This is a genomic window from Citrobacter sp. UYEF32 (genome assembly GCF_040546205.1).
Classification (GTDB): domain Bacteria; phylum Pseudomonadota; class Gammaproteobacteria; order Enterobacterales; family Enterobacteriaceae; genus Phytobacter; species Phytobacter diazotrophicus.
Genome location: NZ_JBEPNI010000009.1, coordinates 115343 through 173013, shown reverse-complemented (window position 1 = coordinate 173013; position 57671 = coordinate 115343). Strand labels below are relative to the sequence as shown.

Annotated in this window: 49 protein-coding genes (1 of these 49 cut by a window edge); 35 read left to right on the top strand and 14 right to left on the bottom strand. The window is 54.5% G+C overall.

Annotation, left to right across the window (positions count from 1 at the left end):
- Window positions 1-888 carry the 3' portion of a serine hydroxymethyltransferase gene (glyA, locus tag ABIB59_RS23130; protein WP_354037179.1) on the top strand. It extends 366 nt beyond the left edge of the window, so the window shows 888 of its 1254 coding nt (coding positions 367-1254); its start codon lies beyond the left edge, outside the window; the stop codon is at window positions 886-888.
- Between the two features lie 49 nt (window positions 889-937).
- On the opposite strand, the gene ABIB59_RS23125 is transcribed toward glyA, so the two are convergent.
- Window positions 938-1831 (bottom strand): nickel/cobalt efflux protein RcnA, encoded by an 894-nt coding sequence (locus ABIB59_RS23125; protein ID WP_354037177.1) that lies wholly within the window; start codon window positions 1829-1831, stop codon window positions 938-940.
- A gap of 142 nt (window positions 1832-1973) precedes the next feature.
- Between ABIB59_RS23125 and rcnR the strand changes: the two genes are divergently transcribed.
- On the top strand, window positions 1974-2246 hold the full coding sequence (rcnR, locus tag ABIB59_RS23120; RefSeq protein ID WP_039079645.1) for a Ni(II)/Co(II)-binding transcriptional repressor RcnR: 273 nt from the start codon (window positions 1974-1976) through the stop codon (window positions 2244-2246).
- A gap of 98 nt (window positions 2247-2344) precedes the next feature.
- A complete protein-coding gene (locus tag ABIB59_RS23115) occupies window positions 2345-3484 on the top strand; it encodes a 3-phenylpropionate MFS transporter (RefSeq protein WP_071193428.1) in 1140 nt (379 codons plus the stop codon).
- Here the strand turns inward: ABIB59_RS23115 and csiE are convergent.
- Complete coding sequence (gene csiE / locus ABIB59_RS23110) at window positions 3481-4758, bottom strand: stationary phase inducible protein CsiE (RefSeq protein WP_354037174.1); 1278 nt, start codon at window positions 4756-4758, stop codon at window positions 3481-3483. The two genes, ABIB59_RS23115 and csiE, sit on opposite strands and share 4 nt — an antisense overlap.
- A gap of 124 nt (window positions 4759-4882) precedes the next feature.
- Here csiE and ABIB59_RS23105 point away from each other — a divergent pair, with 124 nt between their 5' ends.
- The gene (locus ABIB59_RS23105; protein WP_039079648.1) at window positions 4883-5521 is read left to right on the top strand and encodes a DUF1007 family protein; all 639 of its coding nucleotides are present in this window, start codon (window positions 4883-4885) and stop codon (window positions 5519-5521) included.
- Window positions 5512-6492, top strand: a complete 981-nt coding sequence (locus ABIB59_RS23100; protein WP_071193427.1) for a nickel/cobalt transporter — start codon at window positions 5512-5514, stop codon at window positions 6490-6492. The genes ABIB59_RS23105 and ABIB59_RS23100 overlap by 10 nt, the downstream gene beginning before the upstream one ends.
- A gap of 52 nt (window positions 6493-6544) precedes the next feature.
- Here ABIB59_RS23100 and suhB read toward each other — a convergent pair whose 3' ends face one another.
- Window positions 6545-7348 carry an inositol-1-monophosphatase gene (gene suhB / locus ABIB59_RS23095; protein ID WP_039079650.1) on the bottom strand — a complete coding sequence of 268 codons (804 nt, stop codon included), beginning with the start codon at window positions 7346-7348 and terminating at the stop codon, window positions 6545-6547.
- A gap of 117 nt (window positions 7349-7465) precedes the next feature.
- Between suhB and trmJ the strand changes: the two genes are divergently transcribed.
- The 11 genes from trmJ to sseB all read left to right on the top strand — a co-directional run bounded on the left by trmJ (window position 7466) and on the right by sseB (window position 16441).
- Complete coding sequence (gene trmJ / locus ABIB59_RS23090; RefSeq protein ID WP_039079651.1) at window positions 7466-8200, top strand: tRNA (cytosine(32)/uridine(32)-2'-O)-methyltransferase TrmJ; 735 nt, start codon at window positions 7466-7468, stop codon at window positions 8198-8200.
- 217 nt (window positions 8201-8417) lie between these two features.
- Complete coding sequence (gene iscR, locus ABIB59_RS23085; RefSeq protein WP_039079652.1) at window positions 8418-8909, top strand: Fe-S cluster assembly transcriptional regulator IscR; 492 nt, start codon at window positions 8418-8420, stop codon at window positions 8907-8909.
- Between the two features lie 242 nt (window positions 8910-9151).
- Window positions 9152-10366, top strand: a complete 1215-nt coding sequence (iscS, locus tag ABIB59_RS23080; protein WP_039079653.1) for a cysteine desulfurase — start codon at window positions 9152-9154, stop codon at window positions 10364-10366.
- Between the two features lie 27 nt (window positions 10367-10393).
- Complete coding sequence (gene iscU / locus ABIB59_RS23075; protein ID WP_003860661.1) at window positions 10394-10780, top strand: Fe-S cluster assembly scaffold IscU; 387 nt, start codon at window positions 10394-10396, stop codon at window positions 10778-10780.
- 13 nt (window positions 10781-10793) lie between these two features.
- Complete coding sequence (gene iscA, locus ABIB59_RS23070; protein WP_039079654.1) at window positions 10794-11117, top strand: iron-sulfur cluster assembly protein IscA; 324 nt, start codon at window positions 10794-10796, stop codon at window positions 11115-11117.
- A 122-nt stretch (window positions 11118-11239) separates the two neighbouring features.
- On the top strand, window positions 11240-11755 hold the full coding sequence (gene hscB, locus ABIB59_RS23065; protein WP_079496154.1) for a co-chaperone HscB: 516 nt from the start codon (window positions 11240-11242) through the stop codon (window positions 11753-11755).
- An 18-nt stretch (window positions 11756-11773) separates the two neighbouring features.
- A complete protein-coding gene (hscA, locus tag ABIB59_RS23060) occupies window positions 11774-13624 on the top strand; it encodes a Fe-S protein assembly chaperone HscA (protein WP_079496155.1) in 1851 nt (616 codons plus the stop codon).
- A 1-nt stretch (window position 13625) separates the two neighbouring features.
- A complete protein-coding gene (fdx, locus tag ABIB59_RS23055) occupies window positions 13626-13961 on the top strand; it encodes an ISC system 2Fe-2S type ferredoxin (RefSeq protein ID WP_039079657.1) in 336 nt (111 codons plus the stop codon).
- Between the two features lies 1 nt (window position 13962).
- Window positions 13963-14163, top strand: a complete 201-nt coding sequence (iscX, locus tag ABIB59_RS23050; protein WP_039079658.1) for a Fe-S cluster assembly protein IscX — start codon at window positions 13963-13965, stop codon at window positions 14161-14163.
- Window positions 14164-14223: 60 nt separating this feature from the next.
- Window positions 14224-15513 (top strand): aminopeptidase PepB, encoded by a 1290-nt coding sequence (pepB, locus tag ABIB59_RS23045; RefSeq protein ID WP_354037168.1) that lies wholly within the window; start codon window positions 14224-14226, stop codon window positions 15511-15513.
- 124 nt (window positions 15514-15637) lie between these two features.
- Complete coding sequence (gene sseB / locus ABIB59_RS23040; protein WP_335258107.1) at window positions 15638-16441, top strand: enhanced serine sensitivity protein SseB; 804 nt, start codon at window positions 15638-15640, stop codon at window positions 16439-16441.
- A 39-nt stretch (window positions 16442-16480) separates the two neighbouring features.
- Here the strand turns inward: sseB and ABIB59_RS23035 are convergent, their stop codons facing one another.
- From ABIB59_RS23035 to ABIB59_RS23015, 5 genes are all read right to left on the bottom strand, one after another.
- On the bottom strand, window positions 16481-17125 hold the full coding sequence (locus ABIB59_RS23035; RefSeq protein WP_354037165.1) for a DUF5066 family protein: 645 nt from the start codon (window positions 17123-17125) through the stop codon (window positions 16481-16483).
- 49 nt (window positions 17126-17174) lie between these two features.
- Entirely contained in the window at window positions 17175-17948 is a 774-nt protein-coding gene (locus ABIB59_RS23030) for a MurR/RpiR family transcriptional regulator (RefSeq protein WP_071193425.1), read from the bottom strand.
- A complete protein-coding gene (gene sseA / locus ABIB59_RS23025) occupies window positions 17949-18794 on the bottom strand; it encodes a 3-mercaptopyruvate sulfurtransferase (RefSeq protein ID WP_354037163.1) in 846 nt (281 codons plus the stop codon).
- 215 nt (window positions 18795-19009) lie between these two features.
- Window positions 19010-20377, bottom strand: coding sequence for a 6-phospho-alpha-glucosidase (locus ABIB59_RS23020; protein WP_317077379.1), 1368 nt, complete (start codon window positions 20375-20377; stop codon window positions 19010-19012).
- Window positions 20378-20389: 12 nt separating this feature from the next.
- Entirely contained in the window at window positions 20390-21934 is a 1545-nt protein-coding gene (locus ABIB59_RS23015; protein ID WP_354037161.1) for a PTS transporter subunit EIIC, read from the bottom strand.
- Between the two features lie 278 nt (window positions 21935-22212).
- On the opposite strand from ABIB59_RS23015, the gene ABIB59_RS23010 reads away from it, so the two are divergent.
- The 11 genes from ABIB59_RS23010 (at window position 22213) to ABIB59_RS22960 (ending at window position 39144) form a co-directional block, all read left to right on the top strand.
- On the top strand, window positions 22213-27174 hold the full coding sequence (locus ABIB59_RS23010; protein WP_354037159.1) for an alpha-2-macroglobulin family protein: 4962 nt from the start codon (window positions 22213-22215) through the stop codon (window positions 27172-27174).
- 1 nt (window position 27175) lies between these two features.
- Window positions 27176-29500: a peptidoglycan glycosyltransferase PbpC gene (gene pbpC, locus ABIB59_RS23005; protein ID WP_354037157.1), complete on the top strand. Its 2325-nt coding sequence runs from the start codon at window positions 27176-27178 to the stop codon at window positions 29498-29500.
- 283 nt (window positions 29501-29783) lie between these two features.
- Window positions 29784-30215 (top strand): nucleoside-diphosphate kinase, encoded by a 432-nt coding sequence (gene ndk, locus ABIB59_RS23000; RefSeq protein WP_039079665.1) that lies wholly within the window; start codon window positions 29784-29786, stop codon window positions 30213-30215.
- 217 nt (window positions 30216-30432) lie between these two features.
- A complete protein-coding gene (gene rlmN, locus ABIB59_RS22995; RefSeq protein WP_039079666.1) occupies window positions 30433-31599 on the top strand; it encodes a dual-specificity RNA methyltransferase RlmN in 1167 nt (388 codons plus the stop codon).
- A gap of 292 nt (window positions 31600-31891) precedes the next feature.
- On the top strand, window positions 31892-32905 hold the full coding sequence (gene rodZ, locus ABIB59_RS22990; protein WP_354037155.1) for a cytoskeleton protein RodZ: 1014 nt from the start codon (window positions 31892-31894) through the stop codon (window positions 32903-32905).
- A gap of 26 nt (window positions 32906-32931) precedes the next feature.
- The gene (gene ispG / locus ABIB59_RS22985; protein ID WP_039079668.1) at window positions 32932-34050 is read left to right on the top strand and encodes a flavodoxin-dependent (E)-4-hydroxy-3-methylbut-2-enyl-diphosphate synthase; all 1119 of its coding nucleotides are present in this window, start codon (window positions 32932-32934) and stop codon (window positions 34048-34050) included.
- A 92-nt stretch (window positions 34051-34142) separates the two neighbouring features.
- Window positions 34143-35417: a histidine--tRNA ligase gene (gene hisS, locus ABIB59_RS22980; protein ID WP_039079790.1), complete on the top strand. Its 1275-nt coding sequence runs from the start codon at window positions 34143-34145 to the stop codon at window positions 35415-35417.
- Window positions 35418-35453: 36 nt separating this feature from the next.
- Window positions 35454-36074, top strand: a complete 621-nt coding sequence (locus ABIB59_RS22975; protein WP_039079669.1) for a YfgM family protein — start codon at window positions 35454-35456, stop codon at window positions 36072-36074.
- A 10-nt stretch (window positions 36075-36084) separates the two neighbouring features.
- Complete coding sequence (gene bamB, locus ABIB59_RS22970) at window positions 36085-37263, top strand: outer membrane protein assembly factor BamB (RefSeq protein ID WP_039079670.1); 1179 nt, start codon at window positions 36085-36087, stop codon at window positions 37261-37263.
- Window positions 37264-37385: 122 nt separating this feature from the next.
- On the top strand, window positions 37386-38867 hold the full coding sequence (gene der, locus ABIB59_RS22965; RefSeq protein ID WP_039079671.1) for a ribosome biogenesis GTPase Der: 1482 nt from the start codon (window positions 37386-37388) through the stop codon (window positions 38865-38867).
- A gap of 55 nt (window positions 38868-38922) precedes the next feature.
- Window positions 38923-39144 carry a zinc ribbon domain-containing protein gene (locus ABIB59_RS22960; protein WP_039079672.1) on the top strand — a complete coding sequence of 74 codons (222 nt, stop codon included), beginning with the start codon at window positions 38923-38925 and terminating at the stop codon, window positions 39142-39144.
- Here the strand turns inward: ABIB59_RS22960 and ABIB59_RS22955 are convergent.
- On the bottom strand, window positions 39141-39491 hold the full coding sequence (locus tag ABIB59_RS22955) for a protealysin inhibitor emfourin (protein WP_079496166.1): 351 nt from the start codon (window positions 39489-39491) through the stop codon (window positions 39141-39143). The two genes, ABIB59_RS22960 and ABIB59_RS22955, sit on opposite strands and share 4 nt — an antisense overlap.
- On the bottom strand, window positions 39491-40516 hold the full coding sequence (locus ABIB59_RS22950) for a M4 family metallopeptidase (protein ID WP_039079674.1): 1026 nt from the start codon (window positions 40514-40516) through the stop codon (window positions 39491-39493). The genes ABIB59_RS22955 and ABIB59_RS22950 overlap by 1 nt, the downstream gene beginning before the upstream one ends.
- Before the next feature lie 127 nt (window positions 40517-40643).
- Here ABIB59_RS22950 and ABIB59_RS22945 point away from each other — a divergent pair, with 127 nt between their 5' ends.
- A complete protein-coding gene (locus tag ABIB59_RS22945; RefSeq protein WP_354037150.1) occupies window positions 40644-41777 on the top strand; it encodes an MFS transporter in 1134 nt (377 codons plus the stop codon).
- Window position 41778: 1 nt separating this feature from the next.
- Here ABIB59_RS22945 and xseA read toward each other — a convergent pair whose 3' ends face one another.
- Window positions 41779-43161: an exodeoxyribonuclease VII large subunit gene (xseA, locus tag ABIB59_RS22940; protein WP_039079676.1), complete on the bottom strand. Its 1383-nt coding sequence runs from the start codon at window positions 43159-43161 to the stop codon at window positions 41779-41781.
- A gap of 159 nt (window positions 43162-43320) precedes the next feature.
- Between xseA and guaB the strand changes: the two genes are divergently transcribed.
- The 6 genes from guaB (at window position 43321) to ABIB59_RS22910 (ending at window position 51056) form a co-directional block, all read left to right on the top strand.
- The gene (guaB, locus tag ABIB59_RS22935) at window positions 43321-44787 is read left to right on the top strand and encodes an IMP dehydrogenase (protein WP_039079791.1); all 1467 of its coding nucleotides are present in this window, start codon (window positions 43321-43323) and stop codon (window positions 44785-44787) included.
- A gap of 62 nt (window positions 44788-44849) precedes the next feature.
- On the top strand, window positions 44850-46427 hold the full coding sequence (gene guaA, locus ABIB59_RS22930) for a glutamine-hydrolyzing GMP synthase (RefSeq protein WP_039079792.1): 1578 nt from the start codon (window positions 44850-44852) through the stop codon (window positions 46425-46427).
- 202 nt (window positions 46428-46629) lie between these two features.
- A complete protein-coding gene (locus ABIB59_RS22925) occupies window positions 46630-47262 on the top strand; it encodes a hypothetical protein (protein WP_143348886.1) in 633 nt (210 codons plus the stop codon).
- Window positions 47263-47529: 267 nt separating this feature from the next.
- Window positions 47530-49512 carry a tetratricopeptide repeat protein gene (locus tag ABIB59_RS22920; RefSeq protein ID WP_354037147.1) on the top strand — a complete coding sequence of 661 codons (1983 nt, stop codon included), beginning with the start codon at window positions 47530-47532 and terminating at the stop codon, window positions 49510-49512.
- A gap of 38 nt (window positions 49513-49550) precedes the next feature.
- Window positions 49551-50357 (top strand): AraC family transcriptional regulator, encoded by an 807-nt coding sequence (locus tag ABIB59_RS22915; RefSeq protein WP_039079681.1) that lies wholly within the window; start codon window positions 49551-49553, stop codon window positions 50355-50357.
- Window positions 50358-50405: 48 nt separating this feature from the next.
- On the top strand, window positions 50406-51056 hold the full coding sequence (locus tag ABIB59_RS22910; protein ID WP_039079682.1) for a LysE family translocator: 651 nt from the start codon (window positions 50406-50408) through the stop codon (window positions 51054-51056).
- A gap of 40 nt (window positions 51057-51096) precedes the next feature.
- Here the strand turns inward: ABIB59_RS22910 and ABIB59_RS22905 are convergent, their stop codons facing one another.
- Window positions 51097-51288 (bottom strand): YfgG family protein, encoded by a 192-nt coding sequence (locus ABIB59_RS22905; protein ID WP_064572410.1) that lies wholly within the window; start codon window positions 51286-51288, stop codon window positions 51097-51099.
- Window positions 51289-51629: 341 nt separating this feature from the next.
- Between ABIB59_RS22905 and ABIB59_RS22900 the strand changes: the two genes are divergently transcribed.
- On the top strand, window positions 51630-53858 hold the full coding sequence (locus ABIB59_RS22900; protein ID WP_354037145.1) for a sensor domain-containing phosphodiesterase: 2229 nt from the start codon (window positions 51630-51632) through the stop codon (window positions 53856-53858).
- A 2-nt stretch (window positions 53859-53860) separates the two neighbouring features.
- On the opposite strand, the gene ppx is transcribed toward ABIB59_RS22900, so the two are convergent.
- A complete protein-coding gene (gene ppx, locus ABIB59_RS22895; protein ID WP_039079684.1) occupies window positions 53861-55402 on the bottom strand; it encodes an exopolyphosphatase in 1542 nt (513 codons plus the stop codon).
- 3 nt (window positions 55403-55405) lie between these two features.
- Entirely contained in the window at window positions 55406-57472 is a 2067-nt protein-coding gene (gene ppk1, locus ABIB59_RS22890; protein WP_039079685.1) for a polyphosphate kinase 1, read from the bottom strand.
- Window positions 57473-57671: the final 199 nt, after the last annotated feature.

The following is a 57671-nucleotide window of genomic DNA, read 5'->3' as shown; positions in this document are numbered from 1 at the left end:
CAAGGCGGCCACCTGACTCACGGCTCCCCGGTTAACTTTTCCGGTAAACTGTACAACATCATCCCTTACGGTATCGATGAGTCCGGTAAAATTGACTATGAAGACATGGCGAAGCAGGCTCAGGAACACAAACCGAAGATGATGATCGGTGGTTTCTCTGCTTACTCCGGTATCGTTGATTGGGCAAAAATGCGTGAAATCGCAGACAGCATCGGCGCATACCTGTTCGTTGATATGGCGCACGTTGCCGGTCTGATTGCGGCAGGCGTTTACCCGAACCCGGTTCCACACGCTCACGTCGTCACGACGACCACGCACAAAACCCTGGCGGGTCCGCGCGGTGGCCTGATCCTGGCGAAAGGCGGTAACGAAGAGCTGTACAAAAAACTGAACTCCGCTGTGTTCCCAAGCGCACAGGGCGGCCCGCTGATGCACGTCATCGCCGCGAAAGCCGTCGCGCTGAAAGAAGCGATGGAGCCAGAGTTCAAAGTCTACCAGCAGCAGGTTGCTAAGAACGCGAAAGCAATGGTGGAAGTGTTCCTGAACCGTGGCTACAAAGTGGTCTCCGGCGGTACGGAAAACCATCTGTTCCTGCTGGATCTGGTTGACAAAAACCTCACCGGTAAAGAAGCAGACGCTGCGCTGGGCCGCGCCAACATCACCGTTAACAAAAACAGCGTGCCGAACGATCCGAAGAGCCCGTTCGTCACCTCCGGTATCCGTATCGGCTCCCCGGCCGTAACGCGCCGCGGCTTTAAAGAAGCGGAAGTGAAAGAGCTGGCTGGCTGGATGTGTGATGTGCTGGACAACATCAATGATGAAGCGGTTATCGAGCGCGTCAAAGGTAAAGTTCTGGATATCTGCGCACGCTTCCCGGTTTATGCATAAGCCCTGAAAGCATACAAAAATGCCCGCATCTTGCGGGCATTTTTTTGCCTTATCGCAGGGTGAAATAGCCGTGAACGCCCATATAAATCCCTACCAGTGCAATCAATACGCTTGAGAAATAGGGTGCGCGCCGCGCAAGAGTATTGAATCCTGACCAGCGTTTCGCCGCATGTTGCACACTCACTGCCGCTCCCACGCCTACCGCAACCAGGGTTAATGCCAGACCGATGCTAAAACACACCACCATCGTAGCGCCCAGCGTTAACGCCTTAAGCTGAATACAGATCAGCAGCACGGTAATCGCTGCCGGGCAGGGGATGAGCCCACCTGTCAGGCCAAACAGCAGAATTTGCCCGTTGGTCACCTTTGTGCCGTTAAAGCGGCGCGCGATATCCCGGGCATGGGCCAGTTCGTGCGCGTCACGATACTCTTCTTGTTTCTCCACTTTCCGCGTAGAGAGGATCACCGGCTGGCGCAGGCTCAGGCTGGCGGCTTGAGCAGGCTGGAAAATCAAACCTTGAGCATGAGGGTGGGGATGCGGATGATCGTGATGGTGGTCATGACCGTGGTGATGATCATGGTGGTGACCCGCATGCCACTGGCGCTCACCTTGCCAGGTACGCCAGAACATCCATGCGGCTGTCCCCAGAATAATTACCGCTGAGATCATCTGCATCCACGGCTCAACGGCTTCGGCAGTGAACCGACGGCTGATAAACATCCCGCCCATCGCGATAAGCCAGACCACCGCCGTATGAGACAGCGTGGCCGCAAGACCGAGCATAACGGCCTGTTTTACGGTGCCTTTGATCGCCACAATAAAGGCTGCCATCATCGTTTTTGAATGCCCAGGTTCAAGGCCGTGCAGCGCGCCGAGCAGAATGGCGCTCGGAATGAAAAACCAGCCATTTCCCTGCTGAAAGAGGGTCGCAAAATCGGTCATGAGAATAATTCTCGCTAATTGTTATCTCTTTTAAATCTACTCCCCCCCAGTAAAAAATACTATCCCCCAGTAGAAAGAAACTCCCCCCCAGTTGTTCTGTGATATGATTTTTCCACTCAGCAGACGCGAAAATGAGGCCAGTATGTCGCATACCATTCGGGATAAAAGAAAGCTCAAAGCACGGGCGAGTAAGATTGAAGGGCAAGTTGCGGCGCTGAAAAAGATGCTTGATGAACCGCATGAATGCGCACAGGTTTTGCAGCAAATCGCGGCTATTCGCGGGGCGGTTAACGGTTTGATGCGTGAGGTTATTAAAGGGCATTTGACCGATCATATCGTTCATGAAAATGACGAAGTCAAACGTGAAGCCGACCTTGATGTGGTGCTGAGTGTGCTGGATTCCTATATCCGCTAACGGTAAGGGAATAACACGCCTCCCCAACCTGTTATATAACTGTTACTTGCCAGTTTATTGATTTACCTCCAGACTATCGCCTCATTCAGGAGGGAATCATGGTTTTGCAGTCCACGCGCTGGCTGGCGCTCGCTTATTTCACCTACTTTTTTAGTTACGGCATCTTTTTGCCCTTCTGGAGCGTCTGGCTCAAAGGCACAGGACTCACGCCGGAAACCATCGGGATCTTGCTCGGTGCAGGCCTGGTAGCCCGTTTCCTCGGCAGCCTGCTTATTGCACCTCGCGTCAGTAACCCCTCACTTCTCATTAACGCCTTACGTCTCCTTGCGTTGATTACGCTGGTGTTCGCGCTCGCCTTTTGGGCCGGGACTCATGTGGCCTGGCTCATGGTGGTGATTATCGGTTTTAACCTCTTTTTCTCACCGCTGGTTCCCCTGACGGATGCGCTTGCCAACACCTGGCAGAAACAGTTTCCCATGGACTACGGTCGGGTTCGCGTCTGGGGCTCTATCGCCTTTGTGATTGGCTCGGCGGCAACCGGAAAACTGGTTAGCGAATTTGATTATCGTGCGGTGCTGGCGATGCTGACGCTGGGGGTTGCTTCTATGCTGTTGGGAATGCTGCTACGCCCGTCGATTTTACCGCAGGGAGATACCCGCCATCAGGATGCCACCGGCTGGAAGGCATGGCGCGACCTGGTCGTAAAAAGCTGGCGTTTCCTGGTTTGCGTTTCGCTACTGCAGGGGGCGCACGCTGCCTACTATGGTTTCAGCGCCATCTACTGGCAGGAAGCGGGGTATTCCGCTTCAACGGTGGGCTATCTCTGGTCACTTGGGGTGGTCGCAGAAGTCGTTGTCTTTACGCTCAGTAACCGGTTGTTCCGTCGCTTTAGCGCCCGCGATTTGCTTTTACTGTCTGCTGTTTGTGGGCTGGTGCGTTGGGGCCTGATGGGATGGACGACAGATCTGTCGTGGCTTATCGTCGTACAAATCCTGCACTGTGGTACCTTTACCGTCTGCCATCTGGCCGGTATGCGCTACATCGCTGCCCGCAAAGACAATGAGATAATTCGCCTGCAGGCTGTCTATTCGGCCGTCGCGATGGGCGGAAGTATTGCGGTGATGACCATGTTCTCCGGATTCTTATTCCAGCATCTGCATCAGGGGCTGTTCTGGGTGATGGCGCTACTGGCAGTGCCTGCACTGTTTTTGCGCCCGAAAGTTGCCGCTCAGCCTTAAGCTTCAAGCATTTCACGGATATGCGCCTGCTGATGACCGGTCAGCGGGCGATCCGCATGGATCAGCGGCGGTGAAAAGAGGGGGAGTGGGGTCGTGTACGGGGTCACGATCAGCGTGACATTGCGCGGAGCCCCCTGTTTCTGAAAGTCCTGTAGCGGAAGATATTTAATATTGAGCGGCAGCAGCGTGAGTTCACGCAGTTGCAATTCAATTTCCTGTTCGCGCTCTGGCTCGTGGCCGGTAAGCAGTACGACCTGTTTTTCATGCAGATCGCTTTCCTGCATCAGCCATGCCCCGAAGATGACCGCCACCAGGCCCGCTTCCTCATCGCTAAAACGCAGGCCGTATTCTTTTTCCACCACCAATAACGCCTCGCGCGCGGTGCGTACCAGCCGTGGATAAAGACGGATAATCTCCTCCTGCAGGCTGTCATCAATACCAATTCCAAAGAGATTACGATCCAGCGCCTGGGCCAGGTGAACATAGAGCTGTGCCGCCAGCCCTTGCTCATCGCTGAAACGCAGCCCGGCAAGCGCGCGAAAACGGGCAATCATATGCGTAATGGCTTGTTGCAGGCGTTTATCCTGTTGCTGGCTGTCGTTCAGTGGATCCGGGGTACGCAACATCATAAACAGCAGCGAGAGAAAGGCATGTTCGTTACCGGGAGGTAACGCGGTAACACGACGGCGCCAGTGACGCACGATTTCATGCGCCGCTGCGTATTCTGCGCGCATCTGTGTCCATGCCTGCTGAACCGGGTTAAACTCCGGCGTAAAACCGTAGTGACTTTGCAGCAGGCAGTACTGGAGATAGAGACGCAGAAACTGAATGTCGCGGCATTCAAATGACCGTTCTAAGCGCCGGGCGCAGAGGTTAATCAATGCGCGCAAATTGGTGTCGTCATACAGCGTGCGGGCAACCCCCTGTTGTTTAAGGGCGGCTTTGAGCGCTGGCGCATACTGCTGAGTGATAAAATGGGGACATAAGCGCAGCCCACGCCGGAGCCATTGCAACAGGCATAAACGTTGGTCGAGTGCTGTGCCTTCAATCCGGTAGCTGCCGTCCTGTCGGGACGTAATAGTCAGCCGATGAAAACGCTGGATCTCATGGTCGGTCTCGGCAATATCCTGCCGGGTGACCTCTTCATCCACGCCATTCATGGCACGTATGATTTCCGTGGTGACAGTGTGCCCTGGGAGTGCGAGCATCAAAAGCACCTGGCAGCGGCGCTGCGGACTGGAGAGCACAGATGGCGGTGTCATTTCTATAGTCATCTGTCAGGCTCCAGTAAGGTTGTTTGATAAGAATAGCTAAAGGTATGTCTGGTGAAAGCGCAGCCGCAGCCCTTTCCTTCAGGATTGCCGGAGAGCATCACAGAATTTTTCTCGTGAGGAACACATGCAAGCAGTTAAACAATGCGCTTTTGGGCTCTTTCTCGCATTTTTATCATTCAGTGCGCTGGCGCATCCGCACAGTTTCATCCGCATAAAAATGCAGCTTGTGGTGGATAACGGGCAATGGACCGGGCTGAATATGCGCTGGACGATGGATGAAATTACCTCCGCCGATCTCCTCTATGATGCGGGTGATGCCAAACCGGGTGACGAGATCTGGAAAAAGCTGGCGGCGGAAGTGATGGCCAATGTGCTGGGGCAGCATTACTTCACCGAAGTCTGGCATAACGGGCAAAAAGTGAAATTTCAAAATCGACCCTTAAGCTATGGCCTTGCGAGAGAAGGACATAAGGCCGTGCTTACCTTTGTGTTGCCGCTGGCAGAACCACAGCCGCTGAGTGGGCAGACGTATACTTTTTCCACCTATGATCCGACCTATTTTGTCGACATGAGTTATGCCAGTGAAAGTGATGCCACGCTGCCGGATGCCGTACAGAAGACATGCAAACTTACAGTTAAAACACCGAAGCCGGGGGAAGATGTGCTGAACTATGCACAATCGCTGGATAAAGCGGATGCGCCGGAGGAAGACATGCAGTTGGGTAAACAGTTCGCGCAGACGGTGACGGTACAATGTCCGTAATTAACACAACACGCCGACCGCTGCGGCGCTGGCGGCAGTGGTGGCCTCTGGCCCTCTTTATCGTGCTCGCGCTGGCGGGTGTCTTCTGGCTCTGGCACGTCTGGCCGCAGGTACTGCGTGAAAGTGTCGGCTGGCAGCGTGCGTTTAACCGGCAAATGAGCGCTCTGATTCAGGCCGTGGCAGAAAACCCGACCGCCGCGGGTGGTTCTCTGCTGATGGTGAGCTTTATGTATGGCGTACTGCATGCGCTCGGGCCGGGGCATGGCAAAGTGGTGATCACCACCTGGCTTGCAACGCATCCTTCACGCCTGAAATCCAGTATTGGGCTGACGCTGGCTTCTTCCTTACTGCAAGGGCTGGTGGCGGTGACGCTGGTGTTTGTCGTATTGAGCGTACTGGCGCTACCGGCCCGTCAGCTTCATTTAAGCAGCTTCTGGCTGGAGAAATGTAGCTACGCGCTGGTGGGGGTGCTGGGCCTGTTGCTCTGCTGGCGTGCTGTCAATAAACTCCGCGGCCTGTTACGCAAACCTACGTTTACCGCGTTTACGCCACATCATGAGCATCATGAACACTGCGGGTGTGGACATCAGCATCTGCCCACGGCGGAACAGCTACAGCAGGGCGACGACTGGCGCGCGCGTTTGATGATCATTCTCTCTATGGGGATGCGACCCTGTTCCGGGGCCATTATGGTACTGCTGTTCAGTAAGGTGATTGGCGTTTTCGGCTGGGGTGTTGCCTCGGCGATGGCGATGGCGGCCGGGACATCATTGACAATCTCGACGCTGGCGCTACTGGTGCACAGTTTTCGTCAACTGGCGGTGAAATTGAGTGCGAATAAAGCCCCCGCCTTATGGAAGCAGGTTGGCTGGACGACGCTCGCGCTGGCGGGTGGGGCGATTCTTGTCACCGCATCGGTTGTGATGTGGCTCAGTGCGGAAATCATGGGAAGAGGGCTTCGGCCTTTTTGATTCGCCGAAAGAGAGTACCGCTTGCAGCCAGGCCGCAAGCGGTTATCAGGCATTAACGCTTGAGCGCGTCGCTCAGCTCTTCGCGCATGTTTGCCAGCATCGCTTTCACGACGCGTGGGTTACCTGCAACGATGTTGCCGGTTGTCATATAGTTATGACCACCGGTGAAATCGCACACCAGGCCGCCTGCTTCACGAACCAGCAGTTCGCCTGCCGCAAAATCCCACGGTTTGAGAGCGATTTCGAAGAAACCGTCGACGCGGCCCGCAGCCACATAGGCCAGGTCCAGCGCAGCAGAACCGGTACGACGGAAATCCGCGCACTCAGTAAACAGTTTGCCAACGATGTTGATGTAGGTCGCCGCGTGTTGCTTGGCTTTGAACGGGAAGCCGGTCGCCAGAATGGTGCCGTCCAGGTCGCGCGCAGTGCTGCCACGCAGACGATAGCCGTTCAATTGCGCGCCCTGACCACGGGTTGCCGTGAAGAGTTCATTACGCATTGGATCGTAAACGACCGCGACTTCGGTGCGGCCTTTAATGCGCACGGCGATAGAGACGGAGAAGTGTGGCAGACGTTTGATGAAGTTGGTGGTGCCATCCAGTGGATCGATAACCCATTGAACATCCTGATCTGTGCCTTCATGCTCACCGCTTTCTTCGGTGATAATGGTGTGTTGCGGGTAAGATTTACGGATAGTGTCGATAATCACTGCTTCTGCAGCTTTATCTACGTTAGTCACGAAATCGTTACTGCCTTTCTGGCTCGCTTCTACAGCGTCCGGGGTTTCATAGTGTTTGGCAATTACATTACCCGCCTTGCGCGCAGCACGCACGGCGATGGTCAGCATCGGATGCATCGGTTTCTCTCACTGGATGTTAAAGAACGGAAAACGGCGCGTATGATAGCAGCGAATTCGGATTATGTCTTCGCTTTATGATAATATGCGCGAATATTCTTTAGCCGTTGAAAAAATATGCTGCAAAATATTCGAATTGTGCTGGTTGAAACCTCTCACACTGGCAACATGGGCTCCGTCGCCCGCGCAATGAAAACGATGGGCTTAACCAACCTCTGGCTGGTGAACCCGCTGGTTAAACCGGACTCCCAGGCAATCGCGCTGGCCGCAGGTGCCAGCGATGTGATTGGCAATGCGCAAATCGTCGATACCCTCGATGAGGCGCTGGCAGGCTGTAGCCTCGTTGTCGGTACCAGCGCCCGCTCGCGTACGCTGCCGTGGCCGATGCTCGACCCGCGTGAGTGTGGCTTAAAAAGCGTTTCTGAGGCACAGCATGCGCCAGTTGCGCTGGTATTTGGTCGCGAACGCGTTGGCCTGACCAATGACGAACTCCAGAAATGCCATTATCACGTCGCCATTGCGGCCAACCCGGAATATAGCTCGCTGAACCTGGCGATGGCGGTTCAGGTGATTGCTTACGAAGTCCGTATGGCGTGGCTGGCGACGCAGGAAAACGACACCACGGAAGAACATGAAGAGACGCCGTATCCGCTGGTAGATGATCTGGAACGTTTCTATGGACACCTGGAAAAGACGCTGCTCTCCACCGGTTTTATCCGTGAAAGCCACCCGGGACAGGTCATGAACAAGTTGCGCCGCCTCTTTACCCGTGCGCGTCCGGAAAGCCAGGAACTGAATATCCTGCGTGGAATTCTGGCGTCAATTGAGCAGAAAACGCAGGAAAAACAGTAGGGTTACTGTATTTTTTCTTGCGTGTGTTCCGACTGCTTCAGCGGGCGAAGAGTGCCCTTAAGCAAAACGGCACGTAAAGCCAAATACCTGACTAAAACAGTCAAGTAAATAGTTGACCAATTTAGTCAGGAATGTCAGACTTGCCCCTGCTATGCGACATTATTTTAAATTTTAATAAAAACCCCGGGCAGGGGCGAGTCTGAGGCTAAGTTAAGACATGAGACTGACATCTAAAGGGCGTTATGCCGTGACCGCAATGCTGGACGTTGCGCTCAACTCCGAAACGGGCCCGGTACCGTTGGCGGATATTTCCGAACGTCAGGGAATCTCCCTCTCTTATCTGGAACAACTGTTCTCTCGCTTGCGCAAAAATGGCCTGGTGGCCAGCGTGCGTGGCCCGGGCGGCGGTTATCTGCTGGGTAAAGATGCAGGCAGTATCGCTGTTGGTGAAGTGATCAGCGCCGTTGACGAATCTGTTGATGCAACCCGTTGCCAGGGTAAAAGCGGCTGCCAGGGCGGCGACAAGTGCCTGACCCATGCGCTGTGGCGTGACCTGAGCGATCGTCTGACCGGTTTCCTGAACAACATCACCCTGGGTGAGTTGGTCAATAACCAGGAAATCCTCGATGTGTCCGATCGTCAGCATACGCACGAATCCCATCGCACGACCCGTGGTCAGGATGCCATCGACGTTAAGCTGCGCGCATAATTTACCCGTCCTGTTTCGGGGCGCTGCTGCGTTGGCCGCACTTGTTTAACCCGGGCGCTTACTTATGTAAGCTCCTGGGCATTCACAAGCTTGCCGCCTTGCCGCACCGCAAAACAGTTAGGTTAAAACACTATAAGAATTCAGAATCAGGCCGGGGTGATCCGTCACCCCGTATAAACGGTCGTACATCCAGCCGGTAGCCTGATTCATTGCATTGAGTGATGTACGGAGTTTATAGAGCAATGAAATTACCGATCTATCTCGATTACTCCGCAACGACGCCGGTGGATCCGCGTGTTGCTGAGAAAATGATGCAGTGTCTGACTCTGGACGGGACTTTTGGTAACCCAGCTTCTCGTTCTCACCGTTTTGGCTGGCAAGCTGAAGAGGCGGTTGATATCGCCCGTAATCAGATTGCTGAGCTGGTTGGTGCCGATCCGCGTGAAATAGTTTTCACCTCTGGCGCGACCGAATCCGATAACCTGGCGATCAAAGGTGCGGCCAACTTCTATCAGAAAAAAGGCAAGCACATCATCACCAGCAAAACCGAACACAAAGCCGTGCTGGACACCTGCCGTCAGCTCGAGCGTGAAGGTTTCGACGTGACCTATCTGGCGCCTCAGCGCAACGGCATCATCGACCTGAAAGAGCTCGAAGCGGCCATGCGTGACGACACCATCCTCGTCTCCATTATGCACGTGAACAACGAAATCGGTGTGGTACAGGATATCGCGACCATCGGCGAAATGTGCCGTGCGCGCGGCATTATCTACCACGTTGATGCGACCCAGAGCGTGGGCAAACTGCCTATCGACCTGAGCCAGTTGAAAGTGGATCTGATGTCCTTCTCCGGCCACAAAATCTATGGCCCGAAAGGGATTGGCGCGCTGTATGTGCGTCGTAAACCGCGTATCCGCATCGAAGCACAGATGCACGGCGGCGGTCACGAGCGCGGCATGCGTTCCGGTACCCTGCCAGTACACCAGATTGTCGGCATGGGTGAAGCTTACCGTATCGCCAAAGAAGAGATGGAAACCGAGATGGCGCGTCTGCGTGGTCTGCGTAACCGTCTGTGGGACGGCGTGAAAGATATGGAAGAGGTCTACCTGAACGGCGATCTCGACCAGGGCGCACCGAACATCCTCAACGTCAGCTTTAACTACGTTGAAGGCGAGTCGCTGATCATGGCGCTCAAAGACTTGGCTGTTTCCTCTGGTTCTGCCTGTACTTCGGCGAGCCTGGAGCCCTCTTACGTGCTGCGTGCGCTGGGCATGACTGACGAGCTGGCACACAGCTCTATTCGTTTCTCTTTAGGTCGTTTCACTACCGAAGAAGAGATTGACTACGCCATCAAGCTGGTTCGCAACTCCATTGGTCGTCTGCGCGAACTTTCTCCACTGTGGGAAATGTTCAAACAGGGCGTGGATTTGAACACCATTGAATGGTCACATCACTAATCGGTAGCGGAATCAGGAGAACAGAACATGGCTTACAGCGAAAAAGTAATCGATCACTACGAAAACCCGCGCAACGTCGGCTCTTTCGACAACAGCGATGAGAGCGTTGGTAGCGGTATGGTGGGTGCGCCAGCCTGTGGCGACGTAATGAAGTTGCAGATCAAAGTCAACAATGAAGGTATCATTGAGGACGCGCGCTTCAAGACCTACGGTTGCGGTTCGGCAATCGCCTCCAGTTCACTCGTCACCGAGTGGGTAAAAGGCAAGTCCCTGGATGAAGCGCAGGCAATTAAAAACACTGACATTGCTGAAGAGCTGGAATTGCCGCCGGTAAAAATCCACTGCTCTATTCTGGCGGAAGATGCGATTAAGGCCGCAATTGCGGACTACAAAAGTAAACGTGAAGCAAAATAATTGAGGGCATTGTATGTCGATTACCCTGAGCGACAGTGCTGCAACGCGAGTGAATAACTTTTTGGCCAACCGCGGTAAAGGGTTTGGCCTGCGTCTGGGGGTCAGAACCTCTGGTTGTTCTGGCATGGCCTACGTACTGGAATTTGTTGACGAACCCTCGGCGGAAGACACCGTGTTCGAAGATAAAGGTGTGAAGGTCGTTATCGACGGCAAGAGCCTGCAATTCCTTGATGGCACGCAACTGGATTTCGTTAAAGAAGGCCTGAACGAAGGGTTTAAGTTCACCAACCCGAACGTCAAAGACGAGTGCGGTTGCGGCGAAAGCTTTAACGTGTAATTGCATTTCACCGATAAGCCCCACCATAGAAAAGACTCACATCCTTCGCGCTGAGACAGCGTGAAGGACGCAGAGTATGACTGTGCGTGGGGTTTGTTTTAGCAGGCTATTCCGAGATTGCTATGGATTACTTCACGCTCTTTGGGTTATCCGCCCACTATCAGATTGACATTCAGGCGCTGGCGTCACGTTACCAGGATCTGCAGCGTCAATACCATCCGGATAAATTCGCCAGCGGAACCCAGGCAGAACAACTGGCTGCGCTGCAGCAGTCTGCAACCATCAATCAGGCATGGCAGACGCTGCGTAGCCCGCTGAACCGCGCGGAATATCTCCTTTCACTGCACGGCTTCGATCTCGCCAGCGAACAGCACACGGTGCGCGATACCGCTTTTCTGATGGAACAACTGGAATTGCGCGAAGAGCTTGATGAGATTGAACAGGCGCGGGATCAGGCGCGTCTGGAAAGCTTTAGCAAACGCGTGAAAGGTATGTTTGATTCCCGCCATCAGCAACTGGTCGAACAACTGAATACTGAAACGTGGGATGTCGCGGCGGATACCGTGCGTAAACTGCGTTTTCTCGATAAACTGCGCAGCTCAATAGAACAACTCGAAGAAAAACTGCTCGGTTTTTAATTTTTCTGGAAGCACAAGATGGCCTTATTACAAATTAGTGAGCCTGGTTTGAGTGCCGCGCCGCATCAGCGTCGCCTGGCGGCAGGCATCGATTTAGGCACCACCAATTCTCTGGTTGCTACTGTACGCAGCGGCCAGGCTGAGACCCTTGCCGATAGCGCCGGGCGTCATCTGTTACCTTCGGTTGTGCACTATTCAGCCACCGAACATACCGTGGGTTATGACGCGCGTGCCAACGCCGCACAGGATCCGGTTAATACCATCAGTTCCGTAAAACGCATGCTGGGCCGCGCGCTGAGCGACATCCAGGCACGTTACCCGCATCTGCCGTATCAATTGCAGGCAAGCGAGAACGGTCTGCCGATGATTGCCACCAGCGCGGGGCTGATAAACCCGATCCGCGTCTCTGCTGATATCCTGAAATCCCTTGCGCTGCGCGCGCAGGAATCCCTGTCCGGCGAGCTGGACGGCGTGGTTATCACTGTTCCGGCATATTTTGATGATGCGCAGCGTCAGGGCACCAAAGATGCCGCGCGCCTGGCGGGCCTTCATGTTCTGCGTTTGCTCAACGAACCGACTGCAGCGGCGATAGCCTATGGCCTGGACTCCGGGAAAGAGGGGGTGATTGCCGTTTACGATCTGGGCGGCGGTACCTTTGATATTTCCATTCTGCGCTTAAGTCGCGGGGTGTTTGAAGTGCTGGCCACCGGCGGTGATTCCGCGCTGGGCGGCGATGACTTTGATCATCTGCTGGCAGATTTTATCCGCGAGCAGGCGAACCTGCCTCAGCATGGCGACAACCGTCTGCAGCGTGAACTGCTTGACGCCGCCATTGCCGCAAAAATTGCGCTGAGCGATGCCGCGTCCGTCACCGTTGAGGTGGCTGGCTGGCAGGGCACAGTGACCCGTGAACAGTTCGAAGCGCTGATTTCGACGCTGGTCAAACGTACCTTGCTTTCTTGCCGTCGCGCGCTGAAAGATGCGGGTGTTGAGCCGAACGAAGTGCTGGAAGTGGTAATGGTGGGCGGCTCCACGCGGGTCCCTCTGGTTCGCGAGCAAGTGGGTGAGTTTTTTGGTCGAACGCCGCTGACCTCCATCGACCCGGATAAAGTTGTCGCGATTGGCGCGGCGATCCAGGCCGATATTCTGGTGGGCAATAAGCCAGACAGCGACATGCTGCTGCTGGATGTGATCCCGCTGTCGCTTGGCCTGGAAACCATGGGTGGGCTGGTGGAAAAAGTTATCCCGCGTAATACCACCATTCCGGTGGCGCGTGCGCAGGAGTTCACCACCTTCAAAGATGGTCAAACGGCCATGTCTATCCACGTAATGCAGGGCGAGCGCGAACTGGTGCAGGATTGCCGTTCGCTGGCGCGTTTTGCGCTGCGTGGTATCCCGGCGATGCCAGCGGGTGGCGCCCATATCCGTGTTACTTTCCAGGTGGATGCGGACGGCCTGCTCAGCGTGACGGCGATGGAGAAATCCACCGGCGTTGAAGCGGCTATCCAGGTCAAGCCATCCTACGGTCTGACCGACAACGAAATCGCCACCATGATTAAAGATTCCATGAGCTTCGCTGAGCAGGACGTGAAAGCGCGTATGCTGGCCGAACAAAAAGTGGAAGCTGCCCGCGTACTGGAAAGCCTGAACGGTGCGCTGGCGACAGATGCCGCGCTGTTAAGCGCCGCAGAGCGGACGGTTATCGACGAGGCTATCGCACAGTTAAGTGCGGTTGCTAACGGCGATGATACTGATGCCATCGAACAAGCCATTAAAAATCTAGACAAACAAACCCAGGAATTCGCCGCGCGCCGCATGGATCAATCCGTGCGCACCGCGTTAAAAGGCCATTCCGTCGACGAGGTTTAACATGCCAAAGATCGTTTTTCTGCCTCATCAGGACCTCTGTCCCGATGGCGCAGTTCTGGAAGCTAAGAGCGGCGAGACCATTCTTGATGTAGCCCTGCGTGGCGGTATTGAGATTGAACACGCCTGTGAGAAATCCTGCGCCTGTACCACCTGCCACTGTGTCGTGCGTGAAGGGTTTGATTCGTTGCCGGAAAGCAGCGAAGACGAAGACGACATGCTGGATAAAGCCTGGGGTCTGGAGCCGGAAAGTCGCCTGGGCTGCCAGGCGCGTGTCACCGACGAAGATCTGGTTGTGGAGATCCCGCGTTACACTATCAACCACGCCCGGGAGCATTAATATGGCACTGAAATGGACCGACAGTCGCGAGATCGGCGAGGCGCTGTATGACGCTAACCCGGATCTCGATCCGAGAACTGTCCGCTTCACCGATATGCACCAGTGGATTTGCGATCTGGAAGATTTTGATGACGATCCGAACGCATCGAACGAAAAGATTCTCGAAGCAATTCTGCTAGTCTGGTTAGATGAAGCATCTTGATATCGACGGGCTGCCTTCTGGCGGCCCGTTTTCATATCCCATGCGCTAAAGGACAAAACAATGACAACAGAAGCGATGAAAATTACGCTGACGACCCAGGGCGCAGACGCTCGTTGGGGCGAAAAAGCGCTCTACAGTATTAATAACGACGGCATCACCCTGCACCTGACCGGTAAAGATGACACAGGCTTAATCCAGCGCGCCGCGCGCAAAATTGATGGCATGGGCATAAAGCATGTCGCGCTGAGCGGTGAAGGCTGGAACGCGGATCGCAGTTGGGCGTTCTGGGCCGGTTACAAAGGGCCGAAAGGGACGCGCAATGTTGAGTGGCCGAACTTATCAGAGTCCGATCAAAAAGAGCTCGACAGCCGTCTGAAAACTATCGACTGGGTGCGTGACATCATCAATGCGCCAGCAGAAGATCTCGGGCCGGAACAACTGGCGCAACGCGCTGTGGATCTGCTCAATGACGTGGGCGGCGAGGCGGTCTCTTACCGGATCGTGAAAGGCGAAGATCTGCGCGAAAAAGGGTATATGGGTATCCATACTGTCGGGCGCGGTTCTGAACGTCCGCCGGTCCTGCTGTCGCTGGATTATAATCCGACGGACGATGCAGAAGCGCCAATCTATGCCTGTCTGGTCGGTAAAGGCATTACCTTCGATTCCGGCGGTTATAGCATCAAGCAGACCGCGTTTATGGATTCGATGAAATCCGATATGGGCGGTGCTGCGCTGGTGACCGGCGCACTGGCATTTGCGATTACACGCGGCCTGAAAAAGCGGGTGAAACTTTACCTGTGCTGCGCGGATAACATGGTCAGCGGCAACGCTTTCAAACTGGGCGATATCATCCGCTACCGCAACGGCAAAACCGTAGAAGTCATGAACACCGATGCGGAAGGGCGTCTGGTGCTGGCAGACGGTCTGATTAATGCCTCCGCGCAGAAACCGCAATTTATCATCGATGCCGCGACCCTGACCGGGGCTGCCAAAACCGCATTGGGTAATGACTATCATGCGCTGTTTAGCTTCGATGACAAACTGGCAAACCGTTTACTGGCCAGCGCTGCGGCGGAAAACGAGCCGTTCTGGCGTTTGCCGCTGGCGGAATTCCACCGTAATCAGCTACCGTCAAACTTTGCCGAGCTGAATAACACCGCTGGCGCGGCGTTCCCGGCAGGGGCAAGCACGGCGGCAGGTTTCCTGTCGCATTTTGTGGAAAATTATCAGCAGGGCTGGCTGCATATCGACTGCTCTGCGACCTATCGTAAAGCGGCGGTGGAGCAGTGGGCTGCGGGTGCGACGGGCCTTGGCGTGCGTGCCATCGCGAATCTGTTGACCGCGAAGTAATTTTCCCCTCATCCTGACCTTCTCCCCAAAGGGGGGAGGGGGTTGTACGGTGCAGGCCGTCCCCCTCTCTGTGGGAGAGGGCCGGGGTGAGGGCATCAAACAGCTTAAACGAACAGTAAAATTTATGTCTCATTCAGACCACGAACACGACCATCATCACGAGCCTGAAACTCTCGATAGCCTACTGGAAAAAGCGGCGACCGAGCCGGCTTACCGCCCGGCATTTTTCCGCAAATTGCTGGAATCCACTGTTTGGGTGCCAGGCACTGCCGCGGAAGATGAAGCCATTGTTGAAGACAGCGCGTTGGATCTACAGCACTGGGAAAAGGACGACGGCCAGTCGGTGATCCCCTTTTTCACCTCCCTCGAAGCCCTGCAGCAGGCGGTGGAAACGGAGCAGGCATTTGTGGTGATGCCTGCGCGTACGCTATTTGAAATGACGCTCGGTGAGACGCTGTTCCTCAATGCGAAGTTACCGACCGGGAAAGAGCTCACGCCGCGTGAAATCAACCATCTGGTGGGTAAAGATGACAGTCCGTTAAGCCAGCAGGAAGTGCTGGAAGGCGGCATGTCGCTGCTGCTGTCCGAAGTGGCAGAGCCACCCGCGCAAATGATCGATTCGTTGACCAAATTGTTCTCGACCTTCAACCACGTGAAATGTGCGTATCTTTGCTCTATCAAAGAGAAAAATGATGCCCAGCCGAACCTGCTGATTGGTATTGAAGCCGAAGGCGACATTGAGAGCGTGATTGAGGCGGCAGGCAGTGTGGCAATGGATACCTTACCGGGTGATGAGCCGGTGGATATTTGCCAGGTAGTAAAAGGGGAACACGGGGTCAGCCATTTTATGATTGCCCATATCACCCCCTTCTATGAGCGCCGCTGGGGCAGTTTCCTGCGCGATCTGAAGAACAACCGCATTATCTGATGTGTAACGGCGCAGAGGCTGCGCCGTTTTTCTGAAAAATTAATTTGGCATTTCATCCAGTTTATCAAACAATGCATCATGGAATCTTTCCAGATTAATCATTTTCTCATCACGAATTTGGTTTGCTTCGCGCTGTTTTTCCCAGAGAGGATTATCTTCCGTACTAATTCCATTAATAAAATACATATATTCAATTAATGATGATTCCGCCAGCCATAATTCAAAACGTTCCATGCGCGCAATCGGATATTCTCCCTGCGGGTCAAGCTCGGTAACATAAATAAAAATGCTTTGGTCGCCTGCGTGATTTATACGAACAAGCGCAGGGAGTTTGGCATCGTCATTCCAGACTGGCATCAGATCATCAAGCGATTTCCCTGACTCATCCATGGACATACCATAGTATGCGTCAATATCTGGCGTTGCAGAATGAATGACGCCCTCAGCATCGATTTGTGCCAAAAGAGCGTGAAGTACGGGGATGTTTGATTTAGTAAGCATGTCCCGGTCGTAGGCTAATAACGCTTTGAGGCTCTCGGGAAGTTCAACCGTTTCCGTATTCGCTTCATCACGATATTTTCTTATACGTAAACGTTTTATCTCTTCCATAGACATGGGGTTGAGTTTTTTATTACGGTTGACGCTTTTTATTAAGTCCATTAATTCAGGTAATGAATAATTCATTTCACTTTCCTTGTAAATATAATTCACGAAGGACCTTACTATAATGATATTAGCCCGTCGCTTCCAGTAGCAGTAAATCCATCAGTAACACCAGATTCGACTCAAACGACGTTACCCCGGCCGCTTCGGCGGCAAAATGCACCGCTTCGTCATACAGCGCAAAATGCAAATCCGCGAGGTTTGCCAGCGTATTCGCCGAGGCGCGAGTAAAGGCGATTACTGTCATACCGACATTCTGTGCAATACGCGCTTTATCCAGAACCTGTTCCGTTTCGCCGCTACGTGAGACGGCGATAAACACCTGGTAACGCGCCGCGTTGCTGAGGAAGATATTACGGCTGTCGCCGGGGCCGGAAATAAATGCCGTCTTGCCCAGCACCTGCAATTTTTTTGTCAGGTATTCCGCAAACAGATATGAAAACCCGGCGCCATAAAGAAAAAAACTCTCTTTCTCGCGCAGTAATGTGACAAACCGTTGGCGTTTTTCCTCGGTTACCCACTGAAAGGTCTGCTGATAGTTCGCCATAAACTGATGGAAAAGCGCAGGCAGGGTATTGCCGTTTCCCGTAACCTGCTCTGGGATATGAGGGGTATCGGCCAGAAGCTGTTTGCAGTGCCAGATAAATTCGCTATAGCCGCTAAACCCCAGTTTCTGGCATAGCCGCATAATGGTGGCAGTAGAGACAAATGTCGCCGTCGCCAGATCGCGGACGGTGATATTGCCCACCAGCAGCGGGTGATCCGTGAGGTGGGCGAGGACCCGGTATTCGGCGCGGGTAAGAGACTCCCCGCGCGTTAAAAGGGGCGCTAAACGGTTATCCATTTACGCAGGTTCAATCGGCAAGTCGTCGCGCGCGCCCCATTCACTCCAGGAACCATCGTACAACTTCACGTTATTTGCGCCGAGCGTGGTCAGTGCCAGGATGACGACAGTGGCGGTGACACCCGAGCCGCAACTGACAATAATCGGCTCCTGCAGATTAACGCCCTGACGTGTGAAAATGGCCTCCAGCTCGTCTGTCGTTTTTAGTTCACCGTTAACCACCAGATCGCCCCAAGGCACATTCAGCGCGCCGGGAATATGGCCGCGTTTCAGGCCTGCACGCGGTTCATCCACCTCGGCGTTGAAACGGGCCGCCGGGCGGGCATCCACAAGCTGTGCGGTACGCTCGTGGCTGACCAGCAGCACATCGGTCAGGCGTTTAACCAGTGATGGGTCAACTTTCACCTCGAAATCAGATTGCGGCAAGTTGGCGTCACCCTGCTCAAGCGGCAGTTCATCGCGCTGCCAGCCTGCGAATCCGCCTGCCAGAATTGAAACCCGCTCGACACCGAAATAACGCAGCATCCACCAGGTGCGCGGGGCGGAGAAGAGATTGCCTTCGTCATAGACCACCAGATGTTTGTCGTGGCTTACGCCCAGCTCGCGCATGGCGACGGCAAAGGCTTCCGGGCGCGGTAACATGTGCGGCAGCGAAGTGGTGTGGTCAGAAAGGGCTTCGATATCAAAAAATACCGCCCCGGGAATGTGCCCGGCGCGGTATTCAGCCGTCATATTACGGGTGTGTTCCTGGCCTGCGGGTGCCATACGGGCATCGATGACCTGAACTTCGGGGTCATCGGCGTGTTCAATCAGCCAGTCGGCTGAGACAAAAAAAGAGGTGGACATGGTTGCCTCCGTGTCATCAACAAGAAACCCGCCATGCTTCAGGCTGCAGGTGTATTGGCTGGATTCGTTCATCCCGGTCACTTACATCAGTAAGCTTCGGGGATTCTCTCATCTGCCGCCTGCCTGCAACTTGAATTATTCAGGGTATATCCTGAATTGTTAACGTTTTTTCCTGCCCCGACAAGCAACCATCGCAAAAGGCGCGAGTATCCTCGTTATTTTTTTATCGCCCGCCCATTTTCCCAGGCTTTTTGCAGCGCGGGCCAGTATTCGCGATTCGCCGCGATCATTTCATCAAGAATCGCTTTAGCGTGTTGCATGGTGGGCACTGTGCGGTTGAGCGTAAAGGCCTGCAGGGCTTTTTCATAACTACCTTCAATGGTGGCTTCAACCAGCAGTTGTTCCGAAGCCAGTTGCTGCATCAATAATGTTTGATGAAACAACGGCACCGCCCCCATGCGCACCGGCTCCGGTCCGTTTGCCGTGATGTACGCCGGCACTTCTACCATTGCATCGTAGGGGAGGTTCGCAATCGCCCCTTTATTTTCGACGATCACCAGATGGCGCTGACGTAAATCAAAGGCCAGCGAGCAGGCGACATCAACGATAAACGCGCCGTGAACCCCGACATGAAACGCATCCGGTAAGACGCCGGTACGTTGATACTCCTGGGCTGCGGCAAACAGCTTTTTCTCCCTGCCGTTCATCACCTCATTGGCGCGGGTATAGTTGGGATCCTGATGTTCAACAATCTCGTTGGGCATCAGGTAGTACTGTAGATAGGGATTCGGCAGATATTCCGGGAAATGATCCATCAGCGGTTTAATATTGCGCCATGTCTTCACCCACGACGGATCCGAGTGTTGCGGATCGGTCTGCGCGGCATCTTCGGTGAGCAGGCCAAAGCGGGCAATGTGTTCACGCAGTTGAGGCAGTCTGTCTTCGCCATCAACAAGCACGCGGGTAAACCAGCCAAAATGGTTCAGGCCGAAGTAATCCACCTCCAGTTTGTGGCGATCAACGCCGAGGATCGCTCCCATATTGCGCATCGCCGCCACCGGCATATCGCAAATATTGAGCACGCGGGCGTCCGGACGCAGACGACGTACCCCTTCGGCAACAATTGCAGCGGGGTTGGAATAATTCACAATCCACGCGCGTTTATCGGCGTAGCGCTCGACCAGGTCAATGAGTTCCACCATTGGCAGAATGGTGCGCAGACCGTACGCCAGACCGCCAGGTCCACAGGTTTCCTGACCCACCACACCATGACGCAGCGGGATTTTCTCATCCTGCTCGCGCATTCTGTACTGGCCGACACGCATCTGGGCGAAGACGAAATGGGCACCGCTAAAGGCCGCTTCCGGGTCACTGGTGACGGTAAATTTGATGCTCTGGCTGTGGTCACGAATCACTTTTTCCACCACCGGTGCTATGGTGCTCTGTCGGGCTTCGTCAATGTCGTAGAGGCGAATTTCCGCCAGCGGGAAATCCTCCAGACGCACCATCAGGCTTTTGACAATCCCTGGCGTGTAGGTGCTGCCGCCACCGGCGATAGAGAGAATAAATGGGGGTTTCAACATCTTTAGTCTCCTTTAGAGAAACGCCTCAACGGCTTCTCGCATTTTTTTGACATGCAGCCCGTAGACCACCTGAACGTTATTGCCTTGTTTGATGACCGCTTTCGCGCCTGTTGCTTTCAGGCGAGGTTCATCAATGGTGGCGACATCTTTCACCGTGACGCGCAGACGGGTATAGCAGTTGTCTACCACCTCGATGTTGCCGCGTCCGCCAAGTCCTTCGATAATTGCCTCGCCCAGCCCGTCGTTGTTACCTTTGGCCTGGTAATCCTGCTTGCTGTACAAACGTGTCTCTTCGTCGTCGGTTTCCCGGCCTGGCGTCTTCATGTCGAAACGCAAAATCAGGAAACGGAAAATAACGAAGTAGAGGGCGAACATAATCAGCCCGACCACGATGTACATCGGCCAGTTCGACTTCACAGTGCCGAGCGGCAGGTTATAGAGAATGAAATCAATGATGCCGTTTGCGCCGATGGCATGGACGCCAAGCAGCGAGAAAAGCATCATGCCGATGCCGGTCAGCACCGCGTGCACCACGAACAGAAGTGGTGCGACGAACAGAAAAGAAAACTCAAGCGGTTCGGTCACCCCAACCAGAAGGGAGGTGAGCGCTGCGGGGATAAGAATTGCTTTCGCCGCCGCTTTGCGTTCGGGCCTGGCGGTCAAATACATGGCCAGTGCGGCGGCGGGCAGGCCGAACATTTTACTGATGCCACGCGCATCCCAGACCACTGTGCTGCTCAGTTGTTTCACGTCCGGGCAGGCCATTTCGGCAAAATAGATATTGCGCGCGCCCTGGTACATCGAGCCGCACACCTCCTGCGTACCGCCCAGTTCGGTATATAAAAATGGCGTGTAGACCAGGTGATGCAGGCCTGTGGGAACCAGAATGCGCTCCAGGAAGCCATAAATGGCCACGCCGAATGGCCCGGCACCTTTAATGGCCATTGCCAGCGTGCTGATGCCATGCTGGGCGAAAGGCCACAGCTCGCTCATGACAACACCCAGCACCATAGAGACAGGGAGCATGATGATGGCGACAAAGCAGTGACCGGAATAGATAGCCATCGCCCCGGAAAACTGTACGCCGGAATACTTGTTGTACAGATATCCCGATAGCGCGCCGGTGAGGATCCCAGCGAAGACCCCCATCTCCAGCACCTGTACACCCAGCACCATGCTTTGGCCCGCGGCTTTCATCTGATCGGCCGCTGCCAGCCCGCCCTGCATCTGCAAGGTGACATTCATGGCATTGATAAACACGATAAAGGTGACCAGACCAATGAGCGCGGCATAGCCTTTATCACGTGCGGCGAGACCGACGGGAATGCCGACTGCAAACACCAGCGCCAGATTTGCCAACACGGAGACGGCGGATTTAGCAATCAGTTGCCCGGTATGTTGAATCAGCGGATGACCGAGAAACGGCAGGTACTCTGCCAGGTTGCCGTTGCCGAAAATATTTCCGAAGGCGATAAACAAGCCGACAATCGGCAAAATCAGCACCGGACCAAAGAGGGACTTCCCGAAATTTTGTAGGGCGTTAACGGCTCTGCTCATAACGTTCTCTCTTATATGAACCGCAAAAAAGGGGTGAAGATGCATTAACGTTAGCAGGTACACGCAAAAGTAAGCTACCTATCTCATTGTTTTAAAAACAAATGACCTGAAAGGTAACATGTAACGTTACGACCTGTGATCGCGGTAACATGACTGATCGAACCGGCTAAACGCAGCGAAGCGCTTTCCAGATTCTGGGAGGGTGTTTGTAATCGGCAAAGTCACGCATAATACTTACGCTTAACGAATTAACAGGCTTTGTGGGCCAGGGATAAAGGATGAAACTGAAACGTTCGACGGCGATCGCTATCGCCTTCTTTAGTGCGTTCATATTGGCAGGTTGTGATAACAACGATAAACCTCAGGAAGCGCAGGCCGCTCCGGCGGCAGCCGCGCCAGCCGCGAGTCAAACGCCACCCGCGACAAAACCGGATGGCGAAAAACTCAAACAACTGGCGGCGAGCAGTGAAGGCAAGCCGTTAACGCTGGTAGATGCCTCAGAGGTCCAGCTTGAGGGCGCGGCCGCCCTGGTGTTGACCTTTTCCGTTCCGCTCGATCCGGATCAGAACTTTGCCCAGACTGTCCACGTGGTGGATAAAAAGAATGGCAAAGTCGACGGGGCATGGGAACTCTCCACAAACCTGAAAGAACTTCGCCTGCGTCACCTTGAACCCAACCGCGAACTGTTGGTATCCGTTGACCGCGGGCTGGTGGCGCTTAATAAAGCCACTTTTGGTATTGATTACGAAAAGGCGATTACCACCCGTGATATTCAGCCTACCGTTGGCTTTGCCAGCCGTGGTTCTTTACTGCCTGGAAAAGTGGTGGAAGGGCTGCCGGTTATGGCGCTTAACGTCAATAATGTGGACGTTAACTTCTACCGCGTGAAGCCGGAATCGCTGGCGGCTTTCGTTAGCCAGTGGGAATACCGCAACGCGCTGACCAACTGGGAGTCGGACAATTTGCTGAAAATGGCCGATCTGGTTTACACCGGTCGGTTTGACCTCAATCCGGCACGTAACACCCGCGAAAAACTTCTGCTTCCGCTGGGGGAAATCAAGCCCCTACAGCAGGCCGGAGTCTATATCGCCGTTATGAACCAGGCGGGGCACTATAGCTATAGCAATGCGGCGACCCTTTTTACGCTGAGTAATATTGGCCTGTCCGCCCACCGTTACCATAACCGGTTAGATATTTTCACCCAGGGCCTCGAAAATGGTGCGGCGCAATCGGGCGTCGATGTTGTGCTGCTGAACGATAAAGGCCAGACGCTGGCGCAGGCGACCAGCGATGCACAGGGGCATGCCACGCTGACCACGGACAAAGAAGCGGCACTGATTCTGGCGCGTAAAGACGGCGAAACAACCTTGCTCGACTTACAGCTTCCTGCCCTCGATCTGGCGGAATTTGCGATTGCCGGTGATCCGGGTTACAGCAAGCAATTCTTTATGTTTGGCCCGCGCGATCTCTACCGTCCCGGCGAAACCGTGATCGTAAATGCTCTGCTGCGTGACAGCGACGGTAAACCGCTCGCCGATCAGCCCGTGAAGCTTGAGGTGGTCAAACCGGATGGTCAGGTGATGCGTACCGTGGTAAGCCAGCCGACAAACGGTCTGTATCATTTTACCTACGCCCTGGATGCCAGTGCGCAGACCGGTACATGGTCGATTCGCGCCAATACCGGGGATAACCAACTGCGTAGCTGGTCTTTCCATGTAGAAGACTTTATGCCGGAACGCATGGCGTTGAATCTGAGCCCTCAACCGACACCGCTTAAGGCCGATGAGGATGTGGATTTCAACGTCGCTGGCTATTACCTGTACGGCGCGCCGGCCAACGGCAATACCCTGCAGGGCCAGCTCTATTTGCGCCCTTTACGCGAAGCGGTAAAAGCGCTGCCAGGTTTTCAGTTTGGCGACATTGCCGATGAAAATCTGACGCGTACCCTGGATGAAGTGCATCTGACACTGGATGAAAAAGGCCATGGCCAGGTTACAGCCCCCAGCCAGTGGCAGGAAACTCACTCACCGTTGCAGGTTATTTTGCAGGCAAGCCTGCTTGAATCGGGCGGTCGTCCGGTCACGCGTCGTGCTGAACAGGCTATCTGGCCTGCGCCTGTGCTGCCGGGTATCCGTCCGCAGTTTGCCTCGAAGGCGGTTTACGATTACCGCACCGATACCACCGTCAACCAGCCGATTGTTGATGAAAATGGTAATGCCGGTTTTGACATTGTCTATGCCGATGCGCAGGGCGTGAAAAAAGCGGTTTCTGGCCTGCAGGTCCGATTGATTCGCGAACGTCGCGACTACTACTGGAACTGGTCAGAAAGCGAAGGCTGGCAGTCACAGTTTGATCAAAAAGATCTGGTAGAGAATGAGCAGACGCTGGATCTCACCGCTGACGAAACCGGGAAAATTACCGTACCGGTAGAGTGGGGCTCATATCGCCTTGAAGTCAAAGCGCCTGATGAAAGCGTCAGTAGCGTCCGTTTCTGGGCCGGTTATAGCTGGCAGGATAACAGCGACGGCACCGGGGCCGCACGCCCTGACCGTGTCACGATGAAGCTGGACAAACCCGCCTATCAGCCGGGCGATACCATTAAGCTGCACATCACCGCACCGGCGGCAGGCAAAGGCTACGCCATGATTGAGTCCAGCGAAGGGCCGTTGTGGTGGCAGGAAATCGACGTGCCCGCGACAGGGCTGGATCTCTCTATTCCGGTGGATCAGAAATGGCGTCGCCATGACCTCTACCTGAGCACGCTGGTAGTGCGTCCGGGAGATAAGTCCAAATCGGCAACGCCGAAACGCGCCGTGGGCTTGCTCCATCTGCCGATGGGGGATGAAAACCGCCGCCTCTCCGTGGCCCTGGAAAGTCCGCAAAAAATGCGTCCGAACCAGCCGCTGACGGTCAAGGTGAAGGCCAGCCTGAAAAACGGCACCGTGCCAAAACAGGTCAACGTGCTGGTCTCCGCAGTAGATAGCGGAGTGTTGAATATCACGGATTATGTTACGCCAGACCCGTGGGAAGCCTTCTTTGGGCAAAAACGCTATGGCGCCGATATCTATGACATCTATGGTCAGGTGATTGAAGGGCAGGGGCGTCTTGCCGCGTTACGTTTTGGTGGTGATGGTGACGAGCTCAACCGTGGCGGCAAGCCACCGGTTAACCATGTCACCATCATTGCCCAACAGGCGCAGCCGGTTACGCTGGACGACAAGGGTGAAGGCACGGTTACGCTGCCAATTGGCGACTTTAACGGTGAACTGCGCGTAATGGCGCAGGCCTGGACCGCGGAAGACTTCGGTAACAGCGAAAGCAAAGTGATTGTCGCCGCACCGGTGATTACCGAGCTCAACACGCCTCGCTTCCTGGCCGGTGGCGATACCAGCCGCCTGACGCTCGATATTACCAACCTCACCGATAAGCCGCAGACGCTGAATGTTGCGCTGGCGGCAAAAGGCTTACTGGCGCTGGAAAGCGAGCAACCGAAGCCGGTGAACGTAGCGCCAGGGGCGCGGATGACGCTCTTTATTCCGGTACGTGCGCTGGACGGTTATGGCGATGGCGAAGTGACGGCTGCCATTTCAGGTCTGACGTTGCCGGGGGAAACCTTCGCGACGCAGACTAAATCGTGGAAAATCGGTGTGCGTCCGGCTTACCCGGCACAGACTATCAGCAGCGATGTCATGCTCTATCCGCATGAGACCTGGAATGCACCGGCTGAGCATACGAAACGTATTTCGCCAGTAGCCCTGCAGGGGCAGTTGTTGCTGAGCGGACGTCCTTCACTCAACATCGCCCGTTACATTCAGGAGCTGAAAGCCTACCCGTACGGATGCCTTGAGCAGACGGCGAGCGGGCTGTTCCCGTCGTTGTATACCAATGCGGCTCAGCTTAAGGCGATGGGTATCAAGGGTGATAGCGATGAACAGCGCCGTGCGGCAGTGGAGATCGGTATCGCCCGCTTGCTGCAAATGCAGCGTGATGACGGTGGCTTCTCGTTATGGGATAAAAACGGGCCGGAAGAGTACTGGTTGTCCGCCTACGTGACTGACTTCCTGGTCCGCGCCTCAGAGCAGGGTTACAGCGTGCCGGTGGAGGCGCTGAATAATGCCAATAGCCGTCTGCTGCGTTACTTGCAGGACCCGGCGGTGATGGCTGTGCGTTACAGCGACGATGTCCAGGCGACAAAATTTGCGGCGCAAAGCTATGCGGCGCTGGTGCTTGCACGTCAGCAGAAAGCCCCACTCGGCGCGCTGCGCGAACTGTGGCAGCGTCATGCGCAGGCGAAAGCGGGTCTGCCTCTGCTGCAACTGGGGGTGGCACTCAAGCTGATGGGCGATGCTCCGCGCAGTGAACAGGCACTGGCGCTGGCGTTAACTACACCGCGTGCGAAAGCGCAGCGCTGGATGGCGGATTACGGTAGCGAACTGCGTGATAACGCGCTGATGCTGTCGCTGCTGGAAGAAAATTCGCTGTTGCCGGATGCGCAGAACAAGTTGCTGACCACCTTGTCTGAACAGGCCTATGGCCAACGCTGGCTCTCCACGCAGGAAAGCAATGCGCTTTATCTGGCGGGGCGTCATTTGCAGAACTTGCCGGGGACATGGCAGGCACAGACCTCCCTGACCAGTGAAGAGCTGAAAGGCGACAAACCGCAAACCCGTGAACTCAACGCGGACCAGATGACGGCACTGACGGTGACAAACACCGGTGAAAGCCCGATGTGGCTGCGTCTCGACAGTACAGGGTATCCGGAGTACACCCCGGCACCGGCCAGCAATGTCCTGAATATCGAACGGCAGATCCTTGGTACCGATGGGCAGACAAAATCACTGGCCTCGCTGAAAAGCGGCGAACTGGTGCTGGTCTGGCTTGAAGTCCGCGCCAGCCACAACGTGCCAGATGCGCTGGTGGTTGACCTTCTGCCAGCCGGACTGGAACTGGAAAACCAGAATCTGGCCAGCAGCAGCGCGAGCCTGCAGGATAGCGGCAGCGAAGTGCAGGAACTCCTTAACCGTATGCAGCAGGCTGATATTGCCCATATGGAATTCCGCGATGATCGCTTTGTCGCCGCCGTCTCCGTTAGCGAAGGGCAGCCAGTCACGCTGGTTTACCTTGCGCGTGCGGTAACGCCGGGAACCTATCAACTGCCGATGCCGCAGGTGGAGTCTATGTATGTGCCGCAGTGGCGGGCAACAGGGGCCGCAAGCGGTCCGTTGATCGTTCGCCCATAGCATGAATAAAGGGCGCACCTGGCGCTCCCGCGGGCTTTGGCTTGCGGGAGCGTTTCTTCTTATTCCGTTGGTGCTTTTTATTGCCGACAAACTCTGGCCGCTGCCTCTAAAAGAGGTCAACCCGGCGCGCGTCGTTGTGGCGGAGGATGGCACGCCGCTCTGGCGCTTCGCTGATGCCGAAGGGATCTGGCGCTATCCGGTGGCGATAGAAGATGTCTCTCCGCGCTATTTACAGGCGCTTATCGAATACGAGGACCGCTGGTTCTGGAAACACCCTGGCGTAAACCCGCTTTCGGTCGCCCGTGCTGCATGGCAGGATCTGCTGGCTGGCAGAGTTATTTCTGGCGGCAGTACGCTCACTATGCAGGTTGCGCGTTTGCTCGATCCCCATCCGCGTACCTTTGGCGGTAAAGTGCGCCAGTTATGGCGGGCGTTGCAACTGGAGTGGCATCTCTCCAAGCGCGACATTCTGACGCTCTATCTCAACCGTGCCCCGTTTGGCGGTACGTTGCAGGGCGTTGGGGCGGCAAGCTGGGTTTATCTGGGCAAATCTCCCGCGCAGCTCAGCTATGCAGAGGCGGCACTGCTGGCTGTCTTACCACAGGCACCGAGTCGCCTGCGCCCTGACCGCTGGTCGGAGCGTGCCCAGGCGGCGCGGGATAAAGTACTGGATCGCATGGTCTCGCAGGGTGTGTGGAGCCAAAAACAGGTAGCGGAGTCGCGCGAAGAGCCGGTCTGGCTGGCACCGCGTCAGATGCCGCAACTCGCGCCCCTCTTCTCCCGTTATATGTTGAGCAAAGACCCGGGCCTCAAAATTACCACCACACTTGATGCCAGCCTCCAGCGTCAGCTTGAAGACCTGGCCGCTGGCGTGAAATCTCGTCTGCCCCAGCGTAGCTCGCTGGCGATCATCGTTGTCGACCATACGGACATGAAAGTCCGCGGCTGGGTGGGGTCGGTGGACATTAATGACGACAACCGTTTTGGCCATGTCGATATGGTCAGTGCCATCCGCTCGCCGGGTTCGGTGTTAAAACCCTTCATTTATGGCCTGGCGATGGATGAAGGTCTGATTCATCCCGCCTCGTTACTACAGGATGTGCCACGGCGAACGGGGGACTATCGTCCCGGTAATTTTGACAGCGGTTTTCACGGACCGGTCAGCATGAACGAGGCGCTGGTTCGCTCACTTAACCTTCCGGCGGTACAGGTTCTGGAGGCCTACGGGCCGAAGAAATTTGCCGCTACGCTGCGCAATGCCGGGTTGCCGCTTAAATTGCCGGAAGGCGCGGAGCCGAACCTGTCACTTATTCTGGGTGGGGCAGGCGCCCGTCTGGCGGATATCACCGCAGCGTATAGTGCCTTTGCGCGCCACGGCAAGGCCGGGCAATTACGCTTTCAGCCAGACGATCCGTTGATGGAAAGAACGCTGATGTCGCCGGGCGCGGCGTGGATTATTCGCCGCATTCTTGCCGGAGAAGCGCAGCCGTTACCGGACAACGCGCTCCCGCAAGTGGTGCCGCTGGCCTGGAAAACCGGCACCAGCTACGGTTATCGTGACGCCTGGGCCATTGGGCTGAATAGCCGCTATGTGATTGGCGTCTGGACGGGCAGGCCGGACGGCACACCGGTTGCGGGCCAGTTTGGTTTCGCCAGCGCAGTGCCATTGCTCAATCAGGTAAACAATATGCTCCAGCCTCGTTCCGCGCTGGAGCTGGCGCGTTTACCGCAGGATCCGCGCCCGGAATCGGTCAGCCGCGATGTCATCTGCTGGCCTGGCGGGCAGAGCCTACCGGAAGGTGACAGCAATTGTCGCCGCCGTCTGGCGACCTGGCTTCTGGATAACAGCCAGCCACCCACGATGTTGATGGCGGAACAAGAAGGGGCGCGCGGCATTCGTTTCCCGGTGTGGGTTAACGCGCAGGGACAACGTGTTGCGCCAGATTGTCCCGATGCGCAGCAACGCACAATCATCGTCTGGCCTTTACCGCTGGAACCCTGGTTACCTGATGGCGAGCGCCGGGCGGCAAGATTACCTCCGCGCTCGAAAACCTGTCCTCCGCGCGATGAGAACGCGCCGCCGCCGCTGTTGCTCTCGGGGATCCGCGATGGCGCAGTGATCAAACGGTTACCGGGGCGCTCGCAGGCAACATTGCCGCTACAGGCCACCGGTGGCGAAGGGCGACGCTGGTGGTTTTTAAACGGAGAGCCGCTGGACGGTCATGATCAACTATTTAGCCTTAACCTTGATAAAAGCGGTCAGTATCAGTTACTGGTGATGGATGACGCCGGGCAGGTCGCGGCGGTAGAGTTCGCGGTGCAATAACGCAACACATATACGCATCCTTTTTCACGCTGCCTTTGTGTTGGTTGCACGTGTACGCCCCGGTGACTGATTTATGTAAGTACCGGGGATGCCTGCGCTTGCCGCCTTGATGTAACCTGAATAATGTGGTGAAGGGACGTTTTGGTGAATGGTGTTGCTGAAACTCGTCTTATTTTAAAAAAATGTTACCTTTATCCATAGGCAATGCCCGCGTTGCTCTTTATAATCCGCGCCAGGTCATACGTATGTATGTACGACAACAGAACAACTTACAGGGGTTAACATGGCTATTGAACGTACTTTTTCCATCATCAAGCCGAACGCGGTGGCAAAAAACGTTATTGGTAGTATTTTCGCGCGTTTTGAATCTGCTGGTTTCAAGATTGTTGGCACGAAAATGCTGCATCTGTCCGTTGAGCAGGCTCGTGGTTTCTACGCTGAGCACGAAGGCAAACCGTTCTTCGACGGCCTGGTTGAGTTCATGACCTCCGGCCCGATCGTGGTCTCCGTACTGGAAAGCGAAAACGCGGTGCAGCGTCACCGTGACCTGCTGGGCGCTACCAACCCGGCTAACGCGCTGGCAGGTACTCTGCGCGCTGATTATGCTGACAGCTTCACCGAGAACGGCACCCACGGTTCCGATTCTCTGGAATCTGCGGCGCGCGAAATCGCCTATTTCTTCGGCGAAGGCGAAGTTTGCCCACGCACTCGCTAATTTCTGCGGCCTTACGCACCCTGTTGTGCGAAGCCCATCGGAAATTGTAAGCAGATTTACACTTTATTTTGCCAATGCCGCGCGCAGTCGTGGCATCTGCACAGCAGAATTTGTACAATGCAGCGCCCCGTGAATTGCAACATGCATTCCCGGGGCGCTTCTTTTTTCAACCCTCCAGGGGCCATAACGTGTAATAACGAGGCCGGAATAAACAACTATGTCTGAACAGATTGTCACGCCTGAGAACGTCGCACTGACGGTTCCCAATAAAGATGCAAAAATCAACCTGCTGGATCTGAATCGTCAGCAGATGCGCGAGTTTTTCAAAAACTTAGGCGAAAAACCCTTCCGCGCCGATCAGGTGATGAAGTGGATGTACCACTATTGCAGCGACGATTTTGATGAGATGACCGACATCAATAAAGTGCTGCGTAATAAGCTCAAAGAGGTCGCGGTAATCCGCGCTCCTGAAGTCGTGGAAGAGCAACGTTCCTCCGATGGCACCATCAAATGGGCGATTGCCGTAGGCGATCAGCGCGTTGAAACGGTATACATTCCGGAAGACGATCGCGCCACGCTGTGCGTTTCCTCACAGGTTGGCTGTGCGCTGGAGTGTAAATTCTGCTCCACGGCGCAACAGGGCTTCAACCGTAACCTGAAAGTGTCAGAGATTATTGGCCAGGTCTGGCGCGCGGCGAAAATTATCGGTGCGGTTAAAACGACCGGCGTACGTCCCATCACTAACGTGGTGATGATGGGCATGGGCGAACCGCTGCTGAACCTGACTAACGTGGTGCCGGCAATGGAAATCATGCTGGATGACTTTGGTTTTGGCTTGTCCAAACGTCGCGTTACGCTGTCGACTTCTGGCGTGGTTCCTGCGCTGGATAAGCTGGGTGACATGATTGATGTTGCGCTGGCTATTTCACTGCATGCGCCGAACGATACCATTCGCGACGAAATTGTGCCGATCAACAAAAAGTACAATATTGCGACTTTCCTCGAATCGGTTCGCGGCTACATTTCGAAGTCCAATGCTAACCAGGGGCGCGTGACCATTGAATACGTCATGCTCGACCATGTGAACGATGGCACTGAGCATGCGCATGAGCTGGCGGCCTTGCTGAAAGACACGCCGTGCAAGATCAACCTGATTCCGTGGAACCCGTTCCCGGGCGCGCCGTATGGCCGCAGCTCGAACAGCCGTATCGACCGTTTCTGTAAGGTGCTGATGAGCTATGGCTTCACCACTATCGTGCGTAAAACACGCGGTGATGACATTGACGCGGCATGTGGTCAGTTGGCTGGTGATGTTATTGACCGTACGAAACGGACGATGCGTAAACGTATGCAGGGTGAGCCGATTTCGATTAAAGCGGTTTAGTGTTCTGGCGTCGCGGCAGGCTTCTGTGTCGCGACGCATAAATATGCTGATTTAATCGCCTGATTATAGTTGTGCAATCAATAATTACTGTGCGTTTCTCTCGACTTTAAGGCAGTATGTAGCGATGGAACAACAGCTTAGCAAAAGTACGAAAAGCTGTTCTGTTATGATCGGCCTGACAGTCTTATACTGTCGGTCTAAATTTAACTGACCCTGACATTTCGCGGCGCGCCCAGGCAATGCTTACTACGCGCCTGAATCTTAAATTTTCACGTACCAGCAGTTGTAGCGAATGAATACTGAAGCCACTCACGACCAAAACGAAGCACAAACCACGGGCGTTCGTCTGCGCAATGCCCGTGAACAACTCGGACTTAGCCAGCAGGCGGTAGCTGAGCGCCTCTGTCTCAAAGTTTCCACGGTACGCGATATTGAAGACGATAAGGCTCCTGCCGAATTGGCTTCAACATTCCTGCGTGGTTACATCCGCTCGTATGCGCGTTTGGTGCATATCCCGGAAGAAGAATTGCTGCCGATGATTGAGAAACAGGCCCCGATTCGGGCGGCGAAAGTCGCGCCGATGCAGACCTTTTCTCTGGGTAAACGTCGTAAAAAACGTGACGGCTGGTTAATGAGCTTTACCTGGCTGGTGCTGTTTGTGGTTGTTGGCCTGACGGGCGCATGGTGGTGGCAAAACCACAAAGCGCAGCAGCAAGAGATCACCACAATGGCCGATCAGTCATCTGCAGAGCTGAACGCCAGTGGTAGCAGCGAAGGGCAGAACGTTCCGCTGAATAACGATGCAGTCAGCACTGCGCCAGAAACACCAAATACTACGGCTGCGACTACGCCAGTTGAGCCAACGGCGCCGACAACAGCCGCGCCTGCAACAGCCGCGCAAACGCCTGCGGCAACCGCGCATTCCAACGCCGTTGTTTCGCCTTCTCAGGCACCTGTTACTCAATCCCCTGCCGCTCAGCCATCGGCTAACGCGAATAACGCGCCACTGCCGACTGACCAGGCGGGTATCGCCTCCCCGGACGCCGCACATGCGCTGGTCATGAACTTCAACGCCGACTGCTGGTTAGAAGTGAGCGATGCAAGCGGTAAAAAATTATTCAGCGGCATCCAGCGTAAAGACGCGACGCTGAATTTGACCGGCCAGGCGCCTTACAAGCTCAAAATCGGTGCACCTGCTGCGGTACAGATTCAATATCAGGGTAAACCTGTCGATCTGAGCCGCTTTATCAGAACTAACCAGGTTGCACGCCTGACCCTCAATGCCGAACAATCAGCAGTACAGTAACAGACGGGCAACGCGGGAGATTTTTCATGCATAACCAGGCTCCGATTCAACGTCGGAAATCGAAACGGATTTACGTTGGTAATGTGCCGATTGGCGATGGCGCCCCCATCGCCGTGCAGTCAATGACAAACACCCGCACCACAGACGTGGACGCGACGGTTGCGCAGATTAAAGCGCTTGAGCGCGTTGGCGCTGACATAGTTCGTGTTTCCGTTCCTACCATGGACGCGGCAGAAGCCTTCAAACTGATTAAGCAACAGGTGAGTGTACCGCTGGTCGCGGATATTCACTTTGACTACCGCATTGCGCTGAAAGTCGCGGAATACGGCGTCGATTGCCTGCGTATCAACCCAGGCAATATCGGTAATGAAGAACGTATACGCATGGTTGTTGACTGTGCGCGCGACAAAAATATCCCTATCCGTATTGGCGTTAACGCCGGATCGCTGGAAAAGGATCTGCAGGAAAAATATGGTGAGCCCACGCCGCAAGCGCTGCTGGAATCCGCCATGCGCCATGTCGATCACCTCGACAGACTCAATTTCGATCAATTCAAAGTCAGCGTAAAAGCCTCCGATGTATTCCTGGCGGTGGAGTCATACCGTCTGCTGGCAAAACAGATCGATCAACCATTACACCTTGGCATCACCGAAGCGGGCGGGGCGCGCAGTGGCGCGGTTAAGTCAGCGATCGGCCTGGGCTTACTGCTGTCGGAAGGGATCGGCGATACGCTGCGTGTCTCGCTGGCGGCGGATCCGGTTGAAGAGATCAAAGTTGGCTTCGATATCCTGAAATCACTGCGCATCCGTTCGCGTGGCATCAACTTTATCGCCTGTCCTACCTGCTCACGTCAGGAGTTTGACGTGATCGGCACCGTAAATGCCCTTGAACAGCGTCTGGAAGATATCATCACGCCGATGGATGTTTCGATCATCGGTTGCGTGGTGAACGGCCCTGGCGAAGCGCTGGTTTCTACGCTTGGCGTGACCGGTGGCAACAAGAAAAGCGGCCTTTACGAAGATGGCGTACGCAAGGACAGACTGGATAACGACGATATGATTACCCAGCTTGAAGCCCGCATCCGTGCGAAAGCATCAATCCTGGATGAAGCTAATCGTATTGCTGTGCAACAGGTAGAAAAATAACGTGATGGGAAGCGGCTGGCTTCCCGTGTATGATGAACCCGCAAGGCGCAAGCCCTGAGGGTTCATTTTTTGTATTCAAAAAGAGAATAAACGTGGCAAAGAATATTCAAGCCATTCGCGGCATGAACGATTATCTGCCTGGCGAAACCGCCATCTGGCAGCGCATTGAAGGCACACTCAAAAACGTGCTCGGCAGCTACGGTTACAATGAAATCCGTTTGCCGATTGTAGAGCAGACCCCGTTATTCAAACGCGCGATCGGCGAAGTTACCGACGTGGTTGAAAAAGAGATGTACACCTTTGACGATCGCAACGGCGATAGCCTGACGCTGCGTCCAGAAGGTACAGCGGGCTGTGTACGCGCCGGCATCGAGCATGGTCTTCTGTACAATCAGGAACAGCGCCTGTGGTATGTCGGTCCGATGTTCCGCTATGAGCGCCCGCAAAAAGGTCGCTACCGCCAGTTCCATCAGTTGGGTGTCGAAGTGTTTGGCCTGCAGGGCCCGGACATTGATGCCGAACTGATTATGCTCACTGCACGCTGGTGGCGTGCGCTGGGTATCTTCGATCATGTTAGCCTCGAACTGAACTCTATTGGCTCGCTGGAAGCACGTGCGAACTATCGCGATGCGCTGGTGGCGTTTCTTGAGCAGCATAAAGAGCAACTGGACGAAGACTGCAAACGCCGTATGTACAGCAATCCGCTGCGCGTACTGGATTCCAAAAACCCAGACATTCAGGCGCTTCTGAACGCGGCGCCAGCCCTGGGCGATTATCTGGATGAAGAGTCTCGTGAACACTTCGCGGGCCTGTGCAAACTGCTGGAAGCTGCGGGTATTGCCTACACGGTCAACCAGCGTCTGGTGCGCGGTCTTGATTATTACAACCGTACCGTTTTCGAGTGGGTGACCACCAGCCTGGGGTCCCAGGGAACGGTCTGCGCAGGTGGCCGTTACGACGGTCTGGTCGAGCAGCTTGGCGGTCGCGCAACGCCGGCGGTTGGCTTCGCGATGGGACTTGAACGACTTGTTTTGTTGGTTCAGGCAGTTAATCCGGAATTTAAAGCAGAATCCGTTGTCGATATATACCTGGTAGCGTCAGGCGAAAACGTACAGTCCGCTGCAATGCAACTGGCTGAACAGGTACGCGATGCGTTACCTGACGTTAAGCTCATGACGAACCACGGCGGCGGTAATTTCAAAAAGCAATTTGCCCGTGCCGATAAGTGGGGCGCTAAGCTCGCACTGGTGCTGGGTGAGTCTGAAATCGCTGACGGTAACGTTGTAGTGAAGGATTTACGCTCTGGTGAGCAAAATACGGTAACGCAGGACAGCGTTGCGGCGCATTTGCGCACACTACTGGGCTAATCTCCCCGGTGAATTATCGTTAAGGAGAAGGACTGCGTGGAAATTTACGAGAACGACAACGAACAGGTAGACGCGCTCAAACGCTTTTTTGCTGAAAACGGCAAAGCGCTGGCTGTTGGTGTCATTTTAGGTATTGGTGCATTAGTTGGCTGGCGCTACTGGACAAGTCACCAAATCGAAACAGCGAGATCGGCTTCGCAAGGCTATGAAAACGCCATTACCGCGATTCGTGCTGATAAACCTGAAACGCTGACGGCGGCGGAGAAATTCGCGGCTGAGAATAAGAATACCTATGGCGCGCTGGCATCACTGGAACTGGCACAGCAGTATGTTCAACGCGATGAGCTGGAAAAGGCTTCCGCGCAACTGCAACAGGGGCTTGCCGCCACCAGCGATGACAACCTTAAGGGCATGATTAACATTCGTCTCGCCCGTATCCAGGTACAGCTTAAGCAGCAAGATGCCGCGCTGAAAACGCTTGATAGCGTGAAAGGCGACGGCTGGGCGGCCATTGTTGCCGACCTGCGTGGCGAAGCGCTGCTCAGCAAAGGCGACAAACAAGGTGCACGCACCGCATGGGAGAATGGCGTTAAAAACAACGCATCCCCGGCGCTGAGTGAAATGATGCAGATGAAAATCAACAATTTGTCCATCTAAGAGGGACCCGATGCAATTGCGTAAATTACTTCTGCCTGGGCTGCTGTCCGTCACCTTACTGAGCGGTTGTTCCCTGTTTAGCGGCGAAGAAGACGTTGTCAAAATGTCCCCTCTGCCGACGGTGACTAACCAGTTTAACCCGTCTACCGCGTGGAGTACCTCCGTGGGTAGCGGTATTGGCGATTTTCATTCTAATTTGCATCCGGCGCTGGACAGTGGCGTGGTCTACGCTGCTGACCGTCGCGGTACGGTAAAAGCGGTTAGTGCGAGCGACGGCAAAGAAGTCTGGTCCGTTAACCTGGCAGAAAAATCTGGCTGGTTCTCCAGCAGCCCGGCGCTGTTGTCCGGTGGTGTGACCGTCGCAGGCGGCCATGTCTACGTGGGCAGCGAAAAAGCTAAGGTCTATGCGCTGAATACGAACGACGGTTCCCAGGCATGGAAAACCAACGTTGCCGGTGAAGCGTTATCCCGCCCTGTTGTCAGCGACGGCCTGGTGCTGATTCATACCAGTAACGGTCAGCTACAGGCGCTTAATGAGAGCGACGGTGCGGTGAAATGGACGGTTAACCTTGATATGCCGTCACTGTCCCTGCGTGGCGAATCCGCACCGGCTACCGCCTACGGCGCAGCCATTGTGGGTGGCGACAATGGTCGCGTAAGCGCCGTGTTGATGCAGCAGGGCCAGATGATTTGGCAGCAGCGTATTTCTCAGGCAACGGGTCCGACTGAAATCGACCGTCTGAGCGATGTTGATACAACGCCGGTGATTGTAAACGGCGTGGTGTATGCGCTGGCTTACAACGGTAACCTGACGGCGCTGGATTTGCGTAGCGGCCAGATCATGTGGAAACGTGAACTGGGTTCAGTGAGCAATTTCATTGTCGATGGTAACCGCATCTACATGATTGACCAGAATGACCGCGTTCTGGCGCTGACCACTGACGGTGGTGTGACGCTGTGGACACAAAGCGATCTCCTGCACCGTAACCTTACCGCTCCGGCGTTGTATAATGGTTACATCGTGACCGGTGACAGCGAAGGCTACATGCACTGGATTAACGTCGAAGACGGGCGTTTTGTCGCGCAGCAGAAAGTGGACGGCTCCGGTTTCCTGACCGATCCTGTTGCTGCGGAAGGCAAACTGCTTATCCAGGCTAAAGACGGTACGCTGTACGCCATCACGCGTTAATCGCGCGAAGGTGGTCGTTCGTGAGAAGACGGCTCCTGTTGCAGGGGCCGTTTTACTGTTTTTAAAACGTCGCCAGCGTTGCGACGTTTTGATTTTGAATTCTAAGTAATGAGGCTTTAAACATGATACCTGTGGTCGCGCTGGTCGGGCGCCCTAACGTTGGAAAATCCACGCTTTTTAACCGTTTAACACGCACCCGTGATGCGCTGGTAGCGGATTTTCCGGGGCTGACCCGTGACCGTAAGTACGGTCGTGCTGAAGTCGAAGGTCGTGAATTTATCTGTATCGATACGGGCGGTATTGATGGTACGGAAGACGGCGTAGAAACCCGTATGGCGGAACAGTCGCTGCTGGCGATTGAAGAAGCCGATGTGGTGCTATTTATGGTGGATGCGCGCGCCGGGCTGATGCCGGCTGACGAAGCCATTGCCAAACACCTGCGCTCGCGTGAAAAACCGACATTCCTCGTCGCGAACAAAACGGACGGTCTGGATCCGGATCAGGCGGTTGTCGACTTCTACTCGCTTGGCCTGGGTGAGATTCACCCGATTGCCGCCTCGCATGGCCGTGGTGTTGTCAGCCTGCTGGAACACGTTCTGCTGCCGTGGATGGATGAAATCGATCCGCCGGAAGAGCTGGATGAAGACGCTGCCTACTGGGCGCAGTTCGACGAAGGCAAAGGTGAAGACGGCGAAGAAGAAGAGCCGGAAGACGACTTCAACCCGCAGGACCTGCCTATCAAGCTGGCGATCGTCGGGCGTCCTAATGTCGGTAAGTCCACGCTGACTAACCGTATCCTCGGGGAAGAGCGTGTTGTGGTTTATGACATGCCGGGCACCACGCGTGACAGTATTTATATCCCGATGGAGCGTGATGGACGCGAGTACGTTCTGATCGACACCGCGGGCGTGCGTAAACGCGGCAAAATCACCGATGCGGTGGAAAAATTCTCGGTAATCAAAACGCTGCAGGCGATTGAAGACGCTAACGTCGTGATGCTGGTTATTGATGCCCGTGAAGGTATCTCTGACCAGGACCTCTCACTGCTTGGCTTCATCCTCAATAGTGGGCGCTCACTGGTTATCGTGGTCAACAAATGGGATGGCCTCAGCCAGGAAGTGAAAGAGCAGGTCAAAGAGACGCTGGACTTCCGTCTGGGCTTTATCGACTTTGCTCGCGTGCACTTCATCTCCGCACTGCATGGCAGCGGCGTAGGTAACCTGTTTGAATCCGTGCGTGAAGCCTATGACAGCTCGACCCGTCGCCAGAGCACCGCGATGCTGACCCGTATCATGAATATGGCGTCCGAAGATCACCAGCCGCCGTTGGTTCGCGGTCGTCGCGTGAAGCTGAAATACGCGCATGCCGGTGGTTATAACCCGCCGATTGTGGTGATTCACGGCAACCAGGTAAAAGATCTGCCGGACTCCTACAAGCGTTATCTGATGAACTACTTCCGTAAATCGCTGGATGTGATGGGCACACCTATCCGTATTCAGTTTAAGGAAGGGGAAAACCCGTATGCAGATAAACGCAATACGCTGACGCCAAACCAGATGCGTAAACGTAAGCGCTTGATTAAGCATATCAAGAAAAGTAAGTAAGGTCGGAAATACCGGTGGCATTATCGCCACCGGTTGACATTCTGGGAGGATATTTATGGATCTTAAATGCCCAACCTGCCACAACCCGCTGGAATTGATTGGCACGCATGGTCACTGTCATGGCTGTGATAAAGATTACGCACTCAACGCGTTATGCCCGGAGTGCCAGAAGCCGCTGGACGTGCTCAAAGCCTGCGGAGCGGTGGACTATTTCTGCCAGCAGGGCCACGGCCTGATCTCCAAAAAGCGGGTGGTCTTCGCCCTGCAGGACGCTTAATCACAGACGCCGCTTTCGCCCTTTTTCCACAAATCCACCAGCGAGGGCGGTGCCTCCTGTTCCGGCACCAGCAAGATGATATCGGTATAGTGCGCCTGGTTGTGCTGGGTCCAGATTATCTGAATGCGGAAATAACGCTGGTCGCCGCGCCCCGGAGAGTCCGTCTGCCCCGGCGGAAAGCCACGAGGCAGCGCTTGCTGTAACACATCAATCACCCGCGCTCGCTGCTCTGGTGTGAGAGCGGAAAGGGCGATTCTGCGCAGGCCGCTCAACTGTGGGATAAACGCCACCCCCCCTTCGCGGGCAAGCTCAATGACCGCGTCCTCAGTGAGCTCGGGAATATTCATCACAGCACCCCTGTCTCAATCCAGGCCTGTTTAATGGCTTCTGCGGTCTCTTTTCCCGACCGTTTTTCGCCGTGGGCGACGGTCAGACGGGCGAACGCCGCAAAATCCGCGTTCTGCGCCAGCGCCCGATCGCAGACGGTGTCATACCACGCGTAGCCTGCTTTCTCCCAGGCGTGGCCGCCGAGCGCGGTGGCGGCGAGATAGAACGCACGGTTAGGGATGCCGGAGTTAAGATGCACGCCGCCGTTATCCTCGCGGGTTTTTATAAAGTCCTTCATATGCGCGGGCTGGGGGTCTTTGCCGAGCAACGGGTCGTCATAGGCGGTGCCAGGTTCTGCCATAGAGCGCAACCCCTTACCGTTGATGCCTGCGGCCAACAGCCCTTCGCCAATAAGCCAGTCTGCTTCTTGTGCGGTCTGTTTATGCAGATATTGTTTCACCAGCGAGCCGAAGACATCGGATAACGATTCATTAAGCGCCCCGGATTGTTCGAAATAAATCAGCCCGGCTTCGGTTTCCGTTACGCCGTGGCTAAGTTCGTGGGCGACAATATCCGGCGCGATAGTGAAACGGTTAAAGATCTCGCCGTCACCATCGCCAAATACCATCTGCTGACCGTTCCAGAACGCATTCTGGTATTCACGTCCATAGTGAACGGTACCGATAAGCGTCAGGCCCTTATTATCCAGTGAATCGCGATGATAAATTTTCCAGAAAAAATCGTGCGTCACACCCAGATATTCCCATGCTTCATCTACGGCGATATCGCCATTTGATGACTGCCCCTCAAAGCGCACCTGCGTGCCTGGCAACTCCTGAGTCTGTTTCGCATCGTAAATGTCCCGCTGCAACTGGCCCGCTTTCGCGACATGCGGCGCGGCAGGTTTGCCCGGCATATGTGCCATGAGCGTCTGGACATGGGTTAGGGTCTGGCGGGCGCACTTTTGCTGTACGTCGGAGCCGTTATCAATAATGCGGCGCAGGATGTAGGGCGGGATAACACTGTGAAGTCGTGTCGCTGTCATGCTGCTCTCCTGATTGTTGGCAAGGCTGACTACAAGTTTATGTGACATTCGCCTTTTTTACCCCTTACGCGGCAAAACTGTCGGTTTCGACCATCATTAACTGCTCAATCAGAAAAGAGGGTCGGGTGTGGCTAAAACAATTTCACCGCTTGCGTTAACCGGGTTTTTGCTCATCGCCGTGACGTATGGCATGGCGCGTTTTGCCTGGGGGCTGATGCTGCCATCGGTAGGGCAGGATATTGCGCTGAGCCCACGGTCGGCGGGTGTTATCGCCGCCTGTAGCTATATCGCCTACTGTTTTTCTTCGCTCTGGGCCGCTCCGGTAACCGGGCGTTACGGCGCCCGTACCACCGCGATCGTCTCGGCACTCTGCGCTGCGCTTGGGCTGCTGATCCTGGCGTTGTCTTCAGGTGTACTACACCTTGCTCTGGGGCTGTTTATCGCCGGTCTGAGTTCGGGGCTGGCATCGCCGTCACTGGCTGCGGCGGTCAGTCAGGCGGTGGCAGAGCGTCGGCAGTCCACCACTAACACCTTTATCAATGCCGGTACTGGCGGCGGCATTATCCTTTCCGTACCGGTACTGCTTTTTATCCCCTTTGGGTGGCGTGGAGCCTGCGTAGCTTTCGCGGTGCTTGCTCTGCTTTGCCTGCTACCGGTGATGCGCTATTTACCCGCTGCCCGAGCGCCGGGGGCTAAAAATGAACAATCCTGGCGGCAGGTCTTACAGTGCCAGGCACTGCGGCGGCTGGCGCTGATTGCGTTTATCTGTGGGATAGCGAGCGCGGCGTGGTGGAACTTTGGGCCCGATATTCTGCAAAAACACCTGCACCTTGAAAAAGAGACCACCAGCATGCTGTGGCTGGTGAGCGGCGGGGCGGGAATTGCTGGCGTCTTTACTGGCGCGCTGGCCGCCCGGACAGGCTGGAATCCGGTTTACTGGCTATCGCTGCTTTTTATGGCCGCGCCGCTGGCGCTACTGGCTGTAAGTCATGGTTATAGCGGGTGGCTTATTCCGGCGGCGGCCCTCTGTGGCGTGGGTTATATCACGCTTTCCGGCGTGCTGCTGGTGTGCGGTGCGTCCGCAACGGCAAATGCTCCCGCCGCCGGGGTGGGCATTGTCTTTTTTATGCTGGCGGTGGGGCAGGTGGCGGGGGCGATAATTTTTGGGCAACTCTATGCAGTACTGGGGGCGGCCTGGTCGCTTTTGATTTTTGCCGGACTGGCGTTTTTTGTTATGTTGCTGACCCCGACGAAGCCGTGAATTAGCCTGCGTTGCGGGGTTTAGACGCCCGCGTTTTTTTCACGGGCTGGACGCTTTTCACTTCACTTTCTACCCAGCCATCGGCGAGACGGGTGGTAAGCGTATCGCCCGTTTTGACCTGTTTCGCCTGTTTCAGCACCTTGCCATCGGCGGCCGTGGTGACGCTATACCCGCGTGCCAGCGTCGATAACGGGCTGACCGCCTCCAGGTGCGTCACCGCCTTGCCGAAACGCTCTCGCGTTACGCTTAACTGTGCGCGCAGGCTTTCCGCCAGCCGGTATTCCAGTTGCTGAATACGCGTCTGCGCACGCCAGATCCGCGGCTGCGGGTTTTGCTGATTCAGACGCTGGGCGACGCGGCGTTGTCGCTGGCTAGCCTGTTTAAGCTGGCTATCCAGGGCGACACGCATCCGCTGGCGGAGTTTTTCCAGCACGGTTTGCTGACGGGCGAGGCGCAACTGCGGATGCTGCTGTTGCAGCCTGTGATTAAGTTGGGTAAAACGCCGGGTGCGGTTAGCAATGAAAAAGTCCATCGCCATCTCAAGACGTTGTTGAGCGGACTGGATCTGGCGCAGCAGTTCCGTCTGGTTGCGACTGACGATTTCCGCGGCGGCAGAGGGGGTAGGGGCGCGTAAATCCGCCACAAAATCCGCAATGGTCACATCGGTTTCGTGGCCGACGGCGCTGACCACCGGAATGCGGCTGGCAAAAATGGCGCGCGCCACGCGTTCGTCGTTAAAGCTCCATAAATCTTCCAGTGAGCCACCGCCACGGCCAACAATCAGCACATCACATTCCTGACGCGCGTTCGCCAGTTCAATGGCGCGCACAATCTGCCCCGGCGCATCGTCACCTTGTACCGCCGTGGGGTAAATGACCACCGGCAGAGAAGGATCGCGTCGCCTCAGGACGTGAAGAATGTCATGCAGCGCAGCGCCGGTTTTCGAGGTGATAACGCCAATACAGTGGGCTGGTGTGGGGAGCGGTTGTTTGAACTGCTGATCAAAAAGCCCTTCCGCTGACAGCGCCGCTTTCAGTTGCTCATATTTCTGCTGCAGCAACCCTTCACCGGCGGGCTGCATGCTTTCAACGATTATCTGGTAATCGCCGCGCGGGTCATAGAGCGTGACGGAGGCGCGCACCAGTACCTGTTGGCCATGCTGCGGGCGGAACGTTACGCGACGGTTGCTGTTACGGAACATCGCACCGCGAACCTGCGCCGTATCGTCTTTAAGCGTGAAATACCAGTGACCAGAGGCAGGCTGTGTGAAATTGGAGATTTCACCCGTTATCCAGACCTGGCCCATTTCGCGTTCCAGCAGGCTACGTACTGTTTGATTCAGGCGAGTAACGGTAAAAATTGCGGGGCTTTGAAGAGATGACATGTGAGCTAGATCAAATTCTAAATCAGCAGGTTATTCAGTCGATAGTAACCCGCCCAGAGATGAGTGCAAGTATTTTTCGCAAAAAAATGTGGAAGCAATCGGTTACGCTCTGTATAATGCCACGGCAATATTTAACCACCCAGGTCAGAGATATTGCCCATGCTACGTATCGCTAAAGAAGCCCTGACGTTTGACGACGTCCTCCTCGTTCCCGCTCACTCCACCGTTCTGCCGAATACTGCCGATTTGAGCACTCAGCTCACTAAGACCATTCGTCTGAATATTCCGATGCTCTCCGCAGCAATGGACACCGTTACGGAAGCGCGCCTGGCAATTGCCCTGGCACAGGAAGGCGGCATTGGCTTTATTCATAAAAACATGTCCATCGAACGCCAGGCTGAAGAAGTTCGCCGTGTTAAAAAACATGAGTCCGGCGTGGTTAAAGACCCTCAGACCGTTCTGCCAACCACTACCCTGCGCGAAGTGAAAGAACTGACCGAGCGTAATGGTTTTGCCGGTTACCCGGTGGTTGCCGAAGACAATTCACTGGTGGGCATCATTACCGGTCGTGACGTTCGCTTTGTCACCGACCTGAACCAGCCTGTTAGCGTATACATGACGCCGAAAGAACGTCTGGTCACCGTTCGCGAAGGCGAAGCGCGTGAAGTTGTATTCGCGAAAATGCACGAAAAACGCGTTGAGAAAGCGCTGGTTGTCGACGATAAATTCCGTCTGCTCGGTATGATCACCGTGAAAGACTTCCAGAAAGCGGAACGTAAACCGAACGCCTGTAAGGACGAGCAAGGCCGTCTGCGTGTCGGTGCGGCGGTTGGCGCAGGTGCGGGCAACGAAGAGCGTGTTGATGCGCTGGTTGCGGCGGGCGTTGACGTTCTGCTGATTGACTCCTCTCATGGCCATTCCGAAGGCGTTCTGCAGCGTATCCGTGAAACCCGTGCCAAATACCCGGATCTGCAAATCATTGGCGGTAACGTAGCGACGGGCGCAGGCGCACGTGCGCTGGCGGAAGCCGGTTGCAGCGCAGTGAAAGTCGGTATCGGCCCTGGCTCTATCTGTACCACCCGTATCGTGACCGGCGTGGGTGTTCCGCAGATCACGGCTGTATCCGACGCGGTTGAAGCGCTGGAAGGCACCGGTATTCCGGTTATCGCTGACGGTGGTATCCGCTTCTCTGGTGACATCGCCAAAGCGATTGCCGCTGGCGCGGCAGCGGTGATGGTCGGCTCTATGCTGGCAGGTACCGAAGAGTCGCCGGGCGAAATCGAACTCTACCAGGGCCGTTCTTACAAATCTTATCGCGGGATGGGTTCTCTGGGCGCGATGTCCAAAGGCTCCTCTGACCGTTACTTCCAGACGGATAATGCCGCTGACAAACTGGTGCCGGAAGGTATCGAAGGTCGCGTGGCGTATAAAGGTCGCCTGAAAGAGATCATCCACCAGCAAATGGGCGGCCTGCGTTCCTGTATGGGGCTGACCGGCTGTGGTACCATCGACCTGCTGCGCACTAAAGCGGAATTCGTGCGTATCAGCGGTGCGGGCATCCAGGAAAGCCACGTCCATGATGTGACCATCACCAAGGAATCCCCGAACTACCGTATGGGCTCCTGATATTTTCCACGCCCGGCTAAATGCCGGGCGATTTTGTTTCACTTGCCTCGGAATTAGCGTCAATGACGGAAAACATTCATAAACATCGCATCCTTATCCTCGATTTCGGTTCTCAGTACACGCAACTTGTTGCCCGCCGCGTGCGTGAGCTTGGTGTTTACTGTGAACTGTGGGCATGGGATGTCACCGAAGCGCAGATTCGTGAATTTAACCCAAGCGGTATCATTCTTTCCGGCGGCCCGGAAAGTACCACTGAAGATAACAGCCCGCGCGCACCGCAGTACGTGTTCGAAGCTGGCGTGCCGGTATTTGGCGTGTGCTACGGCATGCAGACCATGGCGATGCAGTTGGGCGGCCATGTCGAAGCGTCCAGCGAGCGCGAATTCGGCTATGCACAGGTAGAAGTTCTGACCGACAGCGCCCTGATTCGTGGTATTGAAGATTCCCTGACCGCAGACGGCAAACCGCTGCTGGACGTGTGGATGAGCCATGGCGATAAAGTGACGGCTATCCCGTCTGACTTTGTTACCGTTGCCAGCACCGAAACCTGTCCGTTCGCCATTATGGCTAACGAAGAAAAACGCTTCTACGGCGTACAGTTCCACCCGGAAGTGACCCATACCCGTCAGGGCCTGCGTATGCTGGAGCGTTTCGTTATCGATATCTGCCAGTGTGAAGCCCTGTGGACCCCGGCGAAAATCATCGACGACGCTATCGAACGCATCCGTGCGCAGGTTGGCGACGACAAAGTGATCCTCGGCCTGTCCGGCGGCGTTGACTCCTCCGTGACGGCGATGCTGCTGCACCGTGCAATCGGTAAAAACCTGACCTGCGTGTTCGTCGATAATGGTCTGCTGCGTCTGAATGAAGCTGAGCAGGTAATGGATATGTTCGGCGATCACTTCGGCCTGAACATTGTTCACGTGGAAGGCGAATCACGCTTCCTGAGTGAACTGGCGGGCGAGAACGATCCGGAAGCCAAACGCAAAATCATTGGTCGCGTGTTCGTTGAAATCTTCGACGAAGAAGCCCTGAAACTTGAAGACGTGAAATGGCTGGCGCAGGGCACAATTTACCCTGACGTGATCGAGTCTGCCGCATCGGCGACCGGTAAAGCGCACGTGATTAAGTCTCACCACAACGTGGGCGGCCTGCCGAAAGAGATGAAGATGGGTCTGGTTGAACCGCTGCGTGAGCTGTTCAAAGACGAAGTACGTAAAATCGGCCTTGAGCTGGGTCTGCCGTACGATATGCTTTACCGCCATCCGTTCCCGGGGCCAGGCCTTGGCGTTCGCGTTCTGGGCGAAGTGAAGAAAGAGTACTGCGACCTGCTGCGTCGTGCCGATGCCATCTTTATTGAAGAGCTGCGTAAAGCTGACCTTTACAACAAAGTTAGCCAGGCTTTTACCGTCTTCCTGCCGGTCCGCTCTGTTGGCGTGATGGGCGATGGCCGTAAGTACGACTGGGTTGTCTCTCTGCGTGCCGTTGAAACCATCGACTTTATGACCGCGCACTGGGCACACCTGCCGTACGACTTCCTGGGCCGCGTTTCCAACCGCATCATCAACGAAGTGAATGGCATCTCCCGCGTGGTGTATGACATCAGCGGTAAACCACCTGCTACGATTGAGTGGGAATAAAATCCCCTCTATATCGATGATAAACAGTGCCCTAAAGCCCGCTTTCCAGAGCGGGTTTTTTAATATTTTCCTTTAGTCAGCTTATTTATCTTTTTATCGAAATAATGCTTATAACCATAAAATCTAAATAGTTATTTTGGGTGAGTTGGTTAAACTTCTGTCAGTGTCGTAGTTGTAACCTACTCAATTAATGAAGGAAAATATGAAAAAGATCCTGGTGGTATGCGGAATGTTTTGTTTATCCGGAGCAGTGCATGCCGAGATGATTTCCAGCGATGCTATTGGTAATGATCCTGCAAAGGTAAAGCTTTGTGCTGCTCGAGCTAAAGCAAAGCCCGTTCCCTTTGAAATTGATTCACGCTATGTCGATATTTCTCGTTCTCAACACCCGGATTCAACATTTATCGCCATAGATGGTAGCAGTCCGCAGCTTATTGAATGTTTCTTACGTGAGGGGACAGGAAGATTTGAACCAAATTCAATGACACCTGAACAGAAGTTCTGGCATCTGGCGGGTCTACAACAAGAAGGCATCGCCACAAGTACCTCTGATGGTATGGCGATCGCGACACGTCGCTGTCTTGATGCTGTTCCTGAAAAAATTAATCGTCCAGGTTTTGACCACGGCGTGATTACAAGTAGTGTTATTGCAGTCAAACAAGGTGCGCCTTCTTATTCTGTTGGAACAAATATTGGCGGTATAAAAGCACAACGCCACGATGCAGTGGTGACGGGACATGCGTTTTATAAATCTTCCGGACCTGATTTGGAAACAGTCAACTTTACATGTTTGCTTTCTCCTTCGGCAGATCTGAAGGCAATTCAATTCAAATAACGCGAATGTTGTATCGTACGTAATAAGGCCCTCGTAAGATGGCCTTTTATTTTTTGGATAGGCTGACCCCACCATTCCAGGCATTAGACGGGGCGGGCATTTTATGCCAACCTTCTGGCTGAGTGTTCTTTGTATGCCCTGGATTTGCTCATCGACGCTTTATCTTCATTGCGCTTGCGGCCTCATTGGATACGAGGAATGCGAGCGAAGGGCGAATCATCATCGGAACACGGACTTCGGCCCCTCTCACTTGCCACGATGCTCACTATGTTTAAAAAACTTCTCAGCGCCCTTAGTGGCAAAAAAGAACAGACCCCAGGCCCTGTGGAATCGGAACATACGCAGCCAGAACACGCCCCGGTTCCAAATGAAGAGATGATCGTGGCGTATGACGCCAACGGGCGAGAAATGCATATTGCCCGCAGCGACTGGCGAAATAATGTTTTCCTGCCCGGCCTTGAACAAAAGTGGAATAACGCGGCGGAACTTTATGATGCGATCCTGGGAGGCCTGAACGATGGTTTTGCCGCCGATCTCATTCCTGCCGCCGCGCGCCTGGTAGAGATTGATGATGATCCCGAACGCAGCCATACCATTCAGAGCATTGTGCTAATGGAAAATAAACGGCTGGTTGGGGCTGAAAACACCCTGCAGGCCGGTATAGCGAAAGTCGGGGCCACGGGAATTTTGCTGACCAATCTGGCAAAAGTTTTCTCTCACAAGGGTGACGATGCCCGTGCCGAGGAGCTGCTCTGGCAGGCTATCGAAGCCGATCCAAATCTGGATAACGGCTTGCTCTGGTGGGCGAGTATTAAGCAGGAGCGTGAAGGGGAAGCGGGATATGTCGCGGGACTACGTACCGTCGCGGCGCTGCCCGGCTCCTGGCGCGCGCAACTCTGGCTGGCGCGCTATCACCTGGAACATAACAATGTAGCGGCCGCCCGTGCACTGTATGACGAAGTTCTCGCCGGTGGGAGATATGACGGCAGTTCGCTGATGATGATCTCCGGCGATCTGGGCAGAAACGGCGAGATTGCGCTGCTTGTTGAACTCATAGCTCCCGTGTATGACGAGCACCGCCACGATCCGATGGCCGGTATTAACCTGCTGCGAGCTTATCAGGAGCTGGGTAACCCCGACGAAGGGGAAAAGCTGTTGAGCCGGATGTATGCGCTGGACTACCCACCGCTTAAACAGTATCTGGATGAGTCCGCCCGCGCCTTTCAGAAAATGCGCGAGCAGCATGCCCAGGGCACACCTACCGATCCGGGCGAGGTGCAAATCAATACGCTTGCCCTTACGCAGCCTGTCTGGCAGTACGGGCTGTGTAATGCCGACTGGCTTTTCGGGCAGAAACCGCAAGAGGCAAACACGGTCGGTTTCTTTGTGCTGAGTAAAATCGACGATGACCCGACACCTTCCGAATCGCAGCGTGAGGATGACCTGGGGCGCCTTACCCGTGCAATCCCACTGTATCTTGCCGAGGCAACCCACTACTGGAGTGATTATGCCGCCCGTTGTTACGTGCAGGTCGCCGCGGGCATCGGGCCGGTTGTTTCAACCCATGCGTTTGATGGCAACGAGCTGTTCGACCTTGTCCCGCCAGAAATGAAATACTTTGTGACCGGGGAGATGGGTTGCTCAGGAGAAGGGGAACAGCGCCAGTGGCAGCTCACGCTCAGCCTTTGGGATTGTACCCAACGAACCCAATGCGGTACTGAGAGCAGCACGGTAGCGCAGTCTGAGCTGGGAGCGCTGGTGCTTGAGCTGGAGCAGCGCCTGCTGGCAAAAGTGGGAGCGGTGAACCCTCAGCCGCTGGATGCGTTCTATGCGCGTCCGTCCGTTGATGCGATGGATATCTATCTTGGTGAATTGGGCCAGGCCTTTATGTTAACGCTGGTGGCTAACCAGCAGGTGCCGCGTTCAGCCGTATGGGGTGAGCGGGCAATGCTGGAGTGGCCGCTCAACATGGCGTTGCAATGGCCACAGGCGGAAGTGCCGAAACTGATGTACATCTCCGGGCTGGGGAAAGCTTTTGATTATCAATCGGAGGTGCTGGGCGAATATAAAAAGCGTACGCTGGAACTGTTGCGCACCGCCACGCAGGAAAACAGCCCGGCGGCACAGCTTGCCCCCCTGGTCTGGAAAATATTTGGCATGCAGGATGAATTCAGCGCCGGGCAGCAAAATATGCCAGCGCACGCCAGCCCGGCTTATGCTGAGTGGCTCACGCGCGTTGCCGAAAAGTAGCCGTTCGAAGTCTGGAATCATGTGAGGAGGAGGGAGAGATGACAACGCGGAACATTGAACAACGCTTCTGGCGCTCTCCGCTTGTGCCGTGGGTCGAATGGCGTTCTACCGTACAAAGTACGCAGGCCTATAAACTGCACCAGCACCCTCAGTTGTCCATTGGCGCGATTATCGACGGCGAGACCGTTACGCGTTGCAGTGGTCATGAATATCACCTCTCTCAGGGCGATATGGTGCTGATAGCGCCCCGTGAAGCGCACAGTTGCAACCCGGCAGCCGAACGTCCACGTAGCTATCACATGTTGTACCTTGATGAGGCGTGGTGCCTGCAACAGTTGGGGTTCGCGCCAGGGGAGCATCTTCACTGCGCACAAACGGTGTTACGCAATCCTTCATTCTTCACCGCCTTTATGCACATTATCTCCCTGATGGAAGATAACCAGACTGGGGAATTACAGGAGGCGGTACGTGCGCTGCTTGTCAGCCTGCCCGGCCTGCAAACTGCGGCGAAACCGGCTGAATTCTGCAACCATATGCAAACGACGCTACTGGCCGATATTCAGCAGCCCCCGTCGCTGGATTGTCTGGCACAGCGGTACACGTTGCGTAAAGAGACGCTGATTCGCCAGTTCAAGCTGGCGACAGGGCTGACGCCAGGAGCCTGGATCAATAATGCCCGTGTGGAATTTGCTAAAGCACAGTTGCGGGCGGGCAGTGATATCGCCGATGCGGGTTATCAAAGCGGTTTTGCCGATCAAAGCCATTTTCACCGCACGTTCGTCAGTTTTACCTCTTCCACGCCCCGCCAGTATGCGCAGGGGCGATCAATATCAGACAATAATTAAGTCTGACAACGCCATAAAGTGACCTCGTCTTTTACTGATGAGGTTGCTATGTCTTTGTTACCCGAATTTATTCCCGCCGCGTTTCCACTGCTTGCGCTTTCTCACTTTGTGGCGCTGGTCAGTCCTGGCCCTGATTTCTTCCTGCTGGCCGGTTACGCCATCCGTTATCGCCTGCGGGGCAGCGCCGGAATTGGACCGGGGATCGCGCTGGGAAACGCCTTTTATATTGTGCTGGCGATGTGTGGCTGGCGGCTATTACAGGATTACGGACTGCTGTTTCGTCTGATTGAAATTGCTGGCGCGCTCTATTTAATCTGGATTGGCGGGCATCTGTTGCGCAGTCGTAAGCAGGTGCTGGCGCTCAACGCCACCCGGATGGATTGCCCGTCGTGGCGAAAACAGTTTCTACTAGGGCTGGGGTCCGCGTTACTTAATCCCAAAAATGCGCTTTTTTATCTGGCGCTGATGACCTCGATTCTTGGCGCGAACGTCACATTTGCACAGCAGATCTTTTCCGGCGCATGGATGAGCCTGGCGGTACTGGCGTGGAATCTTGCCATCGCGACATTGATCGGATTATCCGCCATACAGATACGTCTCACAGCCTGGGTGCATATTATTGAGCGCATAGCCGGAGCTGTCCTCGCCGGATTTGGCGTGGCGATGATCCTGACGATGGTGCGTCATGCGTTGATGTGACAAAGCCCACGTAAAGACGTGTACAAATAAAAACAGTGCGTTAGCGTTGTGCGGAAGAATCGATAGGTTGGCTTACTTGCTGAGACTGGAGCTTATCCTGATGATGATACCAGGCACCAATTGAGGAATAGATAAAACGACCAAAGAAAAAGATAAAGCTGATTAGCAATACGATACGGGTCATGCGACTGTCAAATCGATGGCGTTTTCGCATAGGGGTTGCCTGACTCACAAAAGGTTCCTTAAGGTTTACCCCATAAAAAGGGCGACCTTGACATTAAGGCACAGAGTGAGAGCGAGGTCAATTCTTAACCATGCAAAATTTCACCGGAGGAAAATATTAATCGATTTTATATAAAATAAATTAAGTATTTAAGTCATGAATGCTAATCTGCGTCTCTTTTTAAAAAGCGTAAAAATTAATTAATTCGGCGAGTTTTATTTGATGTGCATCAATCATTAGTTGCCCTACAGAACTAAAATTCACGCTCATTTGCTATTTACGCGCTTACAGTCAGGTTGGATGCCTGCCTGAAATACCCATTGGGAAGCTGGGTTTTTTGTCGAGCATCTATGACTCCGTTAAAAAAATATCATCAGCACAAAGACAAATGGTGGGCACTACCGCTCGTGTTGCCATGTCTTTTACTGCCACTGTTTAATCTGGCGAATACCTATACGCATGTCGCGGGTGAAACGGTTGTCCTTTTCTCCCTGCCGATGGCGCTGATGTTCAGTCTGATGGTGGTCTTTGGCTGGGCAGCGCTACCCGGCATGGTTCTCGCACTGGTCCTGAATATCGGCATGCACGATATCTCTGAGCTTGTCGCGCAAATTTTTCATTTGCTTATTCCCGTGGTCATCAGTTGGGGCGGCTATCGCGTTTTTGTTACGCGTCGGCAAAATATTGCCTACGGAAACGCCGCCTTTATTGCCCAGCGAATTTTCTGGCAGGTCTTTTGCCCGGCAACGATTTATTTGATTATTCTTGAGTTCGTTATCTGGCTGGCGCTGTATGACACGGACTTTAGTAAGACCGATATATTATCGTTAAATATTCATTTACTGATTGATTATCAGGCATTACTGGTCGGGACCATGACCGGTATTCCGCTCTGCTATTTGGTTATTCGTATCATTCGCCATCCGCGTTATCTGCGAAGTTGGTTATCGCAACTGCGCCATGAATTCGACCCGAAAGTGACCCGCTGTGAGATGGCTATCTGGCTGAGTATCCTGGCCGGATTGGTCATACTGTTGCTCATGCCGCTGAATGAAAATAGCTCCATTTTCAGCACCAACTACACGCTCTCTCTGGTATTGCCTGTCATGTTATGGGGAGCATTACGCTATGGATACCGGTTTATATCGGTGCTCTGGACGCTGCTGTTGATTGTCTCGGTACACTATTTTTATCGTTATCTTCCCGTCTATCCGGCTTATGAAATCCAACTGGCTATCGCCTCGTCGAGTTACCTGGTTTACTCTTTTATCATCCTTTGTGTATCGGTACTGGCAACACGACAACGGCATGTTCATGCCCGCGCTCGTCGTCTTGCCTATCTTGATCCAGTCGTTCAGATACCCAATCTGCGCGCCCTCAATCGTGCGCTGGCGGGGTCACCCTGGTCTGTTCTCTGCTTTTTAAGTGTGCCGGAACTGGAAGTGCTGGGGCGTAACTATGGCGTGATGCTGCGCATTCAGTACAAGCAAAAACTGTCGGACTGGCTTAAAAACAGCCTCGATGAGGACGAACGTGTCTACCATCTCTCAGGCCATGATCTGGCTATTCGCCTTAACACTCAGTCGCACCAGAGCCGGATTGACGCGCTGGATGCCCAAATTAAGGCGTTTCGTTTCTTCTGGGATGACATGCCGCTGCAGCCGCAGGTAGGCATGAGCTATTGCTATGTGCGCTCTCCGGTGCAGCACCTCTACTTGCTGCTTGGCGAACTGAGTACTATTGCGGACTTGTCGCTGGCGACAAATCATCCGGAAAGCCTGCAGCATCGCGGGGCGGCGAACCTCCAGCGTTGTCTCAAGGACAAGGTGGATATGATGAACCGCCTGCAACTCGCACTGGAGGAGAACCGTTTTAGTTTACTGGTGCAACCTATCGCCGGGATGCGCGGCGACAGCTACCATGAAATTCTGCTACGCATGAATGAAGAGAACGGCCAGTATATTAATCCGGATGATTTTCTGCCGATCGCCCATGAGTTCGGCCTGTCATCACGTATCGATCTTTGGGTTGTGGAGCATGTGCTGAGTTTTATGTCTGCTCATCGCGCAACGCTACCCGCGCAGCGTTTTGCCATTAATCTGTCGCCCGCCTCTGTGTGTCGGGCACAGTTTTCTCTGGAGGTGGGGCGGCTGTTGAAAAAATATGGCATCGAGGCGTGGCAGTTGATCTTCGAGATAACCGAGAGTAATTCGTTAACCAATCTGGAGCAGGCAAATCAAACGCTCGGCCAACTGCAACAAATGGGCTGTAGCGTAGCGATTGACGATTTTGGTACCGGCTACGCCAGTTATTCCCGACTGAAAAATGTGAATGCCGATATCCTGAAAATCGATGGCAGCTTTATCCGCAATATCGTTTCAAATAGTCTGGATTACCAGATTGTCGCCTCTATTTGCCATCTGGCAAGAATGAAAAAGATGCAGGTTGTGGCGGAGTATGTCGAAAATGAAGAGATACGCAGCGCAGTGGTTGCGCTGGGTATCGATTATTTGCAGGGATATTTGATTGGTAAACCAGAGCCGCTGGAAAATCTGCCAGGGCAGATTCAGGCGGCCTGATTTTATGCCGCTACGCCGGGCGACTGCTCTTCTTCAACTTTGAGTCGCCAGCCGGTGACGGCTTCCCAGTACTCCTGTTCCCGTTCCAGGTCGAAGAGAACCAGTGCATTCTGGCTGAACCAGTCGTGCGGGAAGCTCAGCGTCCAGTGGTTATCATCGGTCGTAAGACGCAGGGTTGGTGGCGTCGTTGTCGCCTGCCGCTGGTTATTCAGCAACACCCCAAGGCGTAAAAGCTGAATTAACGGCAGATAGTGCTTTTTCTTAAACAACGTGAAGCGCGGTAAGTCATCCAGCTTGATCGCTTTGCGGTGATAGCGCACCAGCGTGGCCATCATCAGTTGCTGCTCCTGGTTATAGCCCGGCAGATCGCTGTTTTGCAGGATATAAGCCGAATGACGATGCATACCGCTGTGGTTAATATTTAAACCGACTTCATGCAGCATGGCTGCCCATTTCAGTAGCGCCGCCAGTTGCGGGTTAATGAGCTTCGGATTTTGCGCCTGCCACTGATCGTACATGTGCATGGTGGTTTCCAGCACGCGACGCGCCTGTTCGCGGTCGATATTGTACTGATTCGCAAGGCTCTGCGCCGTACGGCTGCGAATATCCTGATGGCGGAAACGGCCTTCCATTTCATACAGCACGCCTTCGCGCAGCGCACCGTCTGAGAGGCGAAGTTCATTAATTGCCAGCGCGTCAAATACCCCGCAGAGAATTGCCAGACCTGGAACGAAGACCGCTTTACGTTCGTCGGACAGACCCGGCAAGCTCAGTTCGTCGAAGTTTTTGAACTTCACAACTTCGGCGACCAGTTTTTTGAGGCGCTCAGGCGTGATGATGCCGTCCTTTTCCCCTAACGCCAGTAGCACTTCATGGGCCGCTTTGATACTGCCGGACGCGCCAAGCGCGACGTCCCAGCCCTGAATACGGAACTGCCAGGCCAGCGTTTCCAGTTTCTGCGTTGCGGCAACGCGGGCACGCTGGAAGTTTTCCGCATTGATTGTTCCGCCCGCAAAATAAAGCTGCGCGAAGCTGACGCAGCCCATACGACGGCTTTCCACCAGCTTGGGTTCAAAATCTTCGCCAATGACCAGTTCGGTAGAACCGCCGCCGATATCAATAACCAGCTTGCGGCCTTTTTCCGGCTGCGTATGTTCAACGCCCATAAAAATCAGGCGCGCTTCTTCATTACCCGCGATGATTTCGATAGGGTAGGGAATAACCTTTTCTGCCCGTTTAAGAAACTCCGGCGCGTTGAGCGCCTGGCGCAACGTGTGGGTCCCTACAATACACACGCTTGAAGGGTCAAAACCTTGCAGGCGTTCTGCGAACAGCGACAGACACGCGAGACCGCGCTCCATAGCCTCTTCACTCAGCATATTATTGCTGTCGAGGCCATCCGCCAGATGTACGCGTTGTTTCAGACGGCCAATGATCTGCATGGCGCCATCAACAACGCGGGCAATCACCATATGAAAACTGTTCGAACCCAGGTCGACCGCAGCAAATTCCTGCGGTCGTGCTGTCTTTTCATTTATCGGCATAGATTAGTCAGACTGTTCAAGTGATGTCAGATATTCATGAATCGCGAGCTGTGCGCGTACTTTGCGGCGGTTGCCGCGCGGCACATATCGATTACTGAGTTCTTTATCGACGTAGCGTGCTTTGACGGTATCACTGAACAGAAGATCAATGATATCCAGTACCTGCTGTTTAAGGCGCGGATCGAGCAACGGCGCCGCTACTTCAATACGGTAATCGATGTTTCGCGTCATCCAGTCAGCAGACGACAGATACACTTTTTTATCGCCGCCATTCTCAAAAATATAGATGCGATCGTGTTCAAGGAAACGGTCAACAATGCTAATTACGCGAATATTATCGCTGATGCCTTCCAGTTCAGGGATAAGCGAGCACATACCGCGCACCAGCAAATTCACCGGCACGCCAGAACTGGAGGCCGTATACAGCCGGTCAACCAGGCCTTTATCCACCAGGTTGTTGATTTTTAGCGTAATGCCCGAAGGAATGCCTTTCTGCGCATTGGCAATTTCGGTATCGATCATTTTGTAGAGCAGATCGCGCGAGTTTTGCGGCGAAACCATCAAATAATCGAAATTCACCGGACGGTACGGGTTCTCAATAAAATTAAAGACCCGGCGCACTTCATTGGTGATACGCGCATCTGCGGTCAGCAATGAGTAGTCGGTATAGATACGCGCGGTCTTTTCGTTAAAGTTGCCGGTACCGATATGAGCGTAACGCACCACTTCGTCGTTTTCCATACGCGACACCAGGAACAGCTTTGCGTGGATTTTCAGCCCCGGCGCCGAGAAGATAACCTGCACACCGGCTTCGGTCAGACGCTTCGCCCAGTGGATGTTAGCCTCTTCATCGAAACGCGCCTGCAGCTCAACCACCACGGTCACTTTCTTGCCGTTATGGGCGGCGTGGATCATGGAGTCGATGATGCGCGAGTCTTTCGCCACGCGATAAATATTGATTTTAATTGCCAGCACGCTTGGGTCAAACGACGCCTGGCGCAGCAGTTCCAGCACGTGCTCGAAGGTGTGATACGGATAATAGAGCAGCACGTCGCGCTCGCGAATGGCATCAAAGCCGTTGCGGAACTTATCAAACCAGACATGGCGCAGGCGCGGTAATGGTTTGTTCACCAGGTTTGCTTTCCCGACGTTCGGGAAGCTGATGAAGTCTTTAAAGTTGTGGTAGCGACCGCCCGGAATAATGGAGTCGTAGCGGGAAATGGTCAGCTTCTCGCGCAGCATCTCAACCATGGCATCCGGCATATCACGCTGATAAACAAAGCGTACCGGCTCTGCCGTCAGACGCTGTTTCAGGCTTGAAGACATCAGCTCCATCAGACTCGATTCCATCTCGTGCACCAGATCGTATTCGGCGTCACGGGTCATTTTCATCGAGTAGGCGTTCAGCGCGTCGTAATCAAAGAAGCCTTTGAAGATATCATCCAGGCAATAACGCAGGATATTATCCAGCAGAATCATCGGCTTGCGACGGCGCGGCGCTTCCGGCGGCAGGTTTACAAAACGCGGCACTTTATCAGACGGAATTTCCAGCAGGGCGTAGCGGATATCATCGCCACGGATGATTTCCACCGCCAGGTAGGTGTAGTCGTCTTTTAAGAAGCGAATCAGATTGGTTTCGCGATTAATCAGTGTCGGCGTGATGTGCTGGCGCAGATACTGTCGGAAGTAGTGGCGCAGCCAGTTTTGCTGATTAGCGGAAAGCTGGCGTTCGTTAATCAAAAAGATCTGATTACGTGCCATTTCCAGCAGGAGTTCGTTATACAGACCGTCAAATTCCTGATCGGCTTTTAGTACGCGGGCCTGTATTTTACCCAGCAGGTGGCGTGAATGGGTGTTGGTGCCTTGTCCTTGTTCTTCGCTAATAATGATGCGGCGTTTAAGTTCTGCGAAGCGAACTTTATAGAATTCATCAAGGTTGTTGGAATAAATCCCTAAAAAGCGCATGCGTTCAATGAGCGGGTTACTCTTATCCGCCGCTTCCTGCAGAACGCGCTCGTTAAAGCACAACCAACTTAGTTCTTTTTCCAGATATAGCTTTTCCTGACCCATTACAACTTACACTCCGGTTAACTCTCGGGACACGGCAATTCCTTCTCGCTATGGCTGTGTCCTCGTGTGCAGGTAAACGTGTTGGCGTTCGTTTGAGTGACACCCATATTATGGCGAGCTTTGCCATTAGATGTCCAACTGTGACAGATAAGTATGACAGTAATCCGGTTTTACCCGCAGAAAGGTGTTGCGCGCAACG

Bases quoted from the DNA above. Each gene is read 5' to 3' on its own strand.
- ABIB59_RS23125 (WP_354037177.1), bottom strand. From the start codon at position 1,831: ATGACCGATTTTGCGACCCTCTTTCAGCAGGGAAATGGCTGGTTTTTC.
- rcnR (WP_039079645.1), top strand. From the start codon at position 1,974: ATGTCGCATACCATTCGGGATAAAAGAAAGCTCAAAGCACGGGCGAGT.
- ABIB59_RS23115 (WP_071193428.1), top strand. From the start codon at position 2,345: ATGGTTTTGCAGTCCACGCGCTGGCTGGCGCTCGCTTATTTCACCTAC.
- csiE (WP_354037174.1), bottom strand. From the start codon at position 4,758: ATGACTATAGAAATGACACCGCCATCTGTGCTCTCCAGTCCGCAGCGC.
- ABIB59_RS23105 (WP_039079648.1), top strand. From the start codon at position 4,883: ATGCAAGCAGTTAAACAATGCGCTTTTGGGCTCTTTCTCGCATTTTTA.
- ABIB59_RS23100 (WP_071193427.1), top strand. From the start codon at position 5,512: ATGTCCGTAATTAACACAACACGCCGACCGCTGCGGCGCTGGCGGCAG.
- suhB (WP_039079650.1), bottom strand. From the start codon at position 7,348: ATGCATCCGATGCTGACCATCGCCGTGCGTGCTGCGCGCAAGGCGGGT.
- trmJ (WP_039079651.1), top strand. From the start codon at position 7,466: ATGCTGCAAAATATTCGAATTGTGCTGGTTGAAACCTCTCACACTGGC.
- iscR (WP_039079652.1), top strand. From the start codon at position 8,418: ATGAGACTGACATCTAAAGGGCGTTATGCCGTGACCGCAATGCTGGAC.
- iscS (WP_039079653.1), top strand. From the start codon at position 9,152: ATGAAATTACCGATCTATCTCGATTACTCCGCAACGACGCCGGTGGAT.
- iscU (WP_003860661.1), top strand. From the start codon at position 10,394: ATGGCTTACAGCGAAAAAGTAATCGATCACTACGAAAACCCGCGCAAC.
- iscA (WP_039079654.1), top strand. From the start codon at position 10,794: ATGTCGATTACCCTGAGCGACAGTGCTGCAACGCGAGTGAATAACTTT.
- hscB (WP_079496154.1), top strand. From the start codon at position 11,240: ATGGATTACTTCACGCTCTTTGGGTTATCCGCCCACTATCAGATTGAC.
- hscA (WP_079496155.1), top strand. From the start codon at position 11,774: ATGGCCTTATTACAAATTAGTGAGCCTGGTTTGAGTGCCGCGCCGCAT.
- fdx (WP_039079657.1), top strand. From the start codon at position 13,626: ATGCCAAAGATCGTTTTTCTGCCTCATCAGGACCTCTGTCCCGATGGC.
- iscX (WP_039079658.1), top strand. From the start codon at position 13,963: ATGGCACTGAAATGGACCGACAGTCGCGAGATCGGCGAGGCGCTGTAT.
- pepB (WP_354037168.1), top strand. From the start codon at position 14,224: ATGACAACAGAAGCGATGAAAATTACGCTGACGACCCAGGGCGCAGAC.
- sseB (WP_335258107.1), top strand. From the start codon at position 15,638: ATGTCTCATTCAGACCACGAACACGACCATCATCACGAGCCTGAAACT.
- ABIB59_RS23035 (WP_354037165.1), bottom strand. From the start codon at position 17,125: ATGAATTATTCATTACCTGAATTAATGGACTTAATAAAAAGCGTCAAC.
- ABIB59_RS23030 (WP_071193425.1), bottom strand. From the start codon at position 17,948: ATGGATAACCGTTTAGCGCCCCTTTTAACGCGCGGGGAGTCTCTTACC.
- sseA (WP_354037163.1), bottom strand. From the start codon at position 18,794: ATGTCCACCTCTTTTTTTGTCTCAGCCGACTGGCTGATTGAACACGCC.
- ABIB59_RS23020 (WP_317077379.1), bottom strand. From the start codon at position 20,377: ATGTTGAAACCCCCATTTATTCTCTCTATCGCCGGTGGCGGCAGCACC.
- ABIB59_RS23015 (WP_354037161.1), bottom strand. From the start codon at position 21,934: ATGAGCAGAGCCGTTAACGCCCTACAAAATTTCGGGAAGTCCCTCTTT.
- ABIB59_RS23010 (WP_354037159.1), top strand. From the start codon at position 22,213: ATGAAACTGAAACGTTCGACGGCGATCGCTATCGCCTTCTTTAGTGCG.
- pbpC (WP_354037157.1), top strand. From the start codon at position 27,176: ATGAATAAAGGGCGCACCTGGCGCTCCCGCGGGCTTTGGCTTGCGGGA.
- ndk (WP_039079665.1), top strand. From the start codon at position 29,784: ATGGCTATTGAACGTACTTTTTCCATCATCAAGCCGAACGCGGTGGCA.
- rlmN (WP_039079666.1), top strand. From the start codon at position 30,433: ATGTCTGAACAGATTGTCACGCCTGAGAACGTCGCACTGACGGTTCCC.
- rodZ (WP_354037155.1), top strand. From the start codon at position 31,892: ATGAATACTGAAGCCACTCACGACCAAAACGAAGCACAAACCACGGGC.
- ispG (WP_039079668.1), top strand. From the start codon at position 32,932: ATGCATAACCAGGCTCCGATTCAACGTCGGAAATCGAAACGGATTTAC.
- bamB (WP_039079670.1), top strand. From the start codon at position 36,085: ATGCAATTGCGTAAATTACTTCTGCCTGGGCTGCTGTCCGTCACCTTA.
- der (WP_039079671.1), top strand. From the start codon at position 37,386: ATGATACCTGTGGTCGCGCTGGTCGGGCGCCCTAACGTTGGAAAATCC.
- ABIB59_RS22960 (WP_039079672.1), top strand. From the start codon at position 38,923: ATGGATCTTAAATGCCCAACCTGCCACAACCCGCTGGAATTGATTGGC.
- ABIB59_RS22955 (WP_079496166.1), bottom strand. From the start codon at position 39,491: ATGAATATTCCCGAGCTCACTGAGGACGCGGTCATTGAGCTTGCCCGC.
- ABIB59_RS22950 (WP_039079674.1), bottom strand. From the start codon at position 40,516: ATGACAGCGACACGACTTCACAGTGTTATCCCGCCCTACATCCTGCGC.
- xseA (WP_039079676.1), bottom strand. From the start codon at position 43,161: ATGTCATCTCTTCAAAGCCCCGCAATTTTTACCGTTACTCGCCTGAAT.
- guaB (WP_039079791.1), top strand. From the start codon at position 43,321: ATGCTACGTATCGCTAAAGAAGCCCTGACGTTTGACGACGTCCTCCTC.
- guaA (WP_039079792.1), top strand. From the start codon at position 44,850: ATGACGGAAAACATTCATAAACATCGCATCCTTATCCTCGATTTCGGT.
- ABIB59_RS22925 (WP_143348886.1), top strand. From the start codon at position 46,630: ATGAAAAAGATCCTGGTGGTATGCGGAATGTTTTGTTTATCCGGAGCA.
- ABIB59_RS22920 (WP_354037147.1), top strand. From the start codon at position 47,530: ATGTTTAAAAAACTTCTCAGCGCCCTTAGTGGCAAAAAAGAACAGACC.
- ABIB59_RS22915 (WP_039079681.1), top strand. From the start codon at position 49,551: ATGACAACGCGGAACATTGAACAACGCTTCTGGCGCTCTCCGCTTGTG.
- ABIB59_RS22910 (WP_039079682.1), top strand. From the start codon at position 50,406: ATGTCTTTGTTACCCGAATTTATTCCCGCCGCGTTTCCACTGCTTGCG.
- ABIB59_RS22900 (WP_354037145.1), top strand. From the start codon at position 51,630: ATGACTCCGTTAAAAAAATATCATCAGCACAAAGACAAATGGTGGGCA.
- ppx (WP_039079684.1), bottom strand. From the start codon at position 55,402: ATGCCGATAAATGAAAAGACAGCACGACCGCAGGAATTTGCTGCGGTC.
- ppk1 (WP_039079685.1), bottom strand. From the start codon at position 57,472: ATGGGTCAGGAAAAGCTATATCTGGAAAAAGAACTAAGTTGGTTGTGC.